The 54,287-nt window shown below is 68.4% G+C and carries 59 protein-coding genes, 3 tRNA genes, 2 pseudogenes and 1 riboswitch (2 of these 65 running past the window's edge); of the genes and pseudogenes, 47 read left to right on the top strand and 17 right to left on the bottom strand.

Features of this window, described 5'->3' with window-relative positions; all coding sequences use genetic code 11:
* A protein-coding gene (locus Q8N19_RS10365) for an ATP-binding cassette domain-containing protein (protein ID WP_305590355.1) crosses the window boundary here: on the bottom strand, positions 1–918 show its 5' portion. 75 nt of this gene lie to the left of the window's left edge; only the first 918 of its 993 coding nucleotides appear in the window; its start codon is at positions 916–918; the stop codon falls past the left edge of the window.
* Positions 919–1,221: 303 nt separating this feature from the next.
* Between Q8N19_RS10365 and Q8N19_RS10360 the strand changes: the two genes are divergently transcribed.
* The gene (locus Q8N19_RS10360; protein WP_305590354.1) at positions 1,222–1,812 is read left to right on the top strand and encodes a fasciclin domain-containing protein; all 591 of its coding nucleotides are present in this window, start codon (positions 1,222–1,224) and stop codon (positions 1,810–1,812) included.
* Positions 1,813–1,875: 63 nt separating this feature from the next.
* Here Q8N19_RS10360 and Q8N19_RS10355 read toward each other — a convergent pair whose 3' ends face one another.
* Complete coding sequence (locus Q8N19_RS10355) at positions 1,876–3,405, bottom strand: MFS transporter (RefSeq protein WP_305590353.1); 1,530 nt, start codon at positions 3,403–3,405, stop codon at positions 1,876–1,878.
* Positions 3,406–3,770: 365 nt separating this feature from the next.
* Here Q8N19_RS10355 and Q8N19_RS10350 point away from each other — a divergent pair, with 365 nt between their 5' ends.
* From Q8N19_RS10350 to Q8N19_RS10340, 3 genes are all read left to right on the top strand, one after another.
* The gene (locus Q8N19_RS10350; RefSeq protein WP_305590351.1) at positions 3,771–5,888 is read left to right on the top strand and encodes a TonB-dependent receptor domain-containing protein; all 2,118 of its coding nucleotides are present in this window, start codon (positions 3,771–3,773) and stop codon (positions 5,886–5,888) included.
* Between the two features lie 94 nt (positions 5,889–5,982).
* Positions 5,983–6,519 carry a 2'-5' RNA ligase family protein gene (locus tag Q8N19_RS10345; protein ID WP_305590349.1) on the top strand — a complete coding sequence of 179 codons (537 nt, stop codon included), beginning with the start codon at positions 5,983–5,985 and terminating at the stop codon, positions 6,517–6,519.
* A gap of 372 nt (positions 6,520–6,891) precedes the next feature.
* Complete coding sequence (locus Q8N19_RS10340; RefSeq protein ID WP_305590347.1) at positions 6,892–8,205, top strand: Ig-like domain-containing protein; 1,314 nt, start codon at positions 6,892–6,894, stop codon at positions 8,203–8,205.
* A gap of 13 nt (positions 8,206–8,218) precedes the next feature.
* On the opposite strand, the gene Q8N19_RS10335 is transcribed toward Q8N19_RS10340, so the two are convergent.
* Positions 8,219–9,400, bottom strand: a complete 1,182-nt coding sequence (locus tag Q8N19_RS10335; RefSeq protein ID WP_305590345.1) for an NAD(P)/FAD-dependent oxidoreductase — start codon at positions 9,398–9,400, stop codon at positions 8,219–8,221.
* 321 nt (positions 9,401–9,721) lie between these two features.
* Between Q8N19_RS10335 and infA (Q8N19_RS10330) the strand changes: the two are divergent.
* From infA (Q8N19_RS10330) to Q8N19_RS10295, 8 genes and pseudogenes are all read left to right on the top strand, one after another.
* Positions 9,722–9,937 (top strand): annotated as a pseudogene (gene infA, locus Q8N19_RS10330) (translation initiation factor IF-1); the annotation flags it as partial.
* A gap of 172 nt (positions 9,938–10,109) precedes the next feature.
* On the top strand, positions 10,110–12,986 hold the full coding sequence (locus tag Q8N19_RS10325) for a monovalent cation/H+ antiporter subunit A (RefSeq protein WP_305590344.1): 2,877 nt from the start codon (positions 10,110–10,112) through the stop codon (positions 12,984–12,986).
* Between the two features lie 2 nt (positions 12,987–12,988).
* Positions 12,989–13,303 (top strand): annotated as a pseudogene (locus Q8N19_RS10320) (Na+/H+ antiporter subunit C); the annotation flags it as partial.
* Between the two features lie 89 nt (positions 13,304–13,392).
* Positions 13,393–14,907: a monovalent cation/H+ antiporter subunit D gene (locus Q8N19_RS10315; RefSeq protein WP_305590340.1), complete on the top strand. Its 1,515-nt coding sequence runs from the start codon at positions 13,393–13,395 to the stop codon at positions 14,905–14,907.
* 10 nt (positions 14,908–14,917) lie between these two features.
* The gene (locus tag Q8N19_RS10310; protein WP_305590338.1) at positions 14,918–15,409 is read left to right on the top strand and encodes a Na+/H+ antiporter subunit E; all 492 of its coding nucleotides are present in this window, start codon (positions 14,918–14,920) and stop codon (positions 15,407–15,409) included.
* Positions 15,406–15,675, top strand: a complete 270-nt coding sequence (locus tag Q8N19_RS10305; protein ID WP_293322084.1) for a K+/H+ antiporter subunit F — start codon at positions 15,406–15,408, stop codon at positions 15,673–15,675. Before Q8N19_RS10310 ends, Q8N19_RS10305 begins: the two co-directional genes overlap by 4 nt.
* Before the next feature lie 11 nt (positions 15,676–15,686).
* The gene (locus Q8N19_RS10300) at positions 15,687–16,100 is read left to right on the top strand and encodes a Na+/H+ antiporter subunit G (RefSeq protein ID WP_305590337.1); all 414 of its coding nucleotides are present in this window, start codon (positions 15,687–15,689) and stop codon (positions 16,098–16,100) included.
* Positions 16,101–16,141: 41 nt separating this feature from the next.
* Positions 16,142–16,918 (top strand): thioesterase family protein, encoded by a 777-nt coding sequence (locus Q8N19_RS10295; protein ID WP_305590336.1) that lies wholly within the window; start codon positions 16,142–16,144, stop codon positions 16,916–16,918.
* A 10-nt stretch (positions 16,919–16,928) separates the two neighbouring features.
* On the opposite strand, the gene Q8N19_RS10290 is transcribed toward Q8N19_RS10295, so the two are convergent.
* The 6 genes from Q8N19_RS10290 to Q8N19_RS10265 all read right to left on the bottom strand — a co-directional run bounded on the left by Q8N19_RS10290 (position 16,929) and on the right by Q8N19_RS10265 (position 21,510).
* Positions 16,929–17,456: a hypothetical protein gene (locus tag Q8N19_RS10290; protein ID WP_305590335.1), complete on the bottom strand. Its 528-nt coding sequence runs from the start codon at positions 17,454–17,456 to the stop codon at positions 16,929–16,931.
* A gap of 64 nt (positions 17,457–17,520) precedes the next feature.
* Positions 17,521–18,990, bottom strand: coding sequence for an MFS transporter (locus Q8N19_RS10285; RefSeq protein ID WP_305590334.1), 1,470 nt, complete (start codon positions 18,988–18,990; stop codon positions 17,521–17,523).
* The gene (locus Q8N19_RS10280) at positions 18,987–19,430 is read right to left on the bottom strand and encodes a MarR family winged helix-turn-helix transcriptional regulator (RefSeq protein ID WP_305590333.1); all 444 of its coding nucleotides are present in this window, start codon (positions 19,428–19,430) and stop codon (positions 18,987–18,989) included. Before Q8N19_RS10280 ends, Q8N19_RS10285 begins: the two co-directional genes overlap by 4 nt.
* 88 nt (positions 19,431–19,518) lie before the next feature.
* Complete coding sequence (locus Q8N19_RS10275) at positions 19,519–20,340, bottom strand: phytanoyl-CoA dioxygenase family protein (protein WP_305590332.1); 822 nt, start codon at positions 20,338–20,340, stop codon at positions 19,519–19,521.
* Between the two features lie 57 nt (positions 20,341–20,397).
* Positions 20,398–20,814, bottom strand: coding sequence for a hypothetical protein (locus Q8N19_RS10270; protein WP_305590331.1), 417 nt, complete (start codon positions 20,812–20,814; stop codon positions 20,398–20,400).
* Between the two features lie 51 nt (positions 20,815–20,865).
* On the bottom strand, positions 20,866–21,510 hold the full coding sequence (locus Q8N19_RS10265; protein ID WP_305590330.1) for a S24 family peptidase: 645 nt from the start codon (positions 21,508–21,510) through the stop codon (positions 20,866–20,868).
* A gap of 87 nt (positions 21,511–21,597) precedes the next feature.
* On the opposite strand from Q8N19_RS10265, the gene Q8N19_RS10260 reads away from it, so the two are divergent.
* Genes Q8N19_RS10260 through Q8N19_RS10250 form a run of 3 tightly spaced genes read left to right on the top strand, consistent with a single transcriptional unit; the run spans position 21,598 to position 22,714 of the window.
* Entirely contained in the window at positions 21,598–21,924 is a 327-nt protein-coding gene (locus Q8N19_RS10260) for a hypothetical protein (protein ID WP_305590329.1), read from the top strand.
* A complete protein-coding gene (locus Q8N19_RS10255) occupies positions 21,921–22,130 on the top strand; it encodes a hypothetical protein (protein ID WP_305590328.1) in 210 nt (69 codons plus the stop codon). Before Q8N19_RS10260 ends, Q8N19_RS10255 begins: the two co-directional genes overlap by 4 nt.
* An 8-nt stretch (positions 22,131–22,138) precedes the next feature.
* Entirely contained in the window at positions 22,139–22,714 is a 576-nt protein-coding gene (locus Q8N19_RS10250) for a hypothetical protein (protein ID WP_305590326.1), read from the top strand.
* On the opposite strand, the gene plsY is transcribed toward Q8N19_RS10250, so the two are convergent.
* On the bottom strand, positions 22,711–23,370 hold the full coding sequence (gene plsY, locus Q8N19_RS10245) for a glycerol-3-phosphate 1-O-acyltransferase PlsY (RefSeq protein WP_305590324.1): 660 nt from the start codon (positions 23,368–23,370) through the stop codon (positions 22,711–22,713). The genes Q8N19_RS10250 and plsY overlap by 4 nt on opposite strands.
* A gap of 94 nt (positions 23,371–23,464) precedes the next feature.
* Between plsY and Q8N19_RS10240 the strand changes: the two genes are divergently transcribed.
* The 4 genes from Q8N19_RS10240 (at position 23,465) to Q8N19_RS10225 (ending at position 25,476) form a co-directional block, all read left to right on the top strand.
* Entirely contained in the window at positions 23,465–24,226 is a 762-nt protein-coding gene (locus Q8N19_RS10240) for a Stf0 family sulfotransferase (RefSeq protein WP_305590322.1), read from the top strand.
* 152 nt (positions 24,227–24,378) lie between these two features.
* Entirely contained in the window at positions 24,379–24,684 is a 306-nt protein-coding gene (locus Q8N19_RS10235) for a type II toxin-antitoxin system RelB/DinJ family antitoxin (protein WP_305590320.1), read from the top strand.
* A complete protein-coding gene (locus tag Q8N19_RS10230) occupies positions 24,665–24,955 on the top strand; it encodes a type II toxin-antitoxin system RelE/ParE family toxin (RefSeq protein WP_305590318.1) in 291 nt (96 codons plus the stop codon). Before Q8N19_RS10235 ends, Q8N19_RS10230 begins: the two co-directional genes overlap by 20 nt.
* A gap of 77 nt (positions 24,956–25,032) precedes the next feature.
* Positions 25,033–25,476, top strand: coding sequence for a GFA family protein (locus tag Q8N19_RS10225; protein WP_371133829.1), 444 nt, complete (start codon positions 25,033–25,035; stop codon positions 25,474–25,476).
* Positions 25,477–25,523: 47 nt separating this feature from the next.
* Here Q8N19_RS10225 and Q8N19_RS10220 read toward each other — a convergent pair whose 3' ends face one another.
* The gene (locus Q8N19_RS10220) at positions 25,524–25,922 is read right to left on the bottom strand and encodes a host attachment protein (RefSeq protein WP_305590315.1); all 399 of its coding nucleotides are present in this window, start codon (positions 25,920–25,922) and stop codon (positions 25,524–25,526) included.
* A gap of 122 nt (positions 25,923–26,044) precedes the next feature.
* Positions 26,045–28,300, bottom strand: a complete 2,256-nt coding sequence (gene katG / locus Q8N19_RS10215; RefSeq protein WP_305590313.1) for a catalase/peroxidase HPI — start codon at positions 28,298–28,300, stop codon at positions 26,045–26,047.
* Positions 28,301–28,806: 506 nt separating this feature from the next.
* Here katG and Q8N19_RS10210 point away from each other — a divergent pair.
* From Q8N19_RS10210 to Q8N19_RS10190, 5 genes are read left to right on the top strand one after another with little or no spacing between them, the layout of a single operon-like run.
* On the top strand, positions 28,807–29,043 hold the full coding sequence (locus Q8N19_RS10210) for a hypothetical protein (protein WP_305590311.1): 237 nt from the start codon (positions 28,807–28,809) through the stop codon (positions 29,041–29,043).
* Between the two features lie 2 nt (positions 29,044–29,045).
* A complete protein-coding gene (locus tag Q8N19_RS10205; protein WP_305590310.1) occupies positions 29,046–30,059 on the top strand; it encodes a hypothetical protein in 1,014 nt (337 codons plus the stop codon).
* 34 nt (positions 30,060–30,093) lie between these two features.
* On the top strand, positions 30,094–30,528 hold the full coding sequence (locus tag Q8N19_RS10200; protein WP_305590309.1) for a D-Ala-D-Ala carboxypeptidase family metallohydrolase: 435 nt from the start codon (positions 30,094–30,096) through the stop codon (positions 30,526–30,528).
* Complete coding sequence (locus Q8N19_RS10195) at positions 30,525–30,902, top strand: hypothetical protein (protein ID WP_305590307.1); 378 nt, start codon at positions 30,525–30,527, stop codon at positions 30,900–30,902. The genes Q8N19_RS10200 and Q8N19_RS10195 overlap by 4 nt, the downstream gene beginning before the upstream one ends.
* Positions 30,903–30,936: 34 nt before the next feature.
* Positions 30,937–31,077 (top strand): hypothetical protein, encoded by a 141-nt coding sequence (locus Q8N19_RS10190; RefSeq protein WP_305590305.1) that lies wholly within the window; start codon positions 30,937–30,939, stop codon positions 31,075–31,077.
* Between the two features lie 5 nt (positions 31,078–31,082).
* Here the strand turns inward: Q8N19_RS10190 and Q8N19_RS10185 are convergent, their stop codons facing one another.
* Together Q8N19_RS10185 and Q8N19_RS10180 are read right to left on the bottom strand one after the other, a co-directional pair.
* Positions 31,083–31,298 (bottom strand): hypothetical protein, encoded by a 216-nt coding sequence (locus Q8N19_RS10185; RefSeq protein WP_305590303.1) that lies wholly within the window; start codon positions 31,296–31,298, stop codon positions 31,083–31,085.
* A 104-nt stretch (positions 31,299–31,402) separates the two neighbouring features.
* Positions 31,403–31,477, bottom strand: a tRNA-Thr gene (locus tag Q8N19_RS10180).
* Positions 31,478–31,582: 105 nt separating this feature from the next.
* Here Q8N19_RS10180 and Q8N19_RS10175 point away from each other — a divergent pair.
* From Q8N19_RS10175 to Q8N19_RS10075, 21 genes are all read left to right on the top strand, one after another.
* Entirely contained in the window at positions 31,583–31,729 is a 147-nt protein-coding gene (locus tag Q8N19_RS10175; RefSeq protein WP_305590301.1) for a hypothetical protein, read from the top strand.
* A gap of 94 nt (positions 31,730–31,823) precedes the next feature.
* Positions 31,824–33,128, top strand: coding sequence for a UDP-N-acetylglucosamine 1-carboxyvinyltransferase (gene murA / locus Q8N19_RS10170; RefSeq protein WP_305590299.1), 1,305 nt, complete (start codon positions 31,824–31,826; stop codon positions 33,126–33,128).
* On the top strand, positions 33,121–33,552 hold the full coding sequence (locus Q8N19_RS10165) for a DUF2948 family protein (RefSeq protein WP_305590297.1): 432 nt from the start codon (positions 33,121–33,123) through the stop codon (positions 33,550–33,552). The genes murA and Q8N19_RS10165 overlap by 8 nt, the downstream gene beginning before the upstream one ends.
* Positions 33,553–33,630: 78 nt before the next feature.
* The gene (gene hisD / locus Q8N19_RS10160; protein WP_305590295.1) at positions 33,631–34,926 is read left to right on the top strand and encodes a histidinol dehydrogenase; all 1,296 of its coding nucleotides are present in this window, start codon (positions 33,631–33,633) and stop codon (positions 34,924–34,926) included.
* A 107-nt stretch (positions 34,927–35,033) separates the two neighbouring features.
* Positions 35,034–35,663 carry an SH3 domain-containing protein gene (locus tag Q8N19_RS10155; protein ID WP_305590293.1) on the top strand — a complete coding sequence of 210 codons (630 nt, stop codon included), beginning with the start codon at positions 35,034–35,036 and terminating at the stop codon, positions 35,661–35,663.
* Positions 35,664–35,811: 148 nt separating this feature from the next.
* Positions 35,812–36,291, top strand: a complete 480-nt coding sequence (locus Q8N19_RS10150) for a UPF0262 family protein (RefSeq protein WP_305590291.1) — start codon at positions 35,812–35,814, stop codon at positions 36,289–36,291.
* Between the two features lie 13 nt (positions 36,292–36,304).
* Entirely contained in the window at positions 36,305–36,754 is a 450-nt protein-coding gene (locus tag Q8N19_RS10145) for a low molecular weight phosphatase family protein (protein WP_305590289.1), read from the top strand.
* Positions 36,755–36,863: 109 nt separating this feature from the next.
* Positions 36,864–37,082 carry a translation initiation factor IF-1 gene (infA, locus tag Q8N19_RS10140; protein ID WP_293319256.1) on the top strand — a complete coding sequence of 73 codons (219 nt, stop codon included), beginning with the start codon at positions 36,864–36,866 and terminating at the stop codon, positions 37,080–37,082.
* Between the two features lie 9 nt (positions 37,083–37,091).
* Positions 37,092–37,685: a nucleoside triphosphate pyrophosphatase gene (locus Q8N19_RS10135; RefSeq protein ID WP_305590363.1), complete on the top strand. Its 594-nt coding sequence runs from the start codon at positions 37,092–37,094 to the stop codon at positions 37,683–37,685.
* Positions 37,682–38,722 (top strand): ribonuclease E/G, encoded by a 1,041-nt coding sequence (locus Q8N19_RS10130; protein WP_305590287.1) that lies wholly within the window; start codon positions 37,682–37,684, stop codon positions 38,720–38,722. Before Q8N19_RS10135 ends, Q8N19_RS10130 begins: the two co-directional genes overlap by 4 nt.
* Positions 38,719–38,901, top strand: a complete 183-nt coding sequence (locus tag Q8N19_RS10125; RefSeq protein WP_305590285.1) for a DNA gyrase inhibitor YacG — start codon at positions 38,719–38,721, stop codon at positions 38,899–38,901. Before Q8N19_RS10130 ends, Q8N19_RS10125 begins: the two co-directional genes overlap by 4 nt.
* 76 nt (positions 38,902–38,977) lie before the next feature.
* Positions 38,978–39,053 (top strand) — tRNA-Phe (locus tag Q8N19_RS10120).
* Positions 39,054–39,816: 763 nt separating this feature from the next.
* The gene (locus Q8N19_RS10115) at positions 39,817–40,707 is read left to right on the top strand and encodes a MotA/TolQ/ExbB proton channel family protein (protein WP_305590283.1); all 891 of its coding nucleotides are present in this window, start codon (positions 39,817–39,819) and stop codon (positions 40,705–40,707) included.
* 5 nt (positions 40,708–40,712) lie between these two features.
* Entirely contained in the window at positions 40,713–41,144 is a 432-nt protein-coding gene (locus tag Q8N19_RS10110) for a biopolymer transporter ExbD (protein WP_305590281.1), read from the top strand.
* Between the two features lie 12 nt (positions 41,145–41,156).
* A complete protein-coding gene (locus Q8N19_RS10105; protein ID WP_305590279.1) occupies positions 41,157–41,861 on the top strand; it encodes an energy transducer TonB in 705 nt (234 codons plus the stop codon).
* A gap of 134 nt (positions 41,862–41,995) precedes the next feature.
* Positions 41,996–42,072, top strand: a tRNA-His gene (locus Q8N19_RS10100).
* A gap of 100 nt (positions 42,073–42,172) precedes the next feature.
* The gene (locus Q8N19_RS10095) at positions 42,173–43,627 is read left to right on the top strand and encodes an alkaline phosphatase (protein ID WP_305590277.1); all 1,455 of its coding nucleotides are present in this window, start codon (positions 42,173–42,175) and stop codon (positions 43,625–43,627) included.
* Positions 43,628–43,676: 49 nt separating this feature from the next.
* Positions 43,677–43,869, top strand: a riboswitch (cobalamin riboswitch).
* Between the two features lie 161 nt (positions 43,870–44,030).
* Positions 44,031–45,998 (top strand): TonB-dependent siderophore receptor, encoded by a 1,968-nt coding sequence (locus Q8N19_RS10090; RefSeq protein WP_305590275.1) that lies wholly within the window; start codon positions 44,031–44,033, stop codon positions 45,996–45,998.
* An 11-nt stretch (positions 45,999–46,009) separates the two neighbouring features.
* Positions 46,010–46,867, top strand: coding sequence for an ABC transporter substrate-binding protein (locus Q8N19_RS10085; protein ID WP_305590273.1), 858 nt, complete (start codon positions 46,010–46,012; stop codon positions 46,865–46,867).
* Positions 46,864–47,856 carry an iron ABC transporter permease gene (locus tag Q8N19_RS10080; RefSeq protein ID WP_305590271.1) on the top strand — a complete coding sequence of 331 codons (993 nt, stop codon included), beginning with the start codon at positions 46,864–46,866 and terminating at the stop codon, positions 47,854–47,856. The genes Q8N19_RS10085 and Q8N19_RS10080 overlap by 4 nt, the downstream gene beginning before the upstream one ends.
* Entirely contained in the window at positions 47,853–48,626 is a 774-nt protein-coding gene (locus Q8N19_RS10075; RefSeq protein ID WP_305590269.1) for an ABC transporter ATP-binding protein, read from the top strand. Before Q8N19_RS10080 ends, Q8N19_RS10075 begins: the two co-directional genes overlap by 4 nt.
* A gap of 60 nt (positions 48,627–48,686) precedes the next feature.
* Here Q8N19_RS10075 and Q8N19_RS10070 read toward each other — a convergent pair whose 3' ends face one another.
* Positions 48,687–49,748 carry an SO2930 family diheme c-type cytochrome gene (locus tag Q8N19_RS10070; protein ID WP_305590267.1) on the bottom strand — a complete coding sequence of 354 codons (1,062 nt, stop codon included), beginning with the start codon at positions 49,746–49,748 and terminating at the stop codon, positions 48,687–48,689.
* Entirely contained in the window at positions 49,745–50,944 is a 1,200-nt protein-coding gene (locus Q8N19_RS10065; RefSeq protein ID WP_305590265.1) for a parallel beta-helix domain-containing protein, read from the bottom strand. The genes Q8N19_RS10070 and Q8N19_RS10065 overlap by 4 nt, the downstream gene beginning before the upstream one ends.
* A gap of 189 nt (positions 50,945–51,133) precedes the next feature.
* Here Q8N19_RS10065 and Q8N19_RS10060 point away from each other — a divergent pair, with 189 nt between their 5' ends.
* Together Q8N19_RS10060 and Q8N19_RS10055 are read left to right on the top strand one after the other, a co-directional pair.
* Complete coding sequence (locus Q8N19_RS10060; RefSeq protein WP_305590263.1) at positions 51,134–51,904, top strand: SDR family NAD(P)-dependent oxidoreductase; 771 nt, start codon at positions 51,134–51,136, stop codon at positions 51,902–51,904.
* Positions 51,905–52,021: 117 nt separating this feature from the next.
* Positions 52,022–54,001 carry an ATP-binding protein gene (locus Q8N19_RS10055; RefSeq protein WP_305590261.1) on the top strand — a complete coding sequence of 660 codons (1,980 nt, stop codon included), beginning with the start codon at positions 52,022–52,024 and terminating at the stop codon, positions 53,999–54,001.
* Between the two features lie 16 nt (positions 54,002–54,017).
* Here the strand turns inward: Q8N19_RS10055 and arsH are convergent, their stop codons facing one another.
* Positions 54,018–54,287, bottom strand: partial view of an arsenical resistance protein ArsH gene (gene arsH / locus Q8N19_RS10050; protein WP_305590259.1) — the 3' portion only. 471 nt of this gene lie beyond the right edge of the window; 270 of the gene's 741 nt are visible here — the last part of the coding sequence; its start codon lies beyond the right edge, outside the window — the gene reads right to left on this strand; its stop codon occupies positions 54,018–54,020.

The raw sequence follows: 54,287 nt of genomic DNA, 5'->3' as shown, positions 1-54,287 counted from the left end.
GTCGACCACCTCGTGGGCCGCCGCGAGGGCGGCGATCAGGGTTGGCGTCGGCGTCCGGGTCGGATCGAAGGCGAGCTCCAGGGTCTGGCCCCGGCGGCTGCGCACCTCGACGCCGGCCATGACGATCTCCGGCGCCTCTTGGGCGAAGTCGACCACCAGGCGCCGCTCTGCCAGCACATTGGCCCGCAGGGTCTCGAAAGGGCTGTCGGCCAGGACCTGGCCGTGGCCGATGACGATGACCCGCTCCGCCAGGGCCTCGATGTCGTGCATGTCGTGGGTGGTGAGCAGGACAGTGACGCCGCGCTCCCGGTTCAGGCGGCGGACCACCTCGCGCATGGCGAGCTTGGAGGGCGCGTCCAGGCCGATGGTCGGCTCGTCCAGGAACAGGATGTCGGGCTCGTGCAGCAGGGCTGCGGCGATCTCGGCGCGCATCCGCTGGCCCAGCGACAGCTGGCGCACCGGCTGGTCCAGCACCCGCTCCAGGCGCAGCAGGGCGACCAGCTCGTCGCGGTTGGCGCGGTAGCGGGCCGCATCGACGCGATAGATATCGGCCAGCAGGTCGAAGCCTTCGGACACCGGCAGGTCCCACCAGAGCTGGGTGCGCTGGCCAAACACCACGCCGATCTTCGAGACGTGGGCGATGCGGTCGGTGAAGGGGACGCGACCGTTGACCAGCACCACCCCGGCGTCAGGCTTCAGGATGCCCGAAAGGATCTTGATGGTGGTGGACTTGCCCGCCCCATTGGGGCCGATGAAGCCCAGCAGTTCGCCCGCCTCCAGGGAAAAGGAGACGTTGCGCAAGGCCTGAACCGTGCGGTGGCGGCGATGGACCAGACCCTTGACCGCGCCCAGCAGGCCGGGATCGCGCTCGGCGACGCGATAGGTCTTGGCCAGGTCCTCGACGAGGATCTGTGGCATGGGCGGACGCCCGTGATGTGAATGAGAAGGGCGCGGACCTTACGGCGCGTTCTATGAAAGGGAAACCGGGTTCTTGGGTCGGAAAGCGCGCCAACCGACGGACTTGGCGGGGCGCTGAGCGCCGCGCCCCATGGTCGGCTTGCGCCCCACGGCCGCGCCGAGGGAACGGGCTTGGCCGTGGCGGCGTTCTGCCCGGTGGGCGGGAGAAAGTCTTAACTTTCGCGCATCCGGGGTGGGGGCCGGACTCGTAACCCCTTCCAAGACGCCGGGCGCTTCGCCCGGCGCCCATCCGAGGGACTGTCCATGACCGAACCGAAATTCCGTATTCTCGCCGGCGTCTCCGCGCTCGCGCTCGCCTTCACCCTGTCGGCCTGCTCGCAGGCGGAAGACACCGCTGCTGCGCCCGAAGCTGAACCGATGGCTGCGGCTGAGCCGGCCGTGACGCAGACCAACATCGTCGCCGGCGCCCAGGCCTCGCCCGACCACACCACCCTGGTGACCGCGGTCCAGGCTGCCGATCTGGTGGGGACCCTGTCGGGCCCGGGCCCGTTCACGGTTTTTGCGCCCACCAACGCGGCCTTTGAAAAGCTGCCGGCCGGCACGGTCGACACGCTGGTCCAGCCGGCCTCCAAGGACCAACTGACCAAGATCCTGACCTATCATGTGGTCTCGGGCGAACTGTTGGCCGCCGACATCATGGCCGCCATCGAAGCCGGCGGCGGCACGGCCACCCTGACCACCGTGCAGGGCGAAGAGCTGAAGGCGTCTGTCGTCAATGGCGGCGTCCAGCTGACCGACGCCCAGGGCGGCACGGCCATGGTCACGGCCACCGACCTCGACCAGTCCAACGGCGTGATCCACGTGATCGACACCGTGATCATGCCCGCCGCCTAAGGCTGGTCTGATCTGAAGTCCGAGGAGGGCCCCAGCGCAAGCTGGGGCCCTTTTTGCTGGCCCCTACTCAGCGGGACGCGGCGCCGTGGGCGGAATCATCGGCTCGGGCACGTCGATGGCGGCCGAGACAGCGGTCGCCTGGGGACCTAGCCCTGCGGCGCGGCGCTCGGCCAGGGCGGCCTTGGTTTCCTCGTAGGAGGCGCGGGTGATCTTGTAGCGGGCATAGAAGAAGACGGCGATGAAGCCGGGGATGCCCGCCAGCACACCATCCCACAGGGCCAGATCCCAGATCACCTGGGCCGGCACCTCGCCGACCTGGGCGCGGACGGGGAATGAGATCAGGGTCAGGACGAAACCGGCCAGGGCCGCGCCGATGGCCTGGTCCACCTTGGCGAACAGGGCGCGGGTGGAATAGAGCACCCCCTCCTGACGCAGGCCGAACTTCAGCTCGTTCTCGTCGGCGATGTCGGCGAGGGCCGACATGATGCTGATCGACAGCACGCTGGCCGCCCCATAGCTCAGCACCGAGAACGCGATGAGAATGGCCAGCAGGTTCGGCGTCTGGGGCGTCAGCATTCCGGCGAAGCCCATCAGAATCGGGACCGACGGCGCCAGCGCATAGACGATGGCCGAGACGATGATGGTCGCCTTCTTGTCGAACTTCCCGTGCAGGGCCGCAGCGAACAGGAAGGCCGACAGATAGCCGGCAAAGGAGCCGATGACGAAGAAGCGGATCTGCTCCGACCCCAGGCCCCAGTAATAGGTGTTGGTGTAGAGATGCAGGCCGCCGCGCAGGCCGATCATCATGCTGAGGAAGAAGTAGGCGACCAGCAGCCAGACATAGTTGATGTTGGCGAAGGCCTTGCCCATGTCCTTGAAGAACTCGAGAGGGCTGTATTTCGGCAGGTTTTCCGCCGGCTTGGGCAGGTAAGGGATGCGGTCGCGGGTGAACCAGGCCGAGGCCGCCAGCAGCAGCAGGGCGATGCCCCCCATGATCACCGAGAAGGCGCCATAGGGTTCGGGGTTCAGCAGGCCGCGGGGATATTCAGGGGTGGCCTTGAAGAAGTAGCTGAGCGCGATCCAGGTGGTGGCTGCCGCGCCCGCCCAGGTGAAGAAGCTGTTGTAGGACATCACCTTGGAGCGCTCGGTGTAGTCGCGACTCAGCTCGCTGCCCAAGGCCATGTGCGGGGTGTGATAGAAGGTCATCGACTGGCGCAGCATGACGACGGTCACGGCGAACCAGGAGAACAGCGCCCAGGTGCCCAGGCCGTCCGGCGGATTGAACACCGCCCATAGGGACAGGACGATCGGGATGGGGGCGAAGAACATATAGATGTGGCGCCGACCCCAGCGGGACTTGGTCCGATCGGAGATCGAGCCGACCAGGGGGTCGGAAATGCCGTCCAGGAACAGGCTGGCGGAGATGGCGAGACCCGCCAGGTGCGCCTCCAGCCCCAGGACCTGGTTATAATAGAGCATGGCGTAGGAGCCGACCGAGAACAGCGCGATAGACTCCGCGCCGCTGCCGACCCCAAAGGCGAGCTTGGTCTTGAACGGCAGCCGCTCGCTGTCGCCCGATGAATTCTGGGCCAATTTCAAATCCTCCCCGAGCGCTCTTAAAATGGTTCGGCGCATCGCGTGGACTGGAACAAAGACCCAGTCGCCTTGGGCGTCAACCGGCTCTGCGCAAACCAAATGCTAGAAAAGACAGGAGGATATGTCCCGCGCCCATGGACAGTCGCCCTGCCACACCGGCTGCGCCGCGCTGGCGGATCAGCGCTGCGGCAGCGTCTCTGTGATAAGTATCTGGCATCATTCAATTTATTTCCGAAATCAGCCTGACCAGACGGGGTGCGAGAAAGTCCCGGGAGCTTGTTGCGAAAGATATTGACTCGCAGCTTCGTGGGGACGTAACGGCGTTCGCTAACGCGAATTGATCGCAAACCTTGGGGTATGTCTTGCGCAAGTCACATCTGGCCACCGCCGCGCTCCTGTCGCTCCTGTCGCCCGTTACCGCCCTGGCCGAGGAGGAGGCTGCGCCCGTTTCCGAACTGATCGTCCTCGGGCCGGCGGGGCTAGGCGATTTCCCCGGCGCAGCGACACGGGTTGAGGCGGTGGAGTACGAGCGCTCGCAGCCCCGGGATATCAATGACGTGCTGCGCCGGGTGCCCGGCATCTATGTCCGGACCGAAGAGGGACTAGGCCTGCGCCCCAACATCGGGGTTCGAGGCCTCAACCCGACTCGCTCCACCGAGGTTTTGCTGCTCGAGGACGGCGTCCCGCTGACCTATGCGCCCTATGGCGACAACGCCTCCTACTACCACCCGCCCCTGGAGCGGTTCTCGGCGGTGGAGGTGCTGAAGGGCGCCGGCCAGATCGTCTATGGACCGCACACGGTGGGCGGGGTGATCAACTACACCACCGCAGCCCCGCCCGCCGACGCCTCAGGCCGGCTGGTGCTCCGGGCGGGTGGCAATGAGACCCGCGAGCTGGTGCTGCAAGGCGGCGACACCTTTGGCGCCCTGGGCCTGTTGGGCGGCTTCGCCACCGGCAGCAATGCCGGGGTCCGGGACAATCAGGAGCTCTCCTATAACGACGTCTTCATCAAGGCTGTCGCCACCCTTTCGGACCGCCAGGCCCTGACCTTCAAGGCCACCGCTTATCTGGAGGACAGCAAGGTCGGCTATTCGGGGCTGACGGAGGCCGAATACCGGGCCAATCCACGCGGCTATCCCTTCACCAACGACTCGTTCGTCATCGAGCGCTATGGGGCGAGCCTGGCCCACGGATGGACACCCTCCGACGACCTGCAGCTAAACACTGTGCTCTACGCCAATACCTTTGACCGGGACTGGTGGCGGCAATCCTCCAATTCCAGCCAGCGGCCTTCGGACTCTGCCGATCCGGCCTGCGGCGGCATGGCCAATCTGAACACCACCTGCGGCAATGAAGGCCGGCTGCGGCAGTACTACATGTTCGGCCTTGAGCAGCGGCTGACGCTCAACTGGTCCGGCGGCGAGCTTCTGGCCGGCGCTCGCCTGCATGCGGAAAACCAGGAGCGGTTCCAGTTCAACGGCGATCGTCCCAACTCCCGGGCGCCGGGGGGAGGCTCGGGCGCGGGGGTGCGTGAGCACAATGTGCGCGAAGCCCGGGCGGCCTCGGCCTTCATCAAGAACACCTTCCAGTTCGGCGATCTCTCCATCGCCCCGGGGGTCCGCTATGAGACCATGACCTTCAATCGGTCGGACAAGCTGGCGGGCCGAAGCGGTTCCACCGAGCTCAGCGAGTGGATTCCGGGCCTCGGGGTGTCCTGGAGCAAGGACCAGCGGCTGACCGTGTTCGCCGGAGTTCACCGGGGCTTCTCGCCGCCGCGGGTGGAGGACATCATCACCAATGCCGGCGGCTCAGTCGAGCTTGATCCGGAGCGTAGCCTGAACTGGGAGCTGGGTCTGCGGGGCTCGCCCATGGCCGGCCTGAAGGGGGAGCTGGCGCTCTTCCGCCTGGACTTCGACAATCAGATCGTGCCGGCGTCTGTGGCCGGCGGAGTGGGCGCCACGGCGACCAGCGCCGGCGAGACCCGGCATCTGGGCCTGGAGGGCGCGGCCAGCTTCTCCTCCAAGACGGCCTTCGCCACCTCGGTGGACTGGTACGCCGACGCCGCCTTCACCTGGGTGGAGACAGCAGAGTACCGGGGGCGCCGGTTTTCGTCCATCGCGGGCCTGGGGGCCGTCTCAGTCACCGGCAACCGGCTGCCCTACGCCCCGGAGTGGATGGGCCGGGCGGCGGTAGGATTCGACACCGGTGCGATCCAGGCTGAGTTTGAAGGGGTCTATACCGGCGAGATGTTCACCGACGATGTGAACTCGGTCACGCCCAGCGCCAACGGCCAGCGGGGTCTGATCGACGACGCCTGGCAGTTCAATCTGGCCGCCGCCTACAAGATCCCCAACACCCAGGTGAAGCTCACCCTTGCGGTCCGGAACCTGGCCGACAAGACCTTCATCGTCGACCGCTCTCGCGGCATCTTGGTGAATGAGCCCCGGGCCGCCACCGTGGGCGTCGACCTGGCCTTCTAGGCCTGGGTCACAGCAAAGCTAGTCAGGGGGCGATGGACGCACGATATGGAGGCCCACGCCCCCTGGCCGCCCCCGGGGCGAGGTTGGACGCCCCATGATCCCATCGCCGCCTCTGATCATCACAGCTGCCCTGGACGAGGGGGCGTTCGACTGGTTCCAGGACCTGCGCCGGACGCATTTCCCCGTCCATCGCAACATTGTTCCGGCTCATCTGACCCTGTTCCATGCCCTGCCTGGCGACCAGGAGGCGTCCATCGCAGAGACGGTGAGGGCGGCCTGCGCCTCCCGGGGGCCCCTGACCATGGCCGTGCGCGGCCCCTGGTTCATAGGGCGCGGGGTGGCCTACCGCATCGCCTCCGCCGACCTTGACGCCCTGCGCGCCGAACTGGCCCAGGCCTTCGCGCCCTGGCTGACGCCCCAGGACCGGGCGGCCTTCCGTCCGCACATCACCATTCAGAACAAGGCCGACCCGGATGAGGCGAGGGCGCTGTGCGAACGGCTGCAGCTGGAGTTCGAGCCCTTCGACATCACCGCCGAAGGCCTGCTGGTCTGGCGCTATCTGGGCGGGCCGTGGGCGCCGGTGGCCCGGGTTGGGTTCGAGGGCGTCGCCGGTTCAGACGGTAGGTCCTGAACGCCGCGTGGCAGTTGACGTTCTGGCGCCAGGAGATCATCCATCAGTACAGCGACGGGGTCAGCGAAACCTGCCCTTGCGTAATCTTAATCGCCCCGCATCACCTAACTCGCGAGGTAAACTTGGTCGTGCCGTTGCGGGCGCGGGAGTTTGTGCGCTCTACCTTCCGTCACAGCGGGACCATTGACGTCTGCGGCGGCGACCGACCAGGGACTTCCACCTCGCATTTCGGTATGAGGGCTTGGCGCCTGTCCTTTCGCCTTCGTCCGTGCGCCACGGCTGTGCGTCGGCTTTCTGGTTTCGAAGGCGATCCCGCACCCTAGGCCTCGGAACGACCTCCACCTCTGCCGCTTCACCTGAACAGGAGGCCGCATGGCCGCTCCCACAGCCACCATCGTCGTCGCAAATACCACCCTGAGGATCGGTCAGACCTCAACAGTCACCTTCACGTTTTCCGAGGCGGTCAGCGGGTTCACCCTGGGCGACCTTATTGTGGCGAATGGGGATCTCTCCGGCCTGAGCTCGGCGGACGGCGGCGTCACATGGACGGCCACCTTGACGCCCTCGGCCAATGTGAGCGACGCCACCAACCTGATCACGCTGGATAATTCCGGTGTCAGCGGTGGCGGCGTCCCCGGGGTCGGGACGACCAACTCCAACAACTACACGGTCGACACCGTCCGGCCTGTCGCCACCACCATTGTCGTGGCCGACACGTCTCTCACAGCGGGTGAAACCTCGCTCGTGACGATCACCTTCTCGGAGAGAATTGCCGGGCTGGACACCGGCGACCTGACCGTCGCCAACGGGACGATTTCGGGTCTCACCTCCGCTGACGGTGGGGCCACCTGGACCGGCACCCTGACCCCCTCAGCCTCGGTCAATGATGCGACCAACCTGATCATCCTGGACAATGCAGGCATCATGGACCTGGCCGGCAACGTCGGCACGGGGACGACGTCCTCTAACAATTATGCGGTGCTGACGGCCTCCGCGCCCGTGGAGCCGCCGCCGCCTGTCCTGATCGTCGGCACGCCGTTCTCCGATGTGATGAGCGGCAACAGCCTGGACAATGTGATCAACGGCGGGGAGGGGAACGATACGATCAGCGGCCTGGACGGCGCCGACCAGATCAACGGTGGCGACGGCTCGGACTCTCTGCACGGCAACGCCGGGGCCGACACCCTGACCGGCGGCGGGGGGAACGACCTCCTGCTCGGGGGGCGCGATAACGACTTCATACAGGGCAATACCGGGAACGACACGCTGTCCGGGGACCTCGGGAACGACACCGTTCATGGGGGGCAGGGCGCCGATGAGGTCTATGGCCGAGAGGGCGACGATGTCCTGTTCGGCGATGCTGGCGACGACATCGTCCGGGGCGGTCAGGGGGATGACCAGATCTTCGGCGGAGCCGGCAACGACTTCCTTTCGGGAGACAGGGGGACTGACACCCTGACGGGTGGGGAGGGCGCCGACCGGTTCCACATCTTCGCCGGCGCCGGCCGCGACGTCGTGATTGACTTCAGCCTCGCCCAGGGTGACCGCGTGCAGTTGCTCTCCGGCGCCCAGTACTCCACGGCCCAGGTGGGCGGCGACGCGGTGATCACCCTGACCAGCGGGGACCAGCTCGTTCTCCAGGGCGTGCAGCTGGCGAGCCTCGGTGAGGGCTGGATTCTGACCTGATCCTGGACGGCGTTCAGACCGACTGCCCGGCGCTCCAGCCTGAGGCCCAGGCCCATTGGAAATTGTAGCCGCCGAGCCAGCCTGTGACGTCGACCACTTCGCCGATGAAGTAGAGGCCGGGGACCTTGCGGGCTTCCAGGGTGCGGGACTCCAGCTCATTGGTGTCGACGCCGCCCAGGGTGACCTCGGCGGTGCGGTAGCCTTCGGAGCCCACGGGCTTGACCCGCCAGGCGTTCACCGCCTCGGCCAGGGGGCGCAGGACCTTGTCGGACTGGTCGGCCATATTGCCCTTGGGGGCGTGGGTTTCGGCCAGATACTGGGCCAGGCGCTTGGGCAGCAGTTCGGCCAGGATGGTGGCGGGCGCGGCCTTGGCGCGGCTGGTGCGGGCGGCGCGCAGATGGGCGTAGACGTCCTGGCCCGGGGCGAGATCCACGGCGATCTCCTGGCCTTCGCGCCAGTAGGACGAAGCCTGCAGGATGGACGGGCCGCTCAGGCCCCGGTGGGTGAAGAGCAGGGCCTCGGAAAACCGGGTCTTGCCGGCGGACACCGTGGCGTCCACGGCGACGCCGGCCAGGGGGGCGGTGCGCTCCAGCAGGGAGACGTCGAAGGTCAGCGGGACCAAGGCCGGGCGGGTGTCGGTGACGCGGAGGCCGAACTGCCTCGCCACATCATAGCCGAAGCCCGAGGCGCCCATCTTGGGGATCGACTTGCCGCCGGTGGCGATCACCAGGCGCGCGCAGGCGACCTCGCCAGCCGAGGTCTGCAGGGTGAAGCCGGTGTCGTTGTGGCTGATGGCCTGGATGGAGGTCTGCAGGGCGAGCTCGGCGTCGCCCTTGGCCATCTCGGCCAGCAACAGGTCGATAATCTGGCGGGCCGAGCCGTCGCAGAACAGCTGGCCCAGGGTCTTCTCGTGGTGGGCGACGCCATAGCTGTCCACCAGGGCGATGAAGTCCTTGGGCCGGTAGCGGCGCAGGGCCGAGATGCAGAAGCGCGGATTCTCCGACAGGAAGTTGTTCGGCGTGGTGTTGATATTGGTGAAGTTGCAGCGGCCGCCGCCGGAGATGCGGATCTTCTCGCCCGGCGCCTTGGCGTGGTCGATGACCAGCACCTTGCGGCCGCGCTGGGCGGCTTGAGCGGCGCACATCATGCCGGCGGCGCCGGCGCCGGCGATCACCACGTCGTATCTGAGGTCCATGGGGCTCCTTAGCCGATTATCGGCGCGCTGGGGGGAGGGGATGAGGCCGGATCGGCGGCGGCTGGACTTTTGCCGTCCCAGGGCCTACCTAAGCGTCTCGACATTTCGTCGCGCGACGCCCGACCTAAGTCCGTTTCAGCGCGGTTCGCTCAAAGCCCGCCTCTCAAGCCTCCTCCATGCGCCGGTTCGCTGGCGCAGAGCGGGGCCTTTGGCGCGTCTGGACCGTCCTGCCGCCGTCTGGCGGGGACCGCCCTCCTCGCGGAAGGGCCCGGCCATGAGGCCGGCTCGCCGGGCGTCGGCGGCCAGCAGGAGACGATACGTATGTCCAAGGAAGAGTTTATCGAGTTCGAAGGCGTGATCACCGAACTGCTGCCCGAGGGCCGGTTCCGCGTTCAGCTGGACAATGAACACACCATTCTCGCCTACACAGCCGGCCGCATGAAGCGGAACCGCATCCGCTCGCTGGTGGGCGACCGGGTCACCGTCGAGATGACCCCCTACGACCTGGACAAGGGTCGGATCACCTATCGTCACAAGACCGAAGGCCCCCGGATGGGCGGCGGTCAGCAGCGGCCGCAGTTCCGCCGCCGCTAGGGACGACCCGCCCAGCCGCTGAGCTGAGCAATAACGGGAAATTCATTGGGGCTGCGACCGCCTGTCGCTATTGATGGGCGCGCACCCATTTGACGTCATCGACTCGAGGGCCAATTTGACCCTGGCGTGGATCGCCTTTTTGCCGTTCCTGGGCGCGCTCGCCCCGGCCCTCGCCATTCGTCTTGGTCGCAACGCCTGCGCCCTGGCCACGGGGCTCGTGACCGCGACCGCGCTTGGTCTGCTGCTGAGCCTGGCGCCCCAGGTCATGGCCGGTCAGGTGATCACCGCGCGCCTGGAGTGGTTCCCGGCGCTGGGTCTGAACCTCAACTTCTTCCTTGATGCGCTCGGGCTGATGTTCGCTGGGATGATCCTGGGCATCGGCCTGCTGGTCATCATCTATGCCCGCTTCTACCTGGCCAAGGCCGACCCCATGGGGCGGTTCTTCGCCTTCCTGCTGCTGTTCCAAGGCGCGATGGTAGGCATTGTCCTGTCGGACAACATCCTGCTGCTGCTGATCTTCTGGGAGCTGACCAGCCTCTCGTCCTTCCTGCTGATCGGCTATTGGCGTCATCTGCCCGAGGGCCGCCAGGGCGCGCGCATGGCGCTTACCGTCACCGGCCTGGGCGGGCTGTCGCTGATCGCGGGCCTGCTGATCCTAGGCCAGATCGCCGGCTCCTATGATCTGAGCGTCATCCTGCAGAGCGGAGAGGCGATCCAGGCCTCGCCCATGTATCTGCCGGCCCTGCTGCTGATTCTGGGGGGCTGCTTCACCAAGTCGGCGCAGTTCCCGTTCCACTTCTGGCTGCCCCACGCCATGGCGGCGCCGACACCGGTCAGCGCCTACCTGCATTCGGCGACCATGGTGAAGGCCGGCGTCTTCCTGCTGGCGCGGCTGTGGCCGGCCCTGGCCGGCACCGAGGCCTGGTTCTATCTGGTGGGCGGGGTTGGTCTGTTCACCATGGTGTTCGCCGCCATCGTCGCCCTGTTCAAGGACGACCTGAAGGGGCTGCTGGCCTATTCCACCATCAGCCATCTGGGCATGCTGACCTTCCTGTTCGGGCTCGGCACGCCGGCCGCAGCGGTGGCCGGCGTCTTCCACATCATCAATCACGCGACCTTCAAGGCCGCCCTGTTCATGAACGCCGGCATTGTCGACCACGAGGCCGGCACCCGGGATCTGCGCAAGCTGGGGGGCCTGTTCACCCTCATGCCGATCGCTGCGACCCTGGCGGTTCTGGCGGCCGCAGCCATGGCCGGCGTCCCGCCGATGAACGGCTTCATCTCCAAGGAGATGATGCTGGAGGAGGCGGTCGGCGCCCAGGCGTTTGGCCTGACCTGGCTGGTCCCGGCCATCGTCATGGTCGGCATCCTGTTCTCGGCCGCCTATTCGTTCCGCTATGTGGTCGGGGTCTATTTCGGGCCCAAGCGGGAGTCCTATCCGTCAAAGCCCCATGACGCGCCGTTCGGCATGTGGGCGCCCTCGGCCCTGCTGGTGATCCTGGCCGTGGCCATCGGGCTGGCGCCGGCCCTGGTGGCCGGGCCGCTGGTGAATGCGGTGTCGGCCGCGGTGACCGGCGGGACGGCGGGGGAGAAGTATCTGTCGCTCTGGCACGGCTTCAACCTGCCGCTGGCCATGAGCGTGGCGGCCCTGGTGGGCGGCGGCCTGCTACTGGGCGCCCATCGCGGGGCTGAGCGGGTTTGGCTGGCCATGGGCCTGCCTGACGCCAAGGCCATGTTCGACAAGGTCACTGGGGCCGCGGCCCGAGGCGCCCAGCGGTTCACCGAGGCCGTGCATAACGGTTCGCTGCAGCGCTACATGTTCATCATCCTGGCTGCCGCCGTCATCGTCGCCATGGCCGGCTTCGTCAGCGCCGACTATGTCGAGGGCGCGCGCGCCACCCTGCCGGCGCCCGGCGCTGCGGTGATCGCCTGGGTGCTGCTGGTAGGCGGGACCACCTCGGTGCTGCTGGGTCATCGGCACCGCTATCTGTCGCTGATCTTCATCAGCGTGATCGGGCTGATCGTCTCCCTGGCTTTTGTCTTCCTCTCGGCCCCGGACCTGGCCCTGACCCAGATCTCGGTGGAGGTGGTGACCATCCTGCTGCTGCTGCTGGCCCTGAACCTGATGCCCAAGACCACGCCGGTGGAGAGCAGCCGTGGGCGGCGCCTGCGCGACGGACTGCTGGCGGGGCTTGGCGGGCTGGGCATGGCCGGCGCCACCTGGGCCCTGCTGCGCCGGGAAGGACCGCCCTCGATCTCCGAATTCCACTGGGCCAATTCCTATTCCGGCGGCGGCGGCACCAATGTGGTCAATGTGATCCTGGTGGACTTCCGGGGCTTCGACACCTTTGGCGAAATCATCGTCCTGGGGATCGCCGCCCTGACCATCTTCGCCCTGCTGGAGACCGCTGGCCGCGGGGCCTCGGGCCGCAGGCTGGCGGCCTGGTCGCCGGACCAGAGCCGGTCGCCCGAACATCATCCGATGATGCTGGTGGTGGCCACCCGCCTGCTGCTGCCGTTGGCCCTGGTGGTCGGTCTCTACATCTTCCTGCGGGGCCACAACGAGCCCGGCGGCGGCTTCATCGCCGGCCTGGTGGTCTCCATCGCCCTGCTGATGCAGTACATGGCGTCCGGCTATGTCTGGGCTCATCGGCGGCTGCCGGTGGATCACCACGGCCTGATCGGCTTCGGGGTGCTCGTGGCGGCCCTGACGGGACTGGCGGCCATGGCGCTGGGGGCGCCGTTCCTGAAGAGCGCCTATGAGTATGTGTCCATCCCGCTGATCGGAGATGTCGGCCTGTCCAGCGCGCTCGCCTTCGACATCGGCGTGGCCTGCACGGTGGTGGGGGCGGTGATGCTGGCCCTGCATCACCTGTCCAATGTGGCCCAGCGGGCTGAGAAGTCGCCCGGGGGCGACGACCGGCCCATGGACGTCGATCCCAGCCGCGCTGCGAAGCCGCCTGCGTCGGCGCCGGCGGGAGAGGGCGCATGAGCATCGAGTTTCTGGTGTCCACGGCGGTGGGCGTGCTGTCGGCGGCCGGCATCTATCTGGTGTTGCGGGGGCGAACCTTCCCCGTCGTCCTCGGCCTGGCCTTCATGTCCTACGCCATCAACGTCTTCCTGTTCGCTTCAGGTCGGCTGGTGATCAACCAGCCCCCCATCTGGGGCAAGGACGTGGCGGCCTATACCGACCCGCTGCCCCAGGCCCTGGTGCTGACGGCCATCGTCATCGCCTTCGGCATGACGGCCCTTGTGGTGGTCCTGGCCCTGCGGACCTATCTGGAGACCGGCACCGACCAGATCGACGGCCTCACCGACCGTTCGCCCACCCCTCTGCCGCCGCCGGAGGAGAGCGCGGTTCTGGGACCTGAGGCCTCTTCGTCGCAGGAGGCTGGCCGATGAGTCACTGGTTGGTCGCCCCAGTCCTGCTGCCGGCCCTGCTGGCGCCGCTGATGCTGCTGTTCCTGCGCAAGCGGCTGATGGAATCGCGAGTGCTGTCCATCGCCAGCTGCCTCAGCCTGCTGGCCCTGGCCGGCCTGCTGATGGCCCAGGCAAACGACGGGACGATCCAGACCTACGCCCTAGGAGACTGGCGGGCGCCCTTCGGCATCATCCTCGTCCTGGACCGGCTGTCAGCCCTGATGCTGATGGTGACGGCGATCCTGGCCCTGGCGGTGATGATCTATGCCGTGGTGACGGGCCTCGACCGCAAGGGCTGGCACTTCCATCCCCTGTTCCAGTTCCAGCTGCTGGGCCTGAACGGCGCATTCCTGACGGGCGACCTGTTCAACCTCTTCGTCTTCTTCGAGGTGCTGCTTATCGCCTCCTACGGCCTGATGCTGCATGGGGGCGGCGCGGCCCGGCTGAAGGCGGGGGTGCAGTATGTGGTGGTCAATCTGGTGGGTTCGACCCTGTTTCTGGTGGCGGTCGGCCTGCTCTACGGGGCCACGGGCACGCTCAACATGGCGCATATGGGCCAGCGGGTGGCCCAGGCCCCGGCCGGCGACCACGGGCTGATCCTGGCCGGCGGCCTGCTGATGATCGCGGTGTTCGCGCTTAAGGCCGCCGTGGTCCCGCTGCACTTCTGGCTGCCCAGGACCTATGGCTCCACCTCCGCGCCGGTGGCGGCCCTGTTCGCCATCATGACCAAGGTCGGCGCCTACTGCATCCTGCGCTTCACCACAGTAGTGTTCGGCGACGGGGCCGGCGAATTGGCCTGGGCGCCGGCGCCCTATCTGCTGCCCGCGGCGCTCGCCACCATGCTGCTGGGCTTCATCGGCGTGCTGGGCGCGCGTCATCTGCGGCAACTGGCGGCCTTTTCGGTGATCGGCTCCATGGGGACCCTGGTCAGCGCCATCGCGGTCTTCACGCCGGAGTCCACCGCCGCCGCCCTCTATTACCTGCCGCATTCCACCCTGGCGGCGGCCGCCCTATTCCTGGTCGCCGACCAGATCACCCGGCGGCGCGGGGACTTCGGCGACGTCCTGTCGCCCAGCCCGGTGTTCGCGGGCGCCGGCCCCCTGTCGGGCCTGTTCTTCCTCACCGCCATCGCCGTGGTCGGCCTGCCGCCGCTGTCGGGCTTTCCGGGCAAGCTTCTGATCCTGGACGCCGTACGGGACGCGCCGGGGGGCTGGTGGATCTGGGGCTTCATCCTGGGGACCACGGTGATCAGCCTGCTGGCTTTCGCCAGGGCCGGCAGCGTGCTGTTCTGGAAGAGCGCGGCGACCACCGGCGAGATCAAGGCCTCCGCCCCTGTGGCGCCGGTCGCCTCGGCCCTGGTGGTGGCGGGCCTGCTGGCGTCGCTGGCCGCCCTGACCTTGGCCGGCGGACCGGTGAGCGCCTATCTCAACGCCACGGGTGAGCAGATCTATGAGGCCGGCGCCTATGGCGGCGCAGTCCTGGGGCCAGGGTGAGGGACGGGGGATGATCAAGAAGCTGCTGCCCCATCCGGCCCTGAGCGTCACCCTCATCGTCGTCTGGATGCTGCTGGCCAACCAGCTCACCCTCGGGGGTCTGGTTCTCGGCGTCATTATCGGCCTGGTGGTTCCCATCCTGACCAGCCCCTTCTGGCCCGACCGGCCACGGGTGAGGTTCGGGCCGCCGACCTGGGGCTATCTGGCAATCGTGCTCTGGGACATCGTCACCGCGAGCTTTCAGATCGCCGTCATCGTCCTGTTCCGCCGGTCAAAAGACCTGCGCTCGGCCTGGCTGGTCGTGCCCCTGGATGTACGCAGCCCTGAGGCGATCACCATGCTGGCGGGGACGATCAGCATGACGCCAGGCACGGTGTCCTGTGATGTGTCGTCCTGTGGAAGGGCCCTGCTGGTGCACGCCCTGGACACCCCCGACCCCGAGGCCGAGGTGGCGCGGATCAAGCGCCGCTACGAGGCCCGGTTGAAGAAGGTCTTCGCATGATCGAGATCGCCGTCCTGTTCGCCATCTCCTGCGTGGGCCTGGCCATGGCGTTGAACCTCTGGCGGCTGGCCCGGGGACCGACCACGGCCGACCGGATCCTGGCGCTCGACACCATGACCATCAACGCCATCGCGCTCATGGTGCTGATGCAGATTCAGCAGGGATCGGCGGTCTATTTCGAGGCCGCCCTGCTGCTGGCCATGGTCGGCTTCGTCGGCACGGTGGCCTACTGCAAGTTCCTGCTGCGCGGCGATATCATTGAGTAGGGATGAGGATGATGGACGCCGGACCCGTTGAAATCCTGATCTCCGCCATCCTCGTGATCGGCGGCTTCTTCGCCCTGGTGGGATCCTGGGGGCTGGCGCGGATGCCGTCCCTGATGACCCGGCTGCATGGTCCGACCAAGGTGACGACCCTGGGGGTGGGCTCCTGCCTCATCGCCTCGATGATCTATTTTCCGGCCATGCAGGGGAAGTACTCGGCCCACGAACTGCTGATCACCCTGTTCCTGTTCCTGACCGCGCCGATCACCGCCAATATGATCGCCAAGGCGCACCTGCACCGGCAGGGGCGGGCCATCGATCCTAACCCCATGGACGACATCGCCGAGGGCCTGCCGGAAACCGGCGTCGGCACGGGCTGGGCCACCTTTGAGGGCCAGGCCGCAGATCGGGCCGATCCGCCGCGCTGAGGCGCTTGCGGTCGCGGCGGAATCCGGCATGGATCGCCGCGATGAAAAACGAACCCTTCTTCAAGCGGCAGGATGGCCGCTTCGTCCCCATGCCCGCCTGCCGCGGACCGTGGAATCCGCAGTCGCTGCATGGCCGGGTGATCGTCGGCCTGCTGGGCCATGTGCTGGAGGCTGAGCACGGGGAGCCCGACTTCATCCCCGCCCGGCTGACCGTGGACATGTACCGCCTGCCGGACTTTTCCCCGGTGGAGGTGACGACCACGGTGGTGCGGGCTGGCAAGCGGATCAAGGTGGTGGACGCCGAGTTCATCAGCGGCGGGGTCAGCATGGGCCGGGCGAGCTGTCAGTTCCTGCGCCGCACCGCCAACCCTGAGGGGACGGTGTGGACGCCGGGGAACTGGGACGTGCCGGCGCCGGCCGACATTCCGCCGCCGGAGGACAAGCGCATGGGCATGGGCGGCATGTGGGCCATGCGGCGCATCACCGGCGACTTCGGCGAGGTGGGGGTGAAGCGGACCTGGATGAGCGAGGTGCGCGAACTGGTGGAGGACGAGCCCCTGACGCCCTTCACCCGGGTCGCGGTGGCGGCCGACTTCGCCAGCCCCTTCGCCAATGCCGGCGACAAGGGGCTGGCCTATATCAACAGCGATGTGACGGTCTATCTGCACCGGCTGCCGGCTACCGAGTGGGTCGGGTTCGAGGTGGTCAACCACGGCGCCAGCGACGGCGTCGCGATCGGCGAGTGCTTCCTCTATGACGAGCAGGGGCCGATCGGCTCGGCCGCCTGCACGGCGCTCGCCCAGGTCATGAAACGCTGAGCGCTACGCGTCACGATACGTCGACCGCCCGGCGGCATTCGGCGGCGAAGGTCCCGGCGATGTCGGCGGGCGGGGGCATGTGCGGGCCAAGCTGCTGGGCGCCATAGACGGCGCTGATCGCCGTGGCGGTCTGCAGGCGTTCGATGAAGTCGGTGGAGACGTCGGCCTGGGCGACCACGCCGCGCTCGGCCGATGAGGCCTGCAGGTCGGCGACGAAGACGAACAGCTCATCATCCAGGCCGACGGTGAGCCGGTCCTCGCTGCTGATCGGGGTGAAGCCTGCCACCGTCAGGGTCATGGCGGCGGGATTGCGCACGCAGCCCAGGCGCAGGACGGCCTCGCCCGCGGCGTCCGACAGGGTGAGGACCGCGCCTTCGCCGCTGGCCGAGGCGGCCCAGGCCAAGCCAGGCGCGACAGCGGCCGGGGGCGGCGGATCGGGCGTCTCGACCTCTGCAACAGGGGCTGGCGGCGTCTCGGCCGGCGAACAGGCGCTGAGCGCCAGGGCGGTGACCAGGGCTGTGGCCAGGGTCTGCTTCATGGGGATCTCCTTCAGCCGCCATAGGGGGCAGGGGAGGGGGCGCGTCAAGGCGGGCCTTCCAAGCTCAGCTTCGACTGTTCATCTCGTCCCCGGCGTCTTTGGGCAGGCGGGCGTAGAAGAACATCGACACGAAGGTCAGGGCGCCGATCACCAGGAAGGCTGGCGAGATGGTCTGCGCCGTCATCTCGGTCTGCCCCGCCATCTGGGTGAAGACGTGGATCAGGGTGGCGGCCAGGCCGATGCCCACTGACTGGATCAACTGCTGGGCCATGGCCGACATGGTGGAGGCGCGGCTCATCCGGTCCTGTTCGATCTCGGCATAGGCCAGGCCATTGAGGCTGGTGAACTGCAGGGAGCGGAAGAAGCCGCCGGCCAGCAGGACCAGCATGATGACCCAGTGGGGGGTGTCGATCTGGAAGGCGGCGTAGGCCAGGAAGAAGACCCCGGTGATGACCGCGTTGACCATCAGCACCCGACGGAAGCCGAAGCGGCGCAGGATGGGCGGGGCGGTGGTCTTCATGATCAGGGCGCCTGCCGCCCCGACAAAGGTCAGCAGGCCGGCCTGCAGGGCGGTCATGCCGAACGCGACCTGCAAGAGCATGGCGAGCATGAAGGGGGTGGCGCCCATGGCGATGCGCATGAAGGCGCCGCCGACCACCGAGGCCTCGAAAGTGCGCAACCGGAAGAGCGACAGGTCGAGGATGGCGTGGGGGGTGCGTCTGGCGTGCCAGGCATAGATCCACAGCATGGCGCCGCCGATCGCGAACAAACCCACAACGGCCAGGGCGGGCAGGAAGTCGCGCCCCAGATTTTCGAACCCGAAGATCACGCAGGCGAGGCCAAGGCCGGTGAGCAGCATGCCCTTCCAGTCCAACGCCTTGGCGTCCTGGAGCGCCACATTGGGCACGAAGCGGATGACCAGCAGCAGGCCGACCGCGGCGATGGGCAGGTTCATGAAGAAGATCCAGGGCCAGTCCCAGAAGGTGACGATGAAGCCGCCCACCGGCGGGCCGATCACCGGGCCCAGCAGGGCCGGCATGGTGAGGACCGACATGGCGCCGACCAGCTCGTTCTTGGGCGTTGTGCGTAGCAGGACGAGGCGGCCCACGGGCGCCATCATCGCGCCGGCGGCGCCCTGAAGCAGCCGCGCGCCGACCAGCTCCATCAGGGTGTCGGCGAAGCCGCACAGCGCCGATGAGAGGGCGTAAAGCGCCATGGCCAGGACGAAGATGCGCTTGGCCCCGAACTTGTCGGCCGCCCAGCCGCTGATCGGCAGGAAGACCGCCGCGGCCAGCAGATACATGGTGATGGCCAGGTTCAGACGCAGGGGATCTTCCCCCATGTCCCGGGCCATGGCCGGCAGGGCGTTGGACAGGACCGTGGCGTTCAGGGTCTGCATCATCAGGGCCGAGCCGATGACGGCGGGCACGATCCAGCCGCGGCTCAGGGCGGCGGCGCGCTCTTCAGCCGTCGCGACGACGGGCTTGGTCGATGCGCCGGCCTCTGGCGTGTCCTCGGCGGAGATCTCGGTCATGGCTGGACCTCCACGAGGGCCAGCAGGGGCGCGGCCGCCGCCGCCAGGGCCTGGCGCTCGACGGGAGAGAGGCGGCTGAGGCGGGCGGCCAGCCAGTCGTTGCGGCGGCGTCTGGTCTCCGCCAGGGCGGCCATGCCGGCCGGCGTGATGGTCAGGCCGGACCTGCGGCCATCAGAGGCGTGGCTGAGGCGGCTGATCCAGCCGGCGGCCTCGAGACGCTTGATGTGGGTGCTCATGGCCGGCCGCGACATCTGCTCGGCGTCAGCCAGGTCGGAGACGCCGACGCCGGGCTGGCGCTTGATCTCCACCAGCAGCAGGACGTCCAGCGCTGAGAGGCCGGCCTTGGACGCCTCCTGGCGCAGGCGACGGGCGACCCGCAGCAGGGCCGGCCGCAGCAGCTCGGCGAGCTGGTCGGGATCGTCAGGGAGGCCGACGGGCATGGGCGCCATCTAGTTAAGTAAGCAAACTATCTATCTGGCTAGATAGACCCCCAGGGCCGCAGGTCAAGGGGCGCGGCGCGATGCCGGCTCAGACGGCGGTCGGCGGCCGCAGTACGGGCGGGACAAAATCAGGCTCCAGCGCCTTGCGCGGGTGGGAGGCGGTGACATGTCCCATGAAGGGCGGCCAGATCTCGTAGCCCAGCAGGGCCTGCAGGCGGGGACTCATGGCCCGCACCTGGTCCTTCGGGACGCTGAGAAAGTAGTTCTCCTGGGTGCGCCCCCAGGGCTGGCAATACTGGTTGGTGAGGGCGAGGCGCGGGCTGCCCGAGCGGTTGGCGCCGCCCCGGTGCAGCATGTGGCCCTGGAAGACGATGGCCGAGCCCGCCGGCATGATCGCCTGGATCAAGCGGCTGGCGGCCTCGGGATCGCGGCCGAAGGCCTCGACCTCGGCGTCGCCCCACAGGTGGCTGCCGGGCAGGAGGTCGGTGGCGCCGTTCTGGTCTGTGAACGGGTCGATGGCGATGATGACGCTGAGGCTTGCGGCGGGCCTGGGTCTCGGCAGGCGATAGAAGCCGTCGTCGAAATGGACGCTCTGCGCGGCCTCGCCCGGCTGGATGGCGATGGCCTGGCTGGCGGTGAGCAGGTAGCCGGGCAGGAGGAAGCGGTCGAGGAGGGCGAGGATCTGGGGATGCTCGGTCAGGTCTTCGAACACCTTGCCCCGGGCCACCAGGGTATAGACTCGCTCGGTGGCGTAGCCCTCGAAGGCGTTGCGTCCCAGGTGGCCGCCGAGGTGAGGGGCGAGCGCCTCGCGCACGGCCTCGAGGCCGGCGGCGTCGAGGAGGTCGGGCAGGACGGTATAGCCGTCGCGTTCGATGCGGGCGGCGTGGGCGTCTGGGTCAAACGGGTTCACGGGCGGGCTCCCTGCGGCGCTTCTGGCGAGCGCTTGAGGCCCAAGCATAGACCCGGCTCAGACCAGCAGGCTACGGGCCTCGCGCAGGGCTTTGAGGGCCATGCGCGCTTCATTGGAGAGGCGAGCGAGGCGGCGGGGCGCTGCGGCGCAAGCATCGGCGTGTCCGCGGGAGGCGGCTTCGCGTAGGGCTTCGGCCTGCTGGTCCAGGGCGCGGGCTGCGGCCTGGAGGTCGGAGAGCGCGCGCTTCAGGCGGCCTTCGGGCGAGGCGGCCCAGGCCTGCTGGGCCGCGAGGCGGGCTTCGGCGGCGCGGCGGATCTGATCTGGGCTGCGGCGGCGGGGCGGCTCGAGGCCAAGGCCGGACCAGGCGACCCCCCAGGAACGGCGGGCCTGTCCGTGGGTCCAGACGGCGTGGTCGGCGGCGTCGAGAGCGGCGCAGGCCGTGGCGAGGTCAGGCTCGGAGGCGCAGAGATCCATGGCAAAACTGTATAATAAATACAGGTTCGCGCAACCGGAAGTGCGTCCGGCTCAGAGGGCCGACTGGATGATCCGGCGGGCCTGGAAGGGCGGGATGATGGCGGTGATGTGGGCGGCCCAGCGCAGGCGGGCGTCCTGGCGGGTGGGGCCAGCGACGCTTTCCAGGTCGTAGAGGCCCGAACGGGAGCCCCGCAGCAGACGCTTGACCAGCACCTCGTCGGTGTCGATCTCCACCACCACCACATGACCCAGCATATCGGGGGTGGGCGGGGTGCGCTGGTCCTCGAAATAGATCAGGGCGCCGTCGTCGGCGAGGCCGCGCATGGAGTGGCCGACCACCCGCAGGGCGGCGGCCTTGTCGGTGCCGCCAGGCGGGATAGGGGCGAGATCCCCGGCATCCTGGCCGGTGGCGAAGAGGACGATACCCTCGGGATTGGCGCCGACGCGGCCGAGGATTGGGACGTAGCCGGCGAGCGCCGAAGCCCGCACGGGACCTGCGGCGTCATAGAGCCATTCGGCGCTGACCCCGAAGGCGGCCGCATAGTCCTTGGCCTTGCGATAGGAGAAGGGCGCGTTGCCGTTTTCGTTGGAGGCGTAGGTGTTGCGGTTCCAGCCGAAGGCCTCGGCCGCGGCGGCGGCGGTCTCGTACCCGGCGTCGAGGCGGGCCTGGCGGAGGCGGTCGGAACGGTCGTTCATGGGGACGGTCTAGCGCAACTTGGGATAACTGTACATAGGATACAGTTTCCGCTTGCCGAGTGTGTGTATGAAAAATACAGTCGGCCCATGGAACAGACACAGTCGCACCGGGCTCCAGCCCGAAGCCCCACGAGCCTGGGGGATTACGCCAACCTGCGCCGGGGTGGGGCCTCGCCGCCGCGCATCCGCGCCTTACTGAGGCTCGGGGACGGCGATGTGGCGCGGCTGGAGCGGGCCTTTCGCGGCCAGGTGGCCCGCGGCGTCGGCGAGGCCCAGCCCCGCTTCGCCCATCATGAGCGCCATGTGGCCGCCGTGCTGGCGGAGGGGGGCTTTCCCGCTCTGACGGAACGGCGGATCGGGCGCAATGGCGTGCAGGTCGGCCTGCCGCTCACCTGGCCGGAGGCGCGGCCATGAGCGCGGCCATGGGAGAGGCGCCCCGGGATGCGGGCGCCCTGGTGGCCCAGGCGCTGGGCCATCGCACGCCGGGCGACCGGGCGCAGTTCCTGAAGGAGCTGCTGGCCCATACCGCCGCTGGCCTCGTGATCCTGGAAGGGGAACGGGCGGCCAGCGAGGCGGTCTACCGGCTGGCCGACGCGGTGGTCTCCCGGGGGCGGCCATGAGGGGGGCGGTGTTCGATCCCGCCGCTCGGACGCGGGCGCGGCTGCGGGACCTGGAGACCCGCACCCGGGACCGGGCCGAGGCCGCGGCGGTGGCCGAGGGCGTGGCTGAGACGATGGGCCTGTCGGAGGCCCGCGGGGCGGTGTTCGAGGGACCGCCTAGCCCTGGGCGTCCCTATCGCCGGCAGACCGGGCTCGACTGGCTGGCGCGGAAGGGGCGGATCAGCCCGGCGCAGAAGTCGGCCGGGGAGCGCTATGGCGCCCTCTATCGCCGGACCGCGCGGGAAGGCGCCATCCGCTCGACCCTGGACGTGCGCCCCGGCGGCGGCGGTCCGGCCGGGCCTGGGCTGCGGGAAGAGGTGCTGCTGATGGCCGCCGAAGGCTCAGCCCAGGCGGCGGCGCGACTGGCGGCGATGAGGGCCAGGCTCTGGGACCAGGCCGACCTGATCAGCGCCTGCGACCTGATCTGCGGCCAGGAGCTGACGCCCCGCGAGGCCGTGGCCAGCGAGCGGGAGGTGGGACGGATCGAGGCGCTGGTGGCTGTGGCGCTGGATGTGCTGGCGGGGGAGAGTCGTGCGCGGGGCTAATCTCCTGCGACTCGGCCGAACTGAGGCTCCGTCCCGTTCAGCAGCCTTCCAAAATTGGCGCGATGTCGCACGACGACATAGAGGCCGCCGGCAAAGACGATCAGCTGGTGAGGCAAGGGCTGCTGCAGGATGACGACCAGAAGCATCGCCGTCAGCGCCGCCAGGATGGAACCGAGGGAGACAATGCGGGAAACGGCAAGGGTAATCGCAAAGACCGCCAAGGCGCCCAAGGCGACAGGCCATGCGAGGGCCAGTAAGACGCCCAGGCCGGTCGCGACCGACTTTCCCCCGCCAAACCCGAGCCAGATCGAACGGCTGTGTCCCAGCAGGGCGGCGCCAGCTCCCAGGCTGGCGGCCCAGGATGGCCAGGCTTGTTGGTCCAGCGTGGCTGGGGCGGCGATCGATGACGCCAGAAACCAGACACTGATCTCGCGAACAAGGACGACGGCTGCAACGCCCTTGAGCACGTCGATGATCAGCACCCCCAATGCGGGCCACTTGCCCAGGACCCGCAGGGCGTTCGTGGCGCCGACCGACCCCGAGCCGTACTGGCGGATGTCGAGCCGATACAGTCTGCCCGCCAAATAGGCTGTTGGTATGGAGCCGAGGATGTAGGCCAGCATCCAACCCGTCAGACTCACGATCCAGAACGTCATGCGGCCTCACTGCTGATCAAGGCGAGATTTGTACGCCATCGCCTTGCCTGGCTAGAGTGTTCATGAAGTGTGTCGGCGCTCTGGCGGGACGATCATGACAGACTACGACTCCTACATGATCTGCACGGCCCCGCGCAGCGGGAGCACCCTGCTATGTCGGTTGCTGGCGGAAACGGCGGTGGCGGGGAAGCCCGCGTCTCATTTCCACGAGCCGTCCGTGGCCGAATGGATGCGGCGGCTGGGCGTCGAGCCGGAGGCTGGGGCGTCGGAGCGTGAGGTTGTCGAGGCCTGCATTCAGGCGGCCCGGTCTCAGGGATGTAGCGAAAATGGGGTCTTTGGCCTGCGCCTGCAGCGGCCGAGCTTCGCGTTCTTCTTTTCCCGCCTGGCCTTGGTTCATCCTGGCGCCTTGTCCGATCGGGATCGGTTTGAGGGCGTGTTCGGGCGCACCCTGTTCATCCACCTGTCTCGCACCGACAAGGTCGAGCAGGCGGTGTCCTGCCTGAAGGCCGAGCAGACCGGCCTGTGGCACGTGGCGGCCGACGGCTCGGACGTGGAGCGGATCGGGCCGCCTCGTGAGCCGGAATATGACGGCCAGCAGCTGCAGGCCTGGGTGGATGCGATGGTCGGCTATGACTGGGACTGGAACAGGTGGTTTGCGAGCGAGGCCATCGAGCCGGTGCGCGTCACGTACGACCATCTCTCCCGCGACCCCCAAGGAGTCCTGCGTCGCATACTGGATTCCCTTGGGCTGGACCCTGCTGCGGCGGGTCATGTGGCGCCCAGCTTGCGGAAGATGGCTGACGACACCAATCAGGCGTGGGTGACGCGGTTTCGCGCTGAGCGCATCGTGGCTTGATGCGCGTTGGGCGACGCGGAGGCGCCGGGGCGAGGCGCTGGCCGGGAAGGGGGATCGCCTGACACCGGTTGGCGGGTGGCGCTGGTTTCTGAATGGCCTTGATCGTCTCTCATTTGAGATACAGATTGAGGGCGCTTTCAGGAGGACCAGCGATGGCCGCGCAAACCTCAATGCTCCATGTGCGTGTGGACGAGCAGCTTAAGGCCGACGCCACCGAGAAGCTCGCCCGCGTCGGTCTTACGGTCTCCGACGCCGTACGCATTCTGTTGACCCGCATCGCGAGGGAAGGGGGGTTGCCGGCCGGACTCACCTCCGATCCCGACGCTCATGACGCCTGGTTCCGCGCCAAGGTGCAGGAGGCCCTGGCGGACACCGCGCCCGCCGCGCCCCATCGGCAGGTGATGGACGAAGCCCAGGCGCGGATCGACCGGAAGCGGCGTGACCGTCCGGTTGATTGAATGGCGCGAGGCGGCGCGCGGCGATTTGTTCGCGATCCTGGACTATATCTCCGACGACAATCCCGACGCCGCACAGCGGTTGAAGGACGAGATTGAGGTCAAGGTTTCCAGGCTGGCCACGCGGCCTAAGCTCTATCGGCCGGGAAGAGTCGCCGGCACTCGCGAGATGATTGTTCGGCCAAACTACATCGTGGTCTATGCGGAGGAAGGTCGCGCTGTGATCGTCCTGCGGGTGCTGCACGCCACCCAGCAATGGCCGTCCGCCGGATAGGTCGGCGGCTGGCTGTCGGCCAGCTGGGTCGCATTGCGCCGCCTAGTCCATAGCGCACGAATGACGGGGAATTGACGATGACCAGAGAAGGCGGCTGCCGGTGTGGGCAGGTTCGGTTCCAGGTTTCTGACGCGCCGAAGGTGACCATGGCCTGTCATTGCCGGGGATGTCAGCAGATGACCGGCAGCGCGTTTTCGCTGAGCGCGCTGTTTGCGGCTGGCGACTTCGAGGTGACGGCGGGCGAGCCGGTGATCGGGGGGCTGCATGGGGCGACGCGGCACTTCTTCTGTCCGCACTGCATGAGCTGGATGTTCACCCGGCCCGAGGGCGCTGACCTGTTCGTCAATGTGCGCGCGACGCTGTTCGATGATCCGTCGGGGCTGGAGCCGTTCATGGAGACCATGACGGCCGAAAGACTGCCCTGGGTGAGCACGACGGCTGTGGAGGGGTTTGAGGGCTTTCCGCAGCCTGCTGACTATGGCCGGCTGATGGGCGCCTATGGGGCGCGGGGCGCGGGCTGAGGCCGGGCGGCGGAGCGACGGATCGCCCCGCCTTGGGTCGTTTCGGCTCAGGCCTTGTCGATGGCCGCAGCGATCTGATCGGAGGTGTGGCCGGTGAGGTCCTTGGCGATCTCGCCCACCAGGCGGGCCTCGGTCTCCTTGTGCCAGCCCTTGCGGAGCTGACCCAGAGTCTTGGGCGCGGCGATGACCAGCAGGGACTCCGTCTTGTGGGTCAGGACCATATGGTTGAGGGCGTCGGCGACGCCCATGGCGAAGCCGTCCTCGGCCTGGGTGTCGTCGTCGGGATTGGCGCCGCTGGAGTGGCGGCCGGGCGCGCCCGAGGCCCGGTCGGGCATGTCGGGATTGGCCTTGGGCTTGAGATCCATCACCTGGTCCCCGACGTTTTCGAAGAGGACCAGCTTCTCGCCGTCGACGACGGCCACAAGGGCGCCTTTGGTCAGTTTCATCGGGGAGGCTCCGTTAGTTGCAGGAGACCCTCAACGTGTGGCGCGGGGCGCGGTTGCGCAGGGTAGGCCCCCGCCGCTACGCCCTGGGGCGTCGCGACGAGGGTCGCCGATGGGGCAGACGTCTAGTGGGCGCCGGCCAGGCGCTTCTCCCGGGGGAGGTCGAAGCGGTCGGCGTTCATCACCTTGGTCCAGGCGTTGATGAAGTCGGTCACGAACTTCTGGCCGGCGTCAGCCGAGGCGTAGACCTCTGACAGGGCGCGCAGCTGGGAGTTGGAGCCGAACACCAGGTCGGTGCGGGTGGCGGTCCACTTCTGCTGGTTGGTCTTGCGGCACGTTCCGATGAAGAGGTCATCGGCGCTGTCGTCCACCTGCTTCCACGCCGTGCCCATGTCGAGCAGGTTGACGAAGAAGTCGTTGGTCAGCTGGCCCGGGCGATCGGTGAAGACCCCGTCCTTGGACCCGCCGTGGTTAGCGCCCAGGACCCGCAGACCACCGACCAGGACGGCCATTTCCGGGGCCGTCAGGGTGAGCAGCTGGGACCGGTCGATCAGGAGCTCCTCGGTGGGGACGCTGAACTTGACCTGCAGATAGTTGCGGAAGCCGTCGGCCTTGGGCTCAAGGACATCGAAGCTCGCCGCGTCGGTCTGTTCAGCCGAGGCGTCGGTGCGGCCCGGGGTGAAGGGCACGTTGGCGTCGTGGCCGGCGGCCTTGGCGGCCTTCTCCACCGCCGCTGTCCCGCCCAGGACGATGAGGTCGGCCAGCGAGATCTTCTTGCCGCCGGAAGCCCCGGCGTCGAAGGCGGCCTTGATCCCTTCCAGCACCTTGAGGACGCGGGAAAGCTGCTCAGGCTGGTTGACCTCCCAGTCCTTCTGCGGGGCCAGGCGGATGCGGGCGCCATTGGCGCCGCCCCGGTGGTCGGAGCCGCGATAGGTGGAGGCAGACGCCCAGGCGGTCTGGACGAGCTCGGCCACGGTGAGGCCGGAGTCCAGCAGCTTGCCCTTGAGCGCCGCGATATCGGCGGCGTCGACCAGGGGGTGGTCGACCGGCGGGATGGGGTCCTGCCAGATCAGATCTTCGGCGGGCACTTCGGGGCCAAAGTAGCGGGCCTTGGGCCCCATGTCCCGGTGGCAGAGCTTGAACCACGCGCGGGCGAAGGCGTCGGCGAACTGATCGGGATTGGCCCGGAAGCGCTCGGAAATCTCCCGGTACTTGGGGTCCATCTTCATGGCCATGTCGGCCGTCGTCATCATGGTCGGCAGGCGCTTGGAGGGATCGTGCGCGCCCGGCGCCATGTCTTCCGGCTTCTGGTTGATGGGCTGCCACTGCTTGGCCCCGGCGGGACTGCGGACCAGCTCGTAGTCGTAGTCCAGCAGCATGTGGAAATAGTTCATCGTCCACTGGACGGGGGTGGGGGTCCAGGCGCCCTCGATGCCGCTGGTGATGGTGTGGTCGCCGATGCCGCTCTCATGGCTGGAGGTCCAGCCCAGGCCCTGCTGGGCGATGTCGGCGCCTTCGGGCTCGGCCCCGATCTTGGAGGCGTCGCCGGCCCCGTGGGCCTTGCCGAAGGTGTGGCCGCCGGCGGTGAGCGCGACGGTCTCCTCATCGTTCATGCCCATGCGGGCGAAGGTCTCGCGGATGTCGCGACCGGACTGGATGGCGTCAGGCTCGCCGCCGGGGCCCTCGGGATTGACGTAGATGAGGCCCATCTGGATGGCTGCCAGCGGGTTCTCCAGCGCCATCTCCTTGTCGGGCTGGATGCGGGTTTCGGCGCCCTGGCCGACCCACTGTTCCTCCGAGCCCCAGTAGATGTCCTTCTCCGGTTCCCAGACGTCCTTGCGGCCGCCGCCGAAGCCGAAGACCGGACCGCCCATGGATTCGATGGCCACATTGCCGGCCAGGATCATCAGGTCGGCCCAGGACAGCGCCGCGCCGTACTTCTGCTTGATCGGCCAGAGCAGGCGCCGGGCCTTGTCGAGGTTGGCGTTGTCTGGCCAGGAGTTGAGAGGGGCGAAGCGCTGGGAGCCGGAGGATGCGCCGCCGCGGCCATCGCCCGTGCGGTAGGTGCCGGCGCTATGCCAGGCCATGCGGATGAAGAAGGGGCCGTAGTGGCCATAGTCGGCCGGCCACCAGGGCTGGCTGTCGGTCATCAGGGCGGTGAGGTCGCGCTTGAGCGCGGCGTAGTCCAGGCCCTGGAAAGCCTTGGGATAGTCGAAGTCCTCGCCCATCGGATCGCCGTGGGCGCCATGCTGATGCAGGATGTCGAGCGACAGCTGGTTGGGCCACCAGTCGCGGTTGGTGCGGCCGAGCAGAGACCGCAGGGCGCCCGGCTGCTTGATCGGGCAGCCCAGGGGATCGCCAGTTCCAGAAGCGTCGTCCATCGTCGTCCTCCCTCACTTGTGAGTGTTTGAAGGACTGTAGGCAGAGGTTGCGACGCCTGGATAATGGATAAAAATGATCGCCTGGAACGGGAAACTCTATGACGCCATCGCTCGGCACGATGTTCCCATTTTGTTCTTGCGCCGCCGCGGGAATGTGGTAGGTTTTGGCTATGGGTCGTTCTTGCGTCTGAGGCGCGGGGGACGCCGCGGCGGGCTGGGCCCGCACCTGCAGATTTCCATCAGATGACGTGTGCGCCGGGCGGCTGAGCCGCCGGGTTTGAGCATGTCCTGGGGCCTTGCCCCCTTGTCCCTCCCCGGGGCGGCGAGGCGTGGAAATCTGCGGGTCGTGCGTCGATCCCGTCTGCGCCGCAGGAGCCCCGCGCCGGCTGACCATAGTCCCAGGGCCACGAGCCCTGCGGGCGCGCCTCTCGGGAGGCCTGTGGCCGGCGCGGGGCGGAACGGCCCGACAGTTTCAGTGCGGTTGTGTGCAGATGGAGGCGGCGGCGATGGCGGGGCGACCCAGGGATCCCGGCCGGGCGGTGAGGGCGCTCGCTCCGCTGGCGGTAGAGACGCTGGAGGCCCTGATGAAGGGGGACAAGACCAGCGATACCGCCCGCATCGCCGCTATCCGCGAGGTGCTGGACCGGTCTCAGGGCAAGGCCAAGGCGCCCGAGGCCGAGGGCCGGCTGACGGTGACGATCCGCAGGCTCGGATGGGACGAACCTGACGGCTCGGCGGGTTGAGCGTGGAGATCGAGCTGCCAGCCGGCTGGCGGCCCAGGCCCTATCAGACGGCGCTGTGGCGCTATCTGGAGGACGGGGGCTTGCGGGCTGACGTGGCCGCCCACCGCCGGTGGGGCAAGGACGATGTGGCGCTGAACTGGGCGGCGGTCAGCGCCATCCAGAAGCCCGGGGTCTACTGGCACCTGCTCCCGGAGGCCGCCCAGGCGCGCAAGGCGATCTGGGAGGCGGTGAACCCGCACACAGGGCGCCGGCGCATCGACGAGGCCTTTCCGCCCGCGATCCGCACCAGCACGCGCGACGGCGACATGAGCCTGCGTCTGGCCAATGGGTCGGTCTGGCAGGTGCTGGGATCGGACAATTATGACAGCCTGGTGGGAGCGCCGCCGGTCGGCGTGGTGTTCTCCGAATGGGCGCTCGCCAAGCCCGAGGCCTGGACCTACATCCGGCCGATCCTGGCGGAGAATGGCGGCTGGGCGCTGTTTCTGTGGACGCCGCGCGGGCGCAACCACGCGGTGCGCGCCTTCGAGGCCCGCAGCCGCGACGGCGCCTGGTTCACCCTGCGCTCGCCGGCCACGGAGACCGAGGTGTTCACGCCGACGCAGCTGGCCCGAGAGCGGGCCGAGCTGGTGGCCGAGACCGGATCGAAGGAGGAGGGCGAGGCCCGGTTCGCTTCGGAATATCTGGTCGACTTCGATGCGGCTGCGCCCGGCGCCTACTATGCCACCCTGCTGGGCGAGGCGCAGAGCGCAAGGCGCATTGGCCGGGTTCCGCATGACCCGGCTCTGGCGGTCCATACCGCCTGGTTCTATCGGCGGATTTTCACATATTCCGCCTGCGGGGCGAATTTCGCCCTGCTGGGGGCGATCATCCTGCGGCTGCACGATCCGGTCGCCCTGAAGTGGCTGGGCCTGGCCCTGATCGGGGCCAATGTGGTGCTGGGCACGCTCTATCTTGCCGGGGCCACGGTCACCGACTGGGCCAAGCTGGTGGCGGCCGGACGCCGGGACCGAGCCTGACAGATATCCCTCAATCGAAACATGGAGGACGGCCATGACCACCTGGCTGTCGGCGCACTTCTCCCTGGAGGAGATGACCGCCACTCAACAGCGCGGGTTGGACAACCGTCCACCGTCGGCGGTGCTGACGCGCCTGCGCGCCACGGCGCAGGTTCTGGAGCAGGTTCGAACCCTGCTCGGGGACTCGCCCATCCTGATCACCAGCGGCTATCGCTCGCCAGCGGTGAACCGGGCGGTCGGCGGCTCGGCCAGCAGCGCCCACATGCGGGGTGATGCGGCGGACTTCATCTGTCCGAGGTTCGGCTCACCGCTGGCGGTGTGCCGGGCGATCGCGGCCTCCGACATCGCCTTCGACCAGCTGATCGAGGAGGCCGGGGCCTGGGTTCATCTGGGCCTGGGCGGTCGCTGGCGCCGCGAGGTCCTCACCTGGCGACCGGGCCAGGGCTACCAGCGGGGGCTGCGTCCATGACAATCAGAGCGCTTGTGACGGCGGTGGCGGCCGGCGCGCTGGCGGCTTCGGCCCTGTCGCTCTACGTGGCCGGACGGCGGGATGGTGGTCAGATCCACGCGGCCGAGATCGCCGTCCTGACCCGTGAACGTGACGTCGCCAGACTGGAGGCCGACGGGGAGCGGGCCTCGGGCCAGCGCCTGGCCGAAGCCCTGGCCCGCGGGGTCCAGGGCCAGGCGGTGGTGAGCGCCTTCATTCCCCAGGCCCTGAACACGGAGGATGGCCATGAGACCCTGGCTGCTGAGCGCGCTGCTCGGCTTCACGATGCTGACCGCCGGCTGTGCCAAGCCGCCCCAGATCTCACAGGCTGTCCCACGCCTCGTCCTGGCGGCTGAGGCCAAGGCGCCTTGCGCCCTGCACACCCTGCCTTTGGAGCCGACCCTGGCCGATCTGGAGATCGGCTATGTGACCCGCGGGGCGCAGATCGTCGCCTGCGACGCGGCCCGGCGCCTGGCTGTGGAGACCTATGAGGCGCAGCGGAGCCTGACGACGGAACTGTCTGTCCGCTGAACGGCCTAGTGGACGACCCCGCCTACCGGGCCGAGGGAGTCGTAGGCCTCGATGCAGGCGATGATGTCGTCCCAGGCGGCCAGGCCGTCCACATCGCCAAGGGCGGCGAACTCGGCCGCGCGCAGCATGGCGATGACCTGCGCGTCGGGTCCGTACTGGCGGATCAGCGCCAGGGCGGCGTTGCGCGTGTCGATGGGGAAGTTGTCCGGATTGTCGATCATCGGTCCTCCACGGTCCCTGATGATACGGGCGTAACGGTGCGATGGATTGAACGGCTGGGCCAAAAATGAGGTCGGCCCCAAACCCGTTCAGGGCTTGGGGCCGATGGTGCCGCCGGGCAGGATTGAACTGCCGACCTCAGCCTTACCAAGGATGCGCTCTACCACTGAGCTACGGCGGCGAAAGGCGAGGCGGGGGCTATAGCCAACCATGCGGCCGCCGTGAAGCCCCCATTTCCGGATTTCTCTGACTTGACCTCGGCGGGGGCGGGCCGCAACGAGGATTCATGACACCGCCCGACCGGCCCAAGACACCTCCCGCCAATGACCGGGAAGCCAAGCTCGCCCAGGCTTTGCGGGCCAACTTGCGGCTCCGGAAGGCCGCGCCGCGGGCGGTCGACCCGCCGCCGTCCGACGACGACAAGCGTTCGTGAGCGGCCAGCGCCTTTGCGCAGGCCCGCGCGCGAGCTAGAAGCGCGGTCTGGGTTTGCCGCACCGCAGAATATGCGGCGCTTGAAGGGGCTGAGATTGGACCGAATCGCCATTGAAGGCGGCGCGCGTCTGGAGGGCGAGATCGCCATCAGCGGCGCCAAGAACTCGGCCATCAAGCTGATGGCCGCCAGCCTGCTGACGTCGGAACCCCTGCGGCTGACCAATATGCCGCGGCTGGCAGACACCCGATTCCTGGGCCAGCTGCTGGGCCGGCTGGGGACCGAGGTGCAGGAGCAGGATGGCCCGGATGGGCCGGAGACCCTGCTGCACACGCCAGAGATCATCAGCGCCATCGCGCCCTATGACCTGGTGCGACAGATGCGCGCCTCGTTCAATGTGCTGGGGCCGCTGCTGGCCCGCTCGGGCCAGGCCAAGGTTTCGCTGCCGGGGGGCTGCACCATCGGCGCGCGGCCGGTGGACCTGCATCTGGAAGCCCTGCGCGCCCTGGGCGCCGAAATCGACCTGCACGAGGGTTATGTCTACGCCCAGGCGCCCCGGGGCCTGCGCGGGGCGGAGATCGCCTTTCCCTTCGTATCGGTGGGGGCCACCGAACATGCTCTGCTGGCCGCCGTGCTGGCCGAGGGCGAGACGATCCTGCGCAATGCGGCCTGCGAGCCCGAGATCGTCGATCTGGCCGACTGTCTCAACAAGATGGGCGCGCGGATTGTCGGCGCCGGGCTGGACGTGATCCGGATCCAGGGGGTGAGCCGGTTGGGCGGAACCAGCCACGCGGTGATTCCCGACCGAATCGAGACGGGCACCTTCGCCTTGGCCGCAGCCATGGCCGGCGGCGAGGTGCGTCTGACCCACACCCGCAACGATTTCATCGCCAACCTGCTGGACAAGATGGAGGAGGCGGGCGTCGATGTGATCCGCCACAATGACGGGGTGACCGTGAAGCGGAACGGTCGGCGGCTGAGCGCTGTGGCTGTGGAAACCGACCCCTATCCGGGGTTCGCCACTGACCTGCAGGCCCAGTTCATGGCCCTGATGACCCTGGCCGACGGCGAGTCGGTGATCCGCGAGACCATTTTCGAGAACCGGTTCATGCATGCGCCGGAACTGGCGCGGCTGGGGGCCGATATCAGCATCCAGGGCGGCGAGGCGCGGGTGCGTGGGGTTTCGGCCCTGACCGGCGCCCAGGTCATGGCCACCGACCTGCGGGCCTCGGTGGGCCTGGTGATCGCGGGGCTCGCGGCCAAGGGCGAGACCGTGGTCGGCCGCGTCTACCACCTGGACCGGGGTTTCGAGCGGCTGGAGGCCAAGCTGTCGGCCTGCGGCGCAAAGATCCAGCGCCTGAAGGGCGATGCGACCAGCGAGGATGCGGCCTTCGATGCCTGACAACGCCAAGCCCCTTCGGCTGCGGGCCGAGGATGCGGACGATCTGGCTGTGATGTCGGCGGCGTTGCAGGACGCTGTGGGCAAGATCGGCGACATCAGGTTTGAAGCCCAGCCCCGCCGCCTGACCCTGACGCTCAATCGCTACCGCTGGGAGGCCGGCGGTCGGTCCCGGGTGCGGGCGGCCCTGCAGCTCGGATCTGTGGAAGGGGTGGAGGCGCGACGCCTGCGCCGCGACGCGCCTGACGCCGTGGTGGAACTCCTGGCGCTCACCTTCGAGCCGGACGCCGAACCGCCAGGCGGCGCACTGATCCTGAGCTTCGCCGGCGGCGGCGATCTGAAGGTCAGGGTTGAGTGTGTGGACGCCGTCCTGGCCGACGTCTCAGACCCCTGGCCGACGCCCCGGACGCCGCGGCACGAGACCTGAGGTCGGCGGCGTTGGCATCGCCTGCTGTGGCTCCGCAGCCATGGCGCTCGGCGCCGGCCGTCGCTACATAGCGCCATCATGCGCCGCTTACATTTTTCCGATGCCGATTTCGAAGCCCGGTTCGCCGCCCTGGTGAGCGAACGGCGAGACACCCCTGAGGATGTCGAGGCCAGCGTCCGCGACGTGCTCGCCGCCGTGCGGGCCGAGGGCCTGGCCGCTGTGCTGCGCTTCGGCGCCCAGTTCGACGGCGTCGAGCTGGACGAGGCCAGCCTGCGGGTTACGCCTGAGGAGATCGAAGCCGGGGCCGCGGCCTGCGCCCCGGAGGTCCGCGACGCGATCGCCTTCGCCGCCGAGCGCATCCGCACCTATCATGAGCGGCAACGGCCCGCTGACGCCCGGTTCACAGATGCGGCTGGCGTGGAGATGGGCTGGCGTTGGGGGTCGATCGAGGCGGTGGGCATCTATGTGCCGGGCGGCCGGGCCGCCTATCCCTCGACCGTGCTGATGAACGCCGTGCCCGCCAAGGTGGCCGGCGTCGAACGCATCGCCATGGTCACCCCGCCTGGCAAGCTGCAGCCGGCGGTGCTGGCCGCCGCCCAGGCGGCCGGCGTGACGGAGATTTGGCGGGTCGGCGGGGCCCAGGCCGTCGCCGCCCTGGCCTTCGGAGCCGGCCCCATTCGACCGGTGGACAAGATCGTCGGGCCTGGCAACGCCTTCGTCACCGCCGCCAAGCGCCGGGTCTATGGGGTGGTGGGCATCGACGCCCTGGCCGGTCCCTCGGAGATCGTGGTGGTGGCCGACGGCCTCAACCGCCCCGACTGGATCGCCGCCGACCTCCTGTCGCAGGCCGAACACGACCCCGCGGCCCAGTCCATCCTGATCACCGACGATGCGGCCTTTGCGGCCAGGGTCGAGGCGCAGATCGACGCCCAGATCGCCACCCTGGCGACGGGGGAGGTGGCGCAGGCCTCCTGGCGCGACCACGGGGCGGTGATCATCGCGCCGCTGGACCAAAGCCCGCGCCTCGTGGACGCCTTGGCGCCTGAGCATGTGGAGTTCGCCGTCGAAGATCCTGACGCCCTGGCTGACAAGGTGCGGCACGCCGGCGCCATGTTCCTGGGCCGGCACGCCCCTGAGGCGATCGGCGACTATGTGGCCGGGTCCAACCATGTGCTGCCGACCAGCCGGGCGGCGCGATTCTCGTCAGGCCTGTCGATCTACGACTTCATCAAGCGGACCTCGTTCGTGAAGTGCGACGCCGCGGCCTTTGAGGCCCTGGGGCCGGCGACCGTGGCCCTGGCCGAGGCCGAAGGCCTGCCGGCCCACGCGCGGTCCGCGGCCCTGAGGCTCGGCCAAGGCGCTCACGAAAGCTGAACGAAAACTGTCAACGATGGCCGCGCGTTCGTTCAGGCGCGGCCTTCTAGGTTTGAACTCACAGGGCCACACCGGGCCCGGCGATTTCGAACCGATGGAGGCAAGCCATGCCGAAGACCACTCTTTCCAAGCTGACCACGGGCGCGGCCGCCACCGCCATTATGAGCGCCCTCTTCCTGACCGCCGCGGCGCCGGCCGCCCAGGCCCAGAACTTTGGCGGCGTGCTCGGCTGCAACGCCAGCGGCGGCAAGCAGGAGGGCGGCGCCCTGATCGGCGCCCTGGTGGGGGCCGCGGCCGGCTCCAACCTGGCCAAGAAGGATCGCGGCACGGGTACGGCCCTTGGGGCGGTGGTCGGTGCGGCGGCCGGCTCGGCCATCGGCTGCAAGCTGCAGCATGACGACCAGGACCGCCGCTACGCCCAGGGCCAGGGCTACGCCTACAACCAGCCGGCCACCTACACCCACGGCGGCTATCGCCTGGATCGCAATCTCAGCCCTGCCCACTATGCCGGTGGCGGGGGGGCGATGATCGCCCGGTCCACGGTGAACCTGCGCGCCGCGCCCTCCACCGGCGGCGCCCGGGTCGGCCAGTTGCGGGCCGGCGAGCGGTTCGAAGCCCTGTCCTATGTCCGCGGCAGCGACTGGATCCTGGTGGGCCATAACGGGGTCGGCGTCGGCTATGTCCACGGCGCCTATGTGCAGCCTGAAGGCTACCGCTACGCGGGTTACCGCCGCTAAGGCAGAAGCCTTTTCCTCCCCGAAGGCCCCCGCCGCTCCCCGCGGCGGGGGCTTTTTCACACATCGGCCGGCGCTTGGGCTCTAAGCGGGATGACGCCGGGGGGCGGATTGCACTAAAGCTGGCGCCCAAGACCTTCCCCAGGGCGTCATGACTGACGACGACCAGAAGAACCATCGGCTGCAGAGCGTTGAGATCGACCAGCAATCTCTGGGCGCGATTTCGCGCGACCAGGAGCAGGAGCGGCAGATCGCCATCTTCGATCTGCTGGAATCGAATCGGTTCGTCCCCGAAGGCGCGGAGCAGGGTCCCTATGACCTCCATATGGGCCTGATGGAGAATCGTCTGGTCCTGGACGTGACCGGGCCGGGCTATGAGAAGCGGCACATCCTTTCGCTCTCGCCGTTCCGGATGCTGATCAAAGACTATTTCATGATCTGCGAGAGCTACTATCAGGCGATCCGCAACGCCACGCCGGCCCAGATCGAGGCCTTGGACATGGGACGACGCGGCCTGCACAACGAGGGCTCGGAACTGCTGCGGGCCCGGCTGGCCGGGAAGATCGAGACCGATCTCGACACCGCCAGGCGTCTCTTCACCCTCATCTGCGCCCTGCACTACAAGAGCTGAAGCGGCCATGGGGATGGGCTCTTCACCGCGCGCGCCTGGCGCCGTCCTGTTCGCCTGCAATTTCAACCGGGTCCGTTCGCCCATGGCCGAGGTTCTGGCCAGGCGTCTGCTGGGGGACCGGGTCTATGTGGATTCCTGCGGGTTAAAGACTGAGGCCGAGGCCGAGGGCGCCGACCCCTTCGTCTGTGCGGTGATGGCCGAGCTGGGCTTTGACCTGGAACAGCACCAGCCCAAGACGTTCGATGAGTTGAATGACGACTCCTTCGACCTGATCATCTCCCTGACGCCGGAGGCGCAGCATCGGGCGGTGGAACTGACCCGGCATAGGGCCGCCGAGATCGAATACTGGCCCACCCATGACCCGACCCTGGCTGACGGATCCCGCGAGAATCGCCTGGCGGCCTATCGTGAGGTGCGTGACGCCCTGGCCCGCAGGCTGGTGGAGCGGTTCGGCCCGGCCTGAACGAGAGGTCTCTACCGGCTGATGCAACCTGAGTTATAATGGACCGCTGTCCGGCGGGCCGATTCCAGGCCGGCCGGCGGCATCAGGTGAGCGCCCCCATGGAGCCTGCATGGCCAAGGAAGAGCTGTTGGAGTTTCCCGGCGTGGTCAGCGAAGTGCTGCCGAACGCCATGTTTCGCGTGAAGCTCGAGAATGACCACGAGATCATCGCCCACACCGCCGGCAAGATGCGCAAGAACCGCATCCGCGTGGCCGTCGGGGACAAGGTCCTGATCGAGATGACTCCCTACGACCTGTCAAAGGGCCGCATCACCTTCCGCGTCCGCTAGCGGGTGAGCATTCCCCCCTGTTCTTACACACCCCAGCTTGTCCTGGCCTCGGCCAGTCCGAGGCGGCTCGACCTGCTCGCCCAGATCGGCCTGACTCCGGATGAGGTCTGCGCAGCCGATATCGACGAGGCGCCGCTGAAAAGCGAGACGCCCCGCCGTTGCGCCCTGCGTCTGGCCGGGGCGAAGGCCGCCCTGGTCGCCGAGTCTCGACCGGAGTCATTTGTCCTGGCCGCCGATACGGTGGTCGCCGCAGGGCGGCGCATCCTACCCAAGGCCGAGACGCCGGACGAGGTGCGGGCCTGCCTGGACCTGCTGTCTGGGCGCAGCCACCGGGTCTATACGGCGGTGGTTCTGAGGGGACCTGACGGTCGGCGGGCCGAGCGGCTGGTTGAGACGCGGGTGACCTTCAAACGCCTGGGCGAGGAGGAACGCGCCGCCTACCTGGCCAGCGGCGAGGGCTTGGGCAAGGCCGGCGGCTATGGGATTCAGGGGCGGGCCGGCGGCTTTGTTCTGAACCTGCAGGGCTCCTATCCGGCTGTGGTCGGCCTGCCGCTCTATGAAACCCTTTGTCTGCTGCGGGGTCTGGGCTATCCCGCAGCATGAGCCGCCGCACATTCTTTATCGACGAAGGCCTGGGCGAGATTCGGGGCGGAGTCCTGCTGGACGGCCGACCTGAGCGCCTGCTGATCCAGAGAGCCGACGACAACCCCCGCCTGGCGCTGGGCGCACGTCTTCGCGCCCGGGTGGCGCATGTGGAGCCCGCCCTGGCCATGGCTTTCCTGGACCTGGGGGAGGGGGCCGAGGCAAGCGTCTCCTTCAAGCCCGACGCCCGACCCCGCCAGGGCGAGGCCCTGGAAGTGGAGATCCGGACCGAGCCGAGGCTCGGCAAGCTCGCCACCGCCCGACTGATCGGCCCCGCGCAGGGGGCCCCCGCGCTGCTTGAATCCGCGCCGACCCTGCTGGACCACCTGCGACACATGGCCGGGGAGGGGGAGCCCGTCACGGGCCGCATCGCCCGGCAACTGGCCGATGAGGCTGAGGCCGAGGTGCTGGAGGTCATCCATCCGCTGCCGGGGGGTGGGACCATCGCCATCGAACCGACCCGGGCGCTCACGGCCATCGATGTCGATGTGGGCGAGCGGAAGGGCAATGAAGCCAAGCGAGTCACCCGCCAGGCCAATCTGGCCGCCCTGGCGGTGGCGGCGCGGGTGCTGAGGCTGAAGGGGCTCGGCGGGCTGGTGGTGTTCGACATGGCCGGCCGTGGGCACGACGGCGCCGCGCTGATGGCCGCGGCGCGGGCGGCGTTCAATCCGGACAATCCGGGCGTCTCCATTGGACCGATCAGCCGGTTCGGCACCATTGAGCTCACCGTGCCTCGCCGCGGCCGACCGGTGACGGAGATTCTCACCGACGGCGCAGGACGGCCCTCGGCCCGCACCCTGGGCGCCCGGCTGGTCCGTCGACTTGAGGCTGAGGCCGTAGCCACGCCGGGGGGGCGCCTCACGGCGACCTGTGCGCCGGCGGTGGCCGAGGCGGCCAAGCCGGCGCTCGCCCTGCTGGCGGCGCGCATCGGCGCCCGGTTTGAGGTGAAGGCCGATTCAACCCTGGCCTCGGAGCAGATCGAGGTTCACGCCCGATGAGCCCGGCTGCGCCCCCGAAGGCCAAGTGCCCCATCTGTCGCAAGCCGGTGACTGCGGACTATCGCCCCTTCTGCTCTAAGCGCTGCGCCGATGTAGATCTGCAGCGCTGGTTCACCGGCGCCTATGCGGTTCCCGCCGTCGAGCAGGAAGAGGTGTCCGATGGCGAGGACGAGCTCTGAACTAATCGCTCGTCGCCGCGCTGGACTTCCCCGAACGGCTCTTTTATAGACGCGGCTCCCGCGCGGCGGGCCCAGTGCCTGGGTAGCTCAGTTGGTAGAGCAGCGGATTGAAAATCCGCGTGTCGGTGGTTCGAATCCGCCCCCAGGCACCATTCTCCTCCCATCATCCATCCCCCATCCGGTGCTTGGCGTCATTCCGTCCGCCGGACGCCGTGGCGGCGGCTCTGCCGGCCGGGTTATTGGCGCGGAGGCCCATCAAGGGGGAGGTCGGCCATAGCCGCAGGCTAAGTGAGGCTCGGCGGCGTCCCGGAGCGCCGCGACAATCATGTGACAGGGCGCCTGCGAACAGCCTGCGGACGAGGCTGTCGGCTTGACTTCGACAGGGTCGGCGCTCATTTGCCGCGGCAGACCGGCGCTGTGCGCAAAAGCTGAGCGTCCGCAGGCCGATTCTCGCCAGATTTCCGCCATCTTGAGCGACCGGCGTTCGAAGTCTGATGTTGCGTCGCAGCAATATCATTCCCCGGCGCGGCGAGTTTCCCCAATTATTGCATAGAATTCATATTGTGCGCCGCAACGATACCCCGATTTCTGATTATCTTATCGGTGGTTAGCTGGCGTCGGCGGCACTTGACGCTCCGTTTGGGGGTTGCCAAAGGTCCCTCGCCGCACGTCTAACTTTGCGGTGAGGGTCCGCAGTCCGCTCCTGGATTGCGGTCTCGCCTTGCCCAATCGCAACATCCCGCTTCACACAAATGTGGAAGTTGGAAGTTACGGGTCGGGAGCAGCGATAGCGGTTTCGGGTTCGGACGCGGCGAAAGCGGGGTTCGGAGCCAGACTTATTCAACTAGGGTAGGAGACGCTCTCGCGCGACGACCCTCGGTCCAAACGTGCTAGACCATTAGGAACTGGCGACAGATGCTCGACAAAAAACGGAACACCCCCCTCATCGCTCTCATCGGCGCGGCTGCGTTGATGATGGGCGCCCCGGCGTTCGCGCAGGACGCCGCTCCAGCGGATCCGGCCGCCGCCGAGGCCCCGGCCGATCCGGCCGCCGCCCCTCCCGCCGAGGCCGCGCCTGCGGCACCCGCGGAAGAAGTGTCCACCGACGTGGGTGGTCATGGCGAACTGACCATCATGACGATGTTCCTGGACGCTCAGCCGGTCGGTAAGGCCGTTCTGATCGGTCTGGCCCTGGCATCCATCTTCTCCTGGACCCTGCTGCTCACCAAGCTCTTCGAGTTCGGTGGCCTGGAACGTCAAACCAACCGCTTCCTGGAAGCCTTCCGGGGCGCCAAGAACACCAGCGACATCGGCCGCATCGCCATGTCGGATGAGTTCGAAGGCAACCCGCTGGCCGACATGGCCGCGGCCGCCGTGCAAGAGATTGAAGTCTCGCGTCAAGCGGGCCTGAACATCACCGGCGAACACCGCGAAACCACCATCAGCCGCGCTGTTGCGGCCGTGGCCGGCGTCCAGGCCTCCCTGGCCAAGCGCCTGTCGGGCGGCATGCAGTTCCTGGCCTCGGTCGGTTCCAACGGTCCGTTCATCGGTCTGTTCGGCACCGTGTACGGGATCATGTACTCGTTCATCGGCATCGCGAACACCAACACGACCAACCTGGCCGTCGTGGCGCCCGGTATCGCCGAAGCCCTGCTGGCCACCGGCATGGGTCTCTTCGCCGCCATCCCGTCGGTTATCTTCTACAACTACTTCCAGACGCGCATCTCCGCTTACGGCGCGCGCTCGGAAGGGTTTGTCGCTGAACTTCTGAACGCGATCTCCCGGCAGCTCGACAAGGGGGCCTAAACCCAATGGCCGCTAAACTCTCAGGGTCTGGGGGTGGCAGGTACGAAACGGAGCAGAACAGCGAAATCAATGTGACGCCCTTCGTGGACGTCATGCTGGTTCTCCTGATCATCTTCATGGTGGCGGCGCCGCTGGCCAGTGTGACGGTCCAGGTAGCTCTTCCGCCAGCCGTCGCCGAGCCATCCGCAAACCCGCCCAAACCGGTCTACATTTCGATCCAGTCAAACGGGTCCATCTATGTCGGTGACTTTCAGACCGACCTGGCGGGCCTGGGCGACGACCTCCGGTCGAACATTGGGCAGCGGAACCCAGAACGTGAGCGGATCTTCATCCGCGCCGACAGAGACACCATGTACGGTGACTTCATGGGCGTGATGAACATGCTTCAGGACAATGGGTTCTACAGCGTGGCGCTCATCGGCGAAGAAGACAATTGAGGAGGGTGAGGCATGTCTGAAACCAGTGACACGACTCACATTCATCACAGTCCGTTCGACGCGCCGAAGCCGAAGCGCAACAATGGCGTAATCGTCGCCGTTGTTGTCTCGATCGTGGTTCACGTCGCGCTTGGTCTCTATCTCTACAAGACTAAGTTCGAACCCACCTATCGGGAGTATTCGGAGGACATTACGGAGGTGTCGATTATCAAGCCGGCTCCTCCGCCGCCGCCTCCGCCGCCTCCGCCGCCGCCGTCCAACACGCCGCCGCCGCCGCCGCCGAAGCTTCAGCCTCGGCCGCCGGTGACCCCGCCGGCCGGCTTGGCCACGATCCCGCCGCTGCCGGTTCCGCCGGTGCCGGAGCGGATCGAGCGGCCTGAGCCGCCAGCTCCCCCGCCGCCGACGCCTCCGCGTCCGTCGGTGATCACCAACCCTGACTGGGCGCGTATTCCCAGCGGGGAAGAGGTGGCCCGCTACTATCCCGACCGCGCTCAGCGGATGGGAGCAGAGGGTCGGGTGGTTCTGAGCTGCCAGGTCACGGCCCGTGGCACGCTTGAAGGTTGCTCTGTGGTGGAAGAAAGCCCCGCAGATCAGGACTTCGGCGCCGCTGCGATGCGTATGACCCGACTGTTCCGGATGCGTCCGCGGACCGCCGACGGCGCCCCTGTTGAAGGCGGCACCGTTCGGATCCCGATCACCTTCCGTCTGCCCCGGTAAAACGGCGGACAAAGGCACCGGGAATGGGCCCCGGAGACCTCAGGTCTCCGGGGCCTTTTCTTTGGCTGAACCGCGGCGCCGATGGCCCTTGATCCCGCAAGCCGGCGCCACTAGAACCCTATCCCTCGCGATGCGCCGCCTTAGCTCAGTTGGTTAGAGCGCCAGATTGTGGCTCTGGAGGTCCTCGGTTCGAACCCGAGAGGTGGTACCATCGCGACGCGGCCTCCGCGGCCGGCCCTTTCGTCCTCCCGTCACAATGTCTGGCCATAAGGGCGCGTGAGCCGAGCTCCCCTGCGTCCAGTTGAGGCCCCATGACCGTTCCGAACTCACGCCGCGCCGCCACGGCGTTCGGCGTCGCCTGCGTCGCCGCCCTGTCCCTCGTCGCCAGCGCAGCGGCCGCCACGCCCGAGGCGGCTCTCGATGACGCGCTGGCGCGCTCGCCGATCACGAACCCGGCCCGCAACGTGATCCTGTTCATTGGCGACGGCATGGGCGTGTCGACCGTGACCGCGACGCGGATTCTGGCTGGCCAGAGGGCCGGGGTGGACGGCGCCTCCTATGATCTGGCCTTCGATCAGATGCCCTATGGCGGCCTGGTGCGGACCTATTCCACCGACGCTCTGGTGACCGATTCGGCCAATGGCGCCTCGGCGATCACCACCGGGCATCGCACCATCAACGGCGGGATAGGCGTCGACGGCGGCGCCCGCCGCGGGGTCTGTGATCCTAGCCGCAATGTCCCGACGTTCGCCCAGCGGGCCAAGCGGGAACTGGGCAAGGCCGTGGGGGTGGTCTCCACCGCCGCCGTCACCGACGCGTCGCCGGCCGCCTTCTTCGCTCACGTCCCCGATCGCAACTGGCAGAGCGACGCCGACCTGCCGCCCGCGGCCCGCGAGGCCGGCTGCGTCGATATCGCCGCCCAGTTGATCGGGGCCCCCGAGGATCAGAGACCCGATCTCGTGCTCGGCGGGGGGCTGAGCTTCTTCCGGCCAGCGACCGCGGGCGGACGCCGCCAGGATGGGCAGGATCTGACCGCCGCCTGGGCGGCGCGACCGGGCAGCGTCTTCGTCTCCGACCGTGACGGCCTGGCCGCCGCCGTGGCCGCGGGCCAGGATGTGCTCGGCCTCTTCGCGGACGTCCACATCCCCCACGAGCTCAATCGCCCGACCACCGCGCCGCAAATCCCCACCCTGGAGGAGATGACCCGCGCGGCCATTGCAAGGCTGGCCGCCGAGCCGCAGGGCTATGTCCTGCTCATTGAGGCCGCCCATATCGACAAGGCCCACCATGCTGGGCTGATCAACGCCGCTCTCACCGAGGCCATCGAGTTCTCGAAGGCGGTGGCCGTCGCCCGGGAGATGACCGACCCGGCCGACACGCTGATTCTGGTGACCGCCGACCATAGCCATGGGCTGGTCCTGAACGGTGGCGGCCGTGGCGACGATGTGCTCGGCCTGATCAAGGGACCCACGGGCGCCCCGCGCCTGGCCGCTGACGGCAGGCCGCTGCCGATCCTGACCTACGCCACCGGCCCGGGCGGGCCGCGGGACGGGGAGGGTCGTCCGAGCCTGGAGGGGGTCGACGTCACGGCCCCTGACCATGTGCGGCAGGCCGGAGTCCTGTCGCCCAGCGCCGCCCACGCCGGCGAGGACGTGCCGGCCTATGCGCAAGGCCCCGGCGCCTATCTCGTCACCGGGTCGATGGACCAGCCCTATCTCTTCCAGGTCATGCGCCACGCCCTGCGACTGCCCGCCAAAGCCCCCTGAACGTCCTGGCGCCTCAGCCGCGCCGTTGACGGAGCCGACGCACCCGCCTAAGGCCACGCCTGTGACAGGTTCCCCGCGAGGGGATCAAAAGGGAACTCAGGTGTAAGACCTGGGCTGCCCCCGCAACTGTAAGCGGCGAGCCCGCACGCCATACGCCACTGGGTCCTCGGACCTGGGAAGGCGGCGTGCAGATGGGTGATGACCCGCCAGCCAGGAGACCTGCCTGTCGCGGTCGTCCTTCGTCCGGCCGGGGTGCGCCGAACGAACGGGTCTACCCGGGTGGCGACAACCGTCCAGGGCCGCGCGAGGGCGTGGGTCCCGGCGGGGTCGTGCGCGCGCGTAAGGCTCCCCGTGGTCCGCTTCCTCGACGGCTCGTTGTCGTCAATTCGAGGGGCAAGACCCGATGAAGACCATTCTGCTGTCCACCGCCGCCCTGCTGGGCCTCCTGTCGGCCACGACCGCCGTCGCCCAGCCGGCCGCCGCGCCAGATGTGGCGGGCGCCGAGTCCTCCAACGCCGTGCGGGGCGTCGTCGTCACCGCAAATCGCGCGCCCACCGCCTCGGCCGAGGTCGCCCAAGCGGTCACCGTGCTCGACCGCGCGCAGATCGAGGCGAGCCAAGCCATCCTGCTGCCGGACCTGCTGGGCCGCACCGCCGGCGTCACCCTGTCGCGCAACGGCGGCCCCGGCGGCGTCACCGCCCTACGCATTCGCGGGGCCGAGACCGACCAGACCCTGGTGGTCATCGATGGCGTCCGTCTGAATGACGTGGCCCAGCCGGGCGCGGGGTATAACTTCGCCAATCTGCTGACCGGCGACGTGGCCAGGGTCGAGGTTCTGCGCGGCGCCCAGTCCACCCTGTGGGGCAGCCAGGCCATCGGGGGCGTGGTCAATGTGGTCACCACCGTGCCGACCAAGCCGTTCCAGGCCAGCCTCGACGTGGAAGGCGGCGATCTCTCCACCGCCTATGTCCGTGGCGGAATCGGCGGCGCCGGCGAGCGCCTCGTCTGGCGCCTGGGCGCGGGCTACTACACCACCGACGGCGTCTCCGCTGCGGCTGTTGGCACGGAGGACGACGGCTTCCAGCACACCAGCCTCAACGGCCGCCTGGGGGTCCGGGTGAGCGACAACCTCTCACTGGATCTGCGGGGTATCTATTCCTACGGCCGGGTTCAGGTGGACGGCTATCCCGCCCCGGCCTTCAGCTTCGCTGACACCGCCGAATATGGGGTGACTGAGGAGCTTGCGGGCTATGCCGGCCTGAACCTCGCCCTGCTGGATGATCGCCTGCGCAATCGCCTGGCCTTCTCCCACACCCGCACCGATCGTCAGAGCCTGAATCCCGCCCAGGCGATGACCGACGTGACCTTCGACGCCCTCTCTGAGGTGGATCGCTGGGAGTATCAGGGGACCTTCGCCCTGACCGAGGCCTGGCAGGCGGTGTTCGGCCTGGAGCGGGAGGAGGCGTCCATGCGGACAGCCTCGCCCAGCGCCTTCAATCCCAATCCGCCGACGCAATCGGCCAGCGCCGATCTCGACAGCGCCTATGTTCAACTCCGGGGGCCGCTGATCGCCGGCCTCACAGTGACGGCCGGGGTTCGCCGCGACGAGCACGACACCTTCGGCGGCCAGACCCTGGGGCAGGGGGCGTTGGCCTGGTCCCTGAACGAGGGGAACACCATCCTGCGGGCGAGCTTTGGCCAGGGGTTCAAGGCGCCGAGCCTCTATCAGCTCTACAGCGAGTACGGGAATCTGGGGCTGAATCCGGAGGAGGCCGACGCCTGGGACTTTGGCGTCGAACAGGTGCTGGCCGGCGGCCAGGCCGTGGTGTCGGCCACCTGGTTCCAGCGGGAGACCACGAACCAGATCGACTACGTCTCCTGCTTCAGCGCGCCGGGCGACCCCCTCTGCCGCGTCGCCGGGGCGACCCGGTTTGGCTATTACAGCAACACCGCCCGCACCGAGGCCCACGGGGTGGAGCTGACCGGTCAGGCCAAGGTCGGTCCCTTCGACCTGGCGGCCAACTACACCTGGACCGAGGCGACCAACGAGGCCGCCGGATCGCCGAACCGGGGCAAGCGCCTGGCACGGCGGCCCGAGCACCAGGGCTACATGTCGGTGACCCATGTCTGGTCGGCCGGACCTTCGGCGACGCTGGCGGTTCGCTATATCGGGGAGGCCTTTGACGATGCGGCCAACCGCAACCGACTTGAGCCCCGGGCTCTGCTCGACGTCCGGGCCGCCTGGCCGGTGAACGAGACCTTCGAGGTCTATGGCCGGGTGGAAAACCTGTTCGACGATCAGGACCCGTCCACCCGCGGCTATGGCGAGGTGGGTCGCTTCGGGGCGCTGGGCGTGCGGGCCCGCTTCTGATGACGGAGCCGGTGAGACCGGGCCCGGGCCAGCTCACCCGCCGTGCGGCGGTGGGCGGGCTCGCGCTCGGCCTCGCCGGCGCCGCCCCCTCAGGGCGACCCCGGCGGGTTGTCTCGCTGAACCCCTGCCTGGATGTGATCCTGTTCCATGTGGCTGAGCGTCACCAGATCGCCGCCCTGACCCACTATGCCCGTGACCCTGAAGCCTCGATCCTGGCGGGCCGGGCTCGGGACATCCCCATCACCTATGAGACCGCCGAGGAGGTGGTCGCCCTGCGCCCCGACCTGGTGCTGATGAGCCACCATTCGGCGGTGGCGACCCGCAATGCGCTCAGCCGGCTGGGCATCCCCCAGGCCATGTTCGACGTGCCCCAGACGGTGGCCGCCAGCCTCGCGCAGATCCGCCAGGTGGCCCGTCTGGTGGGCCAGCCGGTCAGGGGCCAGGCGGTGGTCGCCAGGATCGAGGCGGCCCTGGCCGCCGCCGTCCCGCCGCCGGGGGCGCCGAAGCTCAGCGCCATCGTCTATCAGCCCAACGGCTTCGCAGCCGGGGCCGGCACCCTGACCGACGAGATGCTGCGCCGAACCGGATTTGTGAACGTCGCCGCCCGTTACGGCCTCGGCCGTTGGGGCAATATCGGGCTGGAGCAGATCATCGCCGACCCGCCCCAGGTCCTGCTGGCCGGGCAGGCGGCGGCGGGCGCGCCCACCTGGGCCGACCGGGTGCTGAGCCATCCGGCGCTCGACCGCATCTCAGGCGCCATGCGTCGCGAGGCTTTTCCCCAGCGGCTGCTCTATTGCGGCGGACCGGTGCTGATCGAGACCGCCCAGGCCCTGGCCCAAGCGCGGCGCAATGTGCTGGGGGCGGCATGAAGCGGATCTCAACCCCGGTCGTCATCGCTGGCCTGGCCGTGGCCCTGGTCCTGCTGGCCGCCGCCAGCCTTATGGCCGGCCGGGTCTGGGTGCCTTTGAACGCCTGGACCGGCGCAGATCCCCGCTGGGTGATCATCCTGGAGCTGCGCATTCCCCGCACCCTGCTGGCCATTGTGGTGGGCGCTGCGCTCGGCATGTCGGGGGCGGCGCTTCAGGGCTATACCAGAAATCCCCTGGCTGATCCGGGGGTTCTGGGCGTTTCCTCAATGGCTGCATTAGGTGCGGTCATCTCCCTCTATTTCGGCTTCTATGCGCCTGTCCTCGGGGGCGCGCCGTGGCTGATGCCGCTTTGCGCCATGGCCGGCGCCCTGATCGGCGTTCTTGTCCTGATCGGGCTGACGGGCCAGGCGCCCGGCACGGTGACCTTCGTCCTGGCCGGGGTGGTGCTGAACATCGTCGCCGGGGCCGGCGTCGCCCTGGCCCTGAACCTCGCCCCGAACCCCTGGGCGGTGAACGAGATCGTCAACTGGCTGATGGGCTCGCTGACCGACCGCAGCTTCGCCGACCTGCAGATGTCGGCCCCCTTCGTGGCGGCGGGGCTCGTCCTGCTGCTGTTCACTGGCCGCGCGCTGGACGCCCTGACGCTGGGTGAGACCGGCGCCCAGTCGCTGGGGATCAGCCTGTCGTGCACCCGCCTGCTGCTGGCCCTTGGCGTCGGCCTGGCGGCCGGGGCCAGCGTGGCGGTCACGGGCGTGATCGGTTTTGTCGGCCTGGTGACCCCCCACCTCCTGAGGCCCTTCCTGGGGCCACGTCCAGCCGGCCTGCTCTTGCCCAGCGCGCTCGGCGGAGCGGTGATCGTCCTGGCCGGAGACATTCTGGTGCGGCTGATCCCGTCAGCGGCGGAGGTCAGACTCGGGGTCGCCATGGCCGCCTTGGGCGGTCCCTTCTTCCTCGGCCTGCTGCTCATTCAGCGCCGGAGGCTGTCATGACCGTGCTTGAGGCCCGTGGGCTCCATCTCCTGGCGGGCGGCCACACGGTGCTGAGCCAGGTCAGCGCCCGGTTCGAACCCGGCCAGGTGACGGCCATTCTGGGCGCCAACGGGGCCGGCAAGTCGACGCTGCTGGCCGCCCTGGCCGGCCTGTCGCGACCTGTGGGGGGCGAGGTTCTCCTGGACGAGGCGCCCCTGCTCGACCTGCCGCCGCGGCGCCGGGCCCGGCGCCTGGGCTTCATCCCCCAGATCCCGGAGATCGCCTGGGGGTTGGAGGTGCGCACCGTGGTCGGCCTGGGCCGGCTTCCCTGGCTGGGCGCCCGGGGACTTTCGGGCGAGGATGAGGCCGCCGTCGATCGCGCCCTGGCCGCCGCCCGGGTCGAGGACCTGGCGGCCCGTGACATCACCACCCTGTCAGGCGGCGAACGGGCCCGGGCCCTGATCGCCCGCGCCCTGGCCGGCGAGCCGGAATGGCTGCTGGCCGATGAGCCCTATGCGGGGCTCGATCCGCGCCACGCCCTGGAGGCGGGCGACCTGTTCCGCCGTCTGGCGGGGGAGGGGGCCGGCGTGCTGCTCACCCTCCACGACCTGACCCTGGCCGCTCGGCTGGCCGACCGGATTCTCGTGCTGGGCCACGGCCGTGTGCTGGCGGACGGGCCGCCGGCGAAGGCTATGACCCCCGAAGTGCTCGCCGCCGCCTACGGCATCGACGCGCGTCTGCGCACGACCGAGCAGGGCCTGAGCGTCGATATCCTCGGCCGCTGGAGCTAGAGCGCGTTTCGATAAGTGGGAACGGTTATCGGAACGAAACGCGCTCAAGACCTAGAGGCTTTAGGGGGCGAGGCGCTCGATATAGTCGGCTACCAGGGCCACCCCCTCGGCATGAACGAGCGTGCGGCCAAGCTCCGGCATCATCACGGCGGGATCATTGGAGCCCATGCGATAGACCATGATCGAGCGCTCGGGATCGCCAGGCGCGATGGAGACAGCGAGCCCGCCTGAGCCACGACCGGCGGCCACCGGGGCCTTGCCGATCCCCAGATGGGCGGGGCGCGACTCCTCCACACCCAGGAACAGACCGCTGGTGGAGGCCATGCCCCCCGGGTTGTGACAATGGGCGCAGTTGGCGTCGAGATAGGCCCGGGCGCGGGACTCCAGCGGTTCGGACAGATCATCCCAGACGGCGGTCCTCGGCGCTGCGGCGGGGTCGGGTCCGCCGCTCAGATGCCCCAGCCGGCGCCAGGCGACCAGCTGGTTTTCCGTCCGGTGGCCATAGTCCAGGTCCCGATTGAGATTGCGCGCCTTGGGGCCGATGGGAACCAGCTCGCCTTCGGCCGAATGGCAGGTCTTGCACTGGTTCTGGTTGGGCACGAGGTAGCTGATCGCCTGCGGCGCGCCCGCAGGATCGATGAAGGCCACTTCCAGCCGCGCGCCGGTGCGCTTGAGGACGGCCTCGGTCTGCTCGGCGTTCCAGACATAGGCCAGCGCCGTCCAGCCCTCAGCCTTGCGGATCAGCAGCCGCGTCTCGACATGGCGCTCGCCCACCTGCGGCGCACGCATGTCCGGGGCGAAGGCGAAGGTCTTGACCAGCACCGTACCCACCGGAAATTCTAGAGGTCCATCAGGATGATAGGCCGCGCTCTGGCCATCTGGGGTGAAGATGAACCGGTGCTTGGTGGCATAGTCGCTGAACAGCGGGGTGTTCAGGTCATAGGGCGTGACCCCCGGGCTCGGCGTCCGCGCCGCCGCGTCCTGGAACAGGCCGTAGTCGGACAGCCGCGGGGCCGGCGTCTGCGCCAACACCACGTCCAGGCGCACAGGGGCAGGGGCCTCCGCAGCCCCGCTCAGGGCCAGGGCGGCCAGGCCGAGCAGGACGACGAGGCCTCGCCTCATGAGGCGAGCGCGGCCTGGGCTTCGGGCAGGACCACGGCCGCCGGTTCAGTGATCTCGCCCCGCTCCAGGGTTGGGGTGACCGAAGGATTGGCCTGATCCATGGCCCCGGCCTTGGGCAGGTTGAGGTTCAGCACCGGTCCATCGGTAATCCGCATGGCCTGGGGACCGCCGTCTGGCGCCACCCCGTCCCACAGCACCGGCGGCAAGGTTCCGCCCACCGCGGCGGCTAGTTGCGCGCCCCCGGGGAAGGCTGGCGCCCAGCCGTTGCGGCCGATCCTGTTGTCGCGCACCACCACCTCGCGGGGGATGGGGTTGTAGGTCGCATCGTCGAAGGCCTGGGTATAGCCCACCAGCATGATGGCGGCGGTCTGGTTGCCGTCGATCTCGTTGTCGAACACGTGGACGTTGCGGTTGGCCATGATCATCACGCCGGCGCCCACCGGCACGCTGGCGACGATGTTGCCCTCCGGCGCGAAGTTCGGCGTGTCGTTGTTGACGATCCTGTTGTCGAACACCCGGGTCGAATGGCCGCCCATCACCGGCAGGTTGGGCAGGTCGAAGACCAGGATGCCGCCGGTGTTGTGGGTGACGGTGTTGCCATAGACGTCGGCGTTGCTGGAGTTCTCGATCTCGATGCCGGCCACGTTGAACTCAGCCAGGCTGTTGCGGACGATGATGTTCTTCGACTGGCCCACATAGACCCCGGCGTCCGAGGCGCCGCGCACCGTCACGCCGTCGATCAGAACATTGGTGGACCCCACCGGATACACGCCATAGGCGCCGTTGGTGGCCTTGGGTCCGCCGGTCCATTCAACCCGCAGATTGATCATGCTGATCTGGTCGGCGTCCTTGGACTTGACCCCGTCGCCCTTGGAGTTCTCCACCGCGAAGTCCCGCACCGTCACCCTGTCGGAGGTGATCAGCAGCCCCTCGGCGCCGCCCTGCTGGCCGTCAAAGGACAGGATGGTGGCGTCTGGCCCGGCGCCCTTGATGGTCACGCCGTCCACGTCCAGGGAAAGGCCATCGGTGAGCTCGAAGCGGCCGGCGGCCAGTTCGACCACGTCGCCGGGCTGGGCGTCGAGCAGGGCCAGTTGCAGGGCTTCCTGGACGTCGGCGCCCGGCGCCACGGAAATGGTCTTGGCGTAGGCCGGGCTGGCGAGCGCAAAGGCGCACAGGGCGAGCGCGAAGCTTCGCATGGTCATCCTCCCAAAGGAGCCAGCTCTGGACGGCGGGCTTGGTCCCCAGCTTGGCGGCCGCCGGCCAGGGGCGCAACGGCAAAGAGAACATTGATCAGGAATCCGTCAGCCTGCGCCGACCGGCCCTTGATCGGCGGCCCTTGGCCCGTGGTAACTGTCGGCCAAAGCAAACCGGGACAGGAGACGACAATGGATCTGCAGTTGAAGGGCAAGAAGGCCGTGGTCACCGGCGCCAGCCGTGGCATCGGCTGGTCGATCGCCGAACTCCTGGCCGACGAAGGCTGCGATGTGGCGGTCTGCGCCCGGGGCCAGGACGGTGTCGACGCGGCGGTCAATGCCCTGGAGGCCAAGGGCGTCAAGGCCTGGGGCCGGGCGGTGGATATCGCCGATGGCCCGGCCATCACCGGCTTTGTGGAAGACGCCGCCCAGGCGCTGGGCGGTCTCGACATCCTGATCTCCAACGCCAGCGCCCTGGTCAATGGCGGCTCGGAGGCCGACTGGCGGTCCATGTTCGAGATCGACATGCTGGGCGCGGTCCGCACCTATCAGGCAGCCAAACCCCATCTGGAGAAGGCTGCCGCAGCAGGCGGCGACGCGGCCTTCATCATCACCTCATCAGTGTCGGCCGCTGAAGCCAGCGGCCCCTCGGCCTATGGCGCCATGAAGGCCGCCCTCATCCACTATGCCAAGGGCGTGGCCAAGGAAGGCGCGGCCAAGGGCGTGCGCTGCAATGTAGTGTCGCCGGGCACCGTGTTCTTCGAGGGCGGCGTGTGGGGCAATGTGAAGGCCAATGCCCCCGGCTTCTTCGAGGCCATGATCAAGCGCAACCCCACTGGCCGCATGGCGACGCCAGAGGAGGTCGCCGCCGCCACCGTCTTCCTGGCCAGCCCCCGGTCGGCCTTCACCACGGGTATCAACATGCTGGTGGACGGCGCCATCTCCAGCCGGGTGAATTTCTGATACCCATGTTGTGCAGGGTGCGGCGTCCCGCCGCACCCTGGAGCGCCGCCTTGGGCGGGAGGGATTAATTCCCCGACCGTTAGGATGCGGGTCTGAAATCACAGTTGAGGGCGGCGCGTGGTCCATCCTTCCGTTCCGCTAGAGGCGGTGCGATCCACCGCTGAGCGCGTGGTCAGGCTCGCCCATGCGGTCTATGGGGGCCTGGGCGCCGATGTGGTCTGGCGTGAGGGCCGCCGCCATTCCCGCACCCAACCCTTCAAGGGCGACACCAACAGGCGCTTTCCCAGCCGGCATGTCATCGCCACGGCCGCGCCCCTCTGGATCGAGGATTTCGAGACCGATCCCCAGGCGAGGACGCTGAACCTCGCTGCGGGCCCGGATATGACGGCCTTCCTTGGCGTCCCGATCCTCAGCGACGGCAAGGTCCTGGGCGCCCTGATCGCCATCGATGGACAGGCCCGCCCCCGCGTCGATCGGACGGTGCGTCACTTTCAGTCCCTGGCCTCCCTTCTGGGCGACGACTACGCCCGGGTGAAGATGGCCAATGAACTGGCCGCCGCCCTTGAGGACTCCGCCCGCTCCGAGCGGCGGCTCAGGGCGGCTATGCGCATCGCCAGGATTCGCGTCTGGGAACTGGACCATGTCCGCCGCGAAGCGGTCAGCGAGCAGCAGCGCCGCGATGTGGTCGATTACGACACGGCTATGGCGCAGCTCTGGGCGCCCGTCCATCCGGAGGATCTGCCCGGGGCCATGGCCGCCTGGGACCAGCATCTGGCCGGCGGGCCGCCGCTCCATATTGTCCATCGGCATGTCCGCCAGGATGGCGGTATGCGCTGGGTCGAGAGCGTCGCTGAAGCCGTCCGCGACGAGGTCGGCGAGGTGATCGGCGCGGTCGGCGCGGTGCGCAACATGGACCAGGAAAAGCGCAACGAACTGGAGCTGATCGAGGCGCGCCAGGCCGCGGAGTCCGCCAACGAGGCCAAGAGCCTGTTCCTCGCGACGGTCAGCCACGAGATCCGCACCCCGTTGAACGGCATCTACGGCATGGCCCAGGCCATGGCCCGCGATGACCTCCCGGCCGAGCAGCGCAAGCGACTTGAGGTCATCTGCCGATCCAGTGAGAGCCTGCTCGCCATCGTCAATGACGTGCTCGATCTCTCCAAGATCAATGCCGGCAAGGTTGAGCTGGAAGAGATCGACTTCGATCCGGCGGTGCTGGCCAACGGGGTCCGGGAAACCTTCGCCTCTCTCGCCGCCGCCAAGGGTCTAGCCCTGCGGGTCGAGGCGACGCCGGCCGTCGCCGGCCCATTGCGCGGCGACCCCGGGCGCGTGCGCCAGGTGCTGTCCAATCTGGTGTCCAACGCGCTGAAGTTCACCGCCAGCGGCAAGGTTGTCATCGGCCTGGACTACGGGCCAGCCGGCCTGGTCGCCAGCGTCGCCGACACGGGTGTCGGAATCGCCAAGGACCGTCAGGCGCTGATCTTCGACTCCTTCGTCCAGGCCGACAGCTCGACCACACGTCATTTCGGCGGCACGGGCCTGGGCCTGAGCATCTGCCGGGAGCTGGTCCGGCTGATGTCGGGCGAACTATCGCTGTCGAGCGAGCCTGGGGTCGGCTCGACCTTTGTGGTCACCCTGCCGTTGGCCAGGGGGTCAGCCGACGCAATCGTTTCGCAGCGCCAGGCGCGCAAGGCCGCCCCTGAGGCCCTCGGTGAGACCCTGCGGGTCCTGGCGGCGGAAGACAATCAGGTCAATCAGCTGGTGCTGAGCACGCTGCTCGGCCAGCTGGGCGTACAGCCGCGCTTCGTCGGAGATGGCGCTCAGGCCCTGGAGGCCTGGCGGCAGGAGCCATGGGACCTGATCCTGATGGACGCCCAGATGCCGGTCATGGACGGGATCGAGGCGACCCGACTGATCCGCACGGAGGAGGCGCGTCTGGGCCTGTCCCGCACGCCGATCATCGCCCTGACGGCCAATGCGCTCAGCCATCAGGTGGCCGAATATGTGGCCTCAGGCATGGACCAGGTGGTGGCCAAACCCATCGAGGTCGCGCGTCTGGTCGAGGCGATGAACGTCGCGCTTAGCCCGCAGTCCTAGGACGAGCCGGGCGAACTCAAGGGCTGGCTGGCGTCGCCCCATGCGACATGGCGCCGGCCCCAAGCTGCTGGCCGGCCGTCTCACGACCTTCAGCCTTCCGCTCGCTGTAGCGATCCACCAGATAGTCGGCCCGGTCGCGGGTCAGCAGGGTGAACTTCATCAGCTCCTCCATCACATCGACGATCCGGTCGTAATAGGGCGAGGGCTTCATCCGGCCGGCCTCGTCGAACTCCTCATAGGCCTTGGCGACGGACGACTGGTTGGGGATGGTGATCATCCGCATCCA

It is taken from the genome of Phenylobacterium sp., assembly GCF_030693405.1.
Taxonomy (GTDB): domain Bacteria; phylum Pseudomonadota; class Alphaproteobacteria; order Caulobacterales; family Caulobacteraceae; genus Phenylobacterium.
The sequence above is the reverse complement of the archived record's forward strand: the minus strand, read 5'-3'. Positions and strand labels throughout refer to the sequence as shown.

Excerpts from the sequence above, each read along its gene's own strand:
- Q8N19_RS10130 (WP_305590287.1), top strand. The coding sequence starts at position 37,682 with ATGAGCCGCCGCACATTCTTTATCGACGAAGGCCTGGGCGAGATTCGG.
- Q8N19_RS10300 (WP_305590337.1), top strand. The coding sequence starts at position 15,687 with ATGGACGCCGGACCCGTTGAAATCCTGATCTCCGCCATCCTCGTGATC.
- infA (WP_293319256.1), top strand. The coding sequence starts at position 36,864 with ATGGCCAAGGAAGAGCTGTTGGAGTTTCCCGGCGTGGTCAGCGAAGTG.
- Q8N19_RS10225 (WP_371133829.1), top strand. The coding sequence starts at position 25,033 with ATGACCAGAGAAGGCGGCTGCCGGTGTGGGCAGGTTCGGTTCCAGGTT.
- Q8N19_RS10310 (WP_305590338.1), top strand. The coding sequence starts at position 14,918 with ATGATCAAGAAGCTGCTGCCCCATCCGGCCCTGAGCGTCACCCTCATC.
- Q8N19_RS10285 (WP_305590334.1), bottom strand. The coding sequence starts at position 18,990 with ATGACCGAGATCTCCGCCGAGGACACGCCAGAGGCCGGCGCATCGACC.
- Q8N19_RS10060 (WP_305590263.1), top strand. The coding sequence starts at position 51,134 with ATGGATCTGCAGTTGAAGGGCAAGAAGGCCGTGGTCACCGGCGCCAGC.
- Q8N19_RS10075 (WP_305590269.1), top strand. The coding sequence starts at position 47,853 with ATGACCGTGCTTGAGGCCCGTGGGCTCCATCTCCTGGCGGGCGGCCAC.
- Q8N19_RS10165 (WP_305590297.1), top strand. The coding sequence starts at position 33,121 with ATGCCTGACAACGCCAAGCCCCTTCGGCTGCGGGCCGAGGATGCGGAC.
- Q8N19_RS10270 (WP_305590331.1), bottom strand. The coding sequence starts at position 20,814 with ATGGATCTCTGCGCCTCCGAGCCTGACCTCGCCACGGCCTGCGCCGCT.
- Q8N19_RS10235 (WP_305590320.1), top strand. The coding sequence starts at position 24,379 with ATGGCCGCGCAAACCTCAATGCTCCATGTGCGTGTGGACGAGCAGCTT.
- Q8N19_RS10105 (WP_305590279.1), top strand. The coding sequence starts at position 41,157 with ATGTCTGAAACCAGTGACACGACTCACATTCATCACAGTCCGTTCGAC.
- hisD (WP_305590295.1), top strand. The coding sequence starts at position 33,631 with ATGCGCCGCTTACATTTTTCCGATGCCGATTTCGAAGCCCGGTTCGCC.
- Q8N19_RS10315 (WP_305590340.1), top strand. The coding sequence starts at position 13,393 with ATGAGTCACTGGTTGGTCGCCCCAGTCCTGCTGCCGGCCCTGCTGGCG.
- Q8N19_RS10290 (WP_305590335.1), bottom strand. The coding sequence starts at position 17,456 with ATGAAGCAGACCCTGGCCACAGCCCTGGTCACCGCCCTGGCGCTCAGC.
- plsY (WP_305590324.1), bottom strand. The coding sequence starts at position 23,370 with ATGACGTTCTGGATCGTGAGTCTGACGGGTTGGATGCTGGCCTACATC.
- Q8N19_RS10090 (WP_305590275.1), top strand. The coding sequence starts at position 44,031 with ATGAAGACCATTCTGCTGTCCACCGCCGCCCTGCTGGGCCTCCTGTCG.
- Q8N19_RS10070 (WP_305590267.1), bottom strand. The coding sequence starts at position 49,748 with ATGAGGCGAGGCCTCGTCGTCCTGCTCGGCCTGGCCGCCCTGGCCCTG.
- Q8N19_RS10340 (WP_305590347.1), top strand. The coding sequence starts at position 6,892 with ATGGCCGCTCCCACAGCCACCATCGTCGTCGCAAATACCACCCTGAGG.
- Q8N19_RS10175 (WP_305590301.1), top strand. The coding sequence starts at position 31,583 with ATGACACCGCCCGACCGGCCCAAGACACCTCCCGCCAATGACCGGGAA.
- Q8N19_RS10065 (WP_305590265.1), bottom strand. The coding sequence starts at position 50,944 with ATGCGAAGCTTCGCGCTCGCCCTGTGCGCCTTTGCGCTCGCCAGCCCG.
- Q8N19_RS10220 (WP_305590315.1), bottom strand. The coding sequence starts at position 25,922 with ATGAAACTGACCAAAGGCGCCCTTGTGGCCGTCGTCGACGGCGAGAAG.
- Q8N19_RS10115 (WP_305590283.1), top strand. The coding sequence starts at position 39,817 with ATGCTCGACAAAAAACGGAACACCCCCCTCATCGCTCTCATCGGCGCG.
- Q8N19_RS10185 (WP_305590303.1), bottom strand. The coding sequence starts at position 31,298 with ATGATCGACAATCCGGACAACTTCCCCATCGACACGCGCAACGCCGCC.
- Q8N19_RS10095 (WP_305590277.1), top strand. The coding sequence starts at position 42,173 with ATGACCGTTCCGAACTCACGCCGCGCCGCCACGGCGTTCGGCGTCGCC.
- Q8N19_RS10280 (WP_305590333.1), bottom strand. The coding sequence starts at position 19,430 with ATGCCCGTCGGCCTCCCTGACGATCCCGACCAGCTCGCCGAGCTGCTG.
- Q8N19_RS10155 (WP_305590293.1), top strand. The coding sequence starts at position 35,034 with ATGCCGAAGACCACTCTTTCCAAGCTGACCACGGGCGCGGCCGCCACC.
- Q8N19_RS10240 (WP_305590322.1), top strand. The coding sequence starts at position 23,465 with ATGACAGACTACGACTCCTACATGATCTGCACGGCCCCGCGCAGCGGG.
- katG (WP_305590313.1), bottom strand. The coding sequence starts at position 28,300 with ATGGACGACGCTTCTGGAACTGGCGATCCCCTGGGCTGCCCGATCAAG.
- Q8N19_RS10265 (WP_305590330.1), bottom strand. The coding sequence starts at position 21,510 with ATGAACGACCGTTCCGACCGCCTCCGCCAGGCCCGCCTCGACGCCGGG.
- Q8N19_RS10125 (WP_305590285.1), top strand. The coding sequence starts at position 38,719 with ATGAGCCCGGCTGCGCCCCCGAAGGCCAAGTGCCCCATCTGTCGCAAG.
- Q8N19_RS10210 (WP_305590311.1), top strand. The coding sequence starts at position 28,807 with ATGGCGGGGCGACCCAGGGATCCCGGCCGGGCGGTGAGGGCGCTCGCT.
- Q8N19_RS10200 (WP_305590309.1), top strand. The coding sequence starts at position 30,094 with ATGACCACCTGGCTGTCGGCGCACTTCTCCCTGGAGGAGATGACCGCC.
- Q8N19_RS10255 (WP_305590328.1), top strand. The coding sequence starts at position 21,921 with ATGAGCGCGGCCATGGGAGAGGCGCCCCGGGATGCGGGCGCCCTGGTG.
- Q8N19_RS10360 (WP_305590354.1), top strand. The coding sequence starts at position 1,222 with ATGACCGAACCGAAATTCCGTATTCTCGCCGGCGTCTCCGCGCTCGCG.
- Q8N19_RS10305 (WP_293322084.1), top strand. The coding sequence starts at position 15,406 with ATGATCGAGATCGCCGTCCTGTTCGCCATCTCCTGCGTGGGCCTGGCC.
- Q8N19_RS10110 (WP_305590281.1), top strand. The coding sequence starts at position 40,713 with ATGGCCGCTAAACTCTCAGGGTCTGGGGGTGGCAGGTACGAAACGGAG.
- Q8N19_RS10345 (WP_305590349.1), top strand. The coding sequence starts at position 5,983 with ATGATCCCATCGCCGCCTCTGATCATCACAGCTGCCCTGGACGAGGGG.
- Q8N19_RS10080 (WP_305590271.1), top strand. The coding sequence starts at position 46,864 with ATGAAGCGGATCTCAACCCCGGTCGTCATCGCTGGCCTGGCCGTGGCC.
- Q8N19_RS10260 (WP_305590329.1), top strand. The coding sequence starts at position 21,598 with ATGGAACAGACACAGTCGCACCGGGCTCCAGCCCGAAGCCCCACGAGC.
- Q8N19_RS10195 (WP_305590307.1), top strand. The coding sequence starts at position 30,525 with ATGACAATCAGAGCGCTTGTGACGGCGGTGGCGGCCGGCGCGCTGGCG.
- Q8N19_RS10335 (WP_305590345.1), bottom strand. The coding sequence starts at position 9,400 with ATGGACCTCAGATACGACGTGGTGATCGCCGGCGCCGGCGCCGCCGGC.
- Q8N19_RS10145 (WP_305590289.1), top strand. The coding sequence starts at position 36,305 with ATGGGCTCTTCACCGCGCGCGCCTGGCGCCGTCCTGTTCGCCTGCAAT.
- Q8N19_RS10150 (WP_305590291.1), top strand. The coding sequence starts at position 35,812 with ATGACTGACGACGACCAGAAGAACCATCGGCTGCAGAGCGTTGAGATC.
- Q8N19_RS10295 (WP_305590336.1), top strand. The coding sequence starts at position 16,142 with ATGAAAAACGAACCCTTCTTCAAGCGGCAGGATGGCCGCTTCGTCCCC.